The organism is Nesterenkonia cremea, from assembly GCF_014642675.1.
Classification (GTDB): domain Bacteria; phylum Actinomycetota; class Actinomycetes; order Actinomycetales; family Micrococcaceae; genus Nesterenkonia; species Nesterenkonia cremea.
The window spans coordinates 230,687-278,832 of the sequence record NZ_BMIS01000003.1; the positions used below are offsets into that span (position 1 = coordinate 230,687).

The window sequence follows — 48,146 nt, forward strand, 5'->3', positions numbered from 1 at the left end:
AATGCGGCAGCTGCCAGCCGCGGTCGGTGGCATAGCGGGCGAAGCCGCCCTCCACCTGGTCGAAGAGCGCTGAGCGGCTCATCGCTTCCAGGGTCCGCAGCGCCAGACCTGCGGCAGTCTGTGAGCCCTCGCGGGAGGCCTCCCAGGCGCCCTCCTCCAGGAGGTGCCCCAGCAGCGGAGACGGCGGGAACTTCGGCGCGGATCCGAAGCCGCCGTGAACGCTGTCCTCCTGCTCGGCCAGGGCCTCCAACGCCTGTGTGGCAGCACTGCGGAAGGCCTCCGCCGGGGAGGTCGCTTCACCGCCGGAGTCCACCGCTGTGGCGATCTGGGCCTGTTGACGGCGCTGCTGACTCAGCGAACGGGCGATCTGTTCGGCGGACTGGTCCACCTCCTCGCGGCGCTGGGTCCAGGCGGTGTGGACGGCGTCGAGGACCTCGGTGAAGGAGGGGATCTGGCCGCGGCGCCGCGGCGGGAAGTAGGTGCCGGCGTGGAAGACTCGGCCCTCACCGGTGGTGAAGACGCTCATCGGCCAGCCGCCCTGGCCGGTCATGGCCTGGACGGCGGCCATGTAGGTGTCGTCCACATCCGGGTGCTCCTCGCGGTCCACCTTGATGGAGACGAACCGCTGGGCCAGCAGCTGGGCGACCTCCGGGTCCTCGAAGGACTCTGCAGCCATGACGTGACACCAGTGGCAGGCAGCGTAGCCGATGGAGATGAAGACAGGGACGTCGCGGCGCTGGGCCTCTTCGAAGGCCTCGGCGGACCAGGGCCACCAGTCGACAGGGTTCTCAGCATGCTGGCGCAGATAGGCCGATTGTGCCGTCGCGAGCCGCTGTCCCATCACGCTCCGTTCTGCGCGCCTCAGCTGCTGCCGGGTGCGGGGGTCTGGCGGTCCTCGACGACGCCGGCATCCTCAGCAGGATCGGCACCCTCGGCGGCCTCCGGCTCAGCGGGTGTGCCGAAACGCTGCGCCGCGGCGGCCTCACGGGCGCGCAGCTGGGACTCGCTGATCTCAGCGGGGGTGACCTCACCGGGGAACTCGGCCTCATCGGCGTCGAGGTCCTCGTCCAGCTGACTGCGGTACTTCATGCGGCGCATGCGCTTGACCAGGTCCCGCACGACGACCACCAGCAGGAAGGCCATGAGCGCGGTGAAGAGGAATCCGGCGATCCCGGGTGTGATGTCAGACTCCTCCAGCCCGGGACGCAGGTCCGGCGTCTCACCGCCGCCTCCGCCGGGCCACCACTGGGTCAGGGCTGGAAGTTTCATCACGCGTCCATTCTACGCACCATCGGCCCCGGCGACGAAGCCGAGCCGACGCCGCCAGAATCCAGCAGCCTCGCCGCCGCCAGCAGGAGAACAGCTCAGCGCAGCCCCGCGAAGACGTCGTACTCCGGAAACTCGGTCTCCACCTTGGCGTCGATGAGCACATAGTCGTCATAGGGCCAGACCTCACGCAGGAAGTCGTTCGGAGTGGCGAAGAAGAACCCGTCCGTCTCCACCTGAGTGCGGTGGGCGCGCAGGGCGGCGTCGCGGTGCTCCAGATAGTCGCCGATGGGCACCTGGGTGGTGACCTCGTGCTTGGTGCGCCAGTCAGCCTCCTCGAACCAGGCGATCCGGTCCTCATAGGGGGACTGCTGCCCCGCAGCCAGGAAGGCCTCGTGGATGGCACGGAAACGGCCCGGATTGAAGGCGCGGTCGTAGTAGAGCTTCTGCGGCTGCCAGGCCTCGCCGCAGTCCGGGTAGCGCTCGGCGTCGCCGGCTGCGTGGTAGGCCTCCACCGCGATCTTGTGGCTCATGATGTGGTCCGGATGCGGATATCCGCCCATCTCGTCATAGGAGAGGACCACATGCGGCCGGAAGCGGCGGACCAGGCGCACCAGCGGTGCGGAGGCGTGCTCCAGCGAGAGCGTGGCGAAGGACCCGAAGGGCAGCGGAGGCATGGGATCACCATCCGGGAGGCCGGAGTCGGCGAAGCCCAGCCAGACGTGCTGGATGCCGAGAGCCTCAGCGGCCTCCTGCATCTCCAGGCGGCGGACTCCGGGCAGGTCCCGGTGGCAGTGCTGGTTCTCTCCGGCGGCCGGGTTCAGCAGATCGCCGGCCTCACCGCCGGTGGCGGTCACCACCATCACCTCCGCTCCGGCGGCGGCATAGGCGGCCATCATGGCCGCACCCTTGGAAGATTCGTCATCCGGATGGGCATGGACGGCCAACAGCCGCAGCCCCTCCGACTCGGGCACCTGAGTCACTCGCATAACCCCTTAGAATAGTCGTGATGAGCCAGACAGCCTCTCCGGAGAATCTCACCGCACGGTACGGCGCCCCGCGGAAGGGCCCGTCAGCACGCACTCAGCGTTGGCTCATCATCGGTTCACTGGTGCTGGCATTCTTCGCGGCGATCTATTTCACCATCGGCAATGCAGTCGGCCAACTTACGTATCAAGACGTCGGCTACGAGATTCATTCCGACACCTCCGCCTCGGTGGACTATGAGGTGGGCAAAGACTTCGACGCCACCGTCCAGTGCAGCATCCAGGTCCTGGACGACTCCTATGCCATCGTGGGCCACCAGACCGTGACCATCGGCCCGCATGACGGCGAGACCGCGGCGGACCGCGAGCAGTACTACCGCACCGATCTGCGCACCGAGTCCCGCGGCGTCTCCGGGATCGTGGAGTCGTGCTGGGAGCAGGAGGACTGATGCGCTCCGACTCCCTGATGTACCGCCTCCGCGCGCCCATCGCCCTGGCGCTGCTGGTGATGTTCATCGCCGCCACCGTGATGAGCCTCTGAGGCCCCTCTCCCCTGCCGACCTGAGGCCGGCGCCCGGCCGCCTGCTTCAGCTGAGCGCGGCAGGTTCCCCGCCGGCGTCGGCGGCTGGTTCCCGACGCCGGCGCGGTCGGCTGCGCTGCGACCCCGCTCACTTCGCTTCTGGCCGAAAATCAGCGCAACATCCCTGATGTGCGTTGAGCTGGGCCTGTCGCCGCACTAGCATGTGTGGAACGCAGCAACCACCCCGCCGGGGCAGACTTCCGGACGTATAGGGTCCGGAGCCGGTCCTCCTGGGCGGGGCTTTTTGCATGGTGATGACAAGGAGACGATGAGAGTGTCGACGAACACCCCCGAGACTGACGAGAACGCGCAGTGGCTGACGCAGGAGGCCTATGATCGCCTGCAGGCCGAGCTGGAGCACCTCAGCGGACCTGGCCGCCAGGAGATCGTTGACCGCATCGAAGCTGCTCGTGAAGAGGGCGATCTGAAGGAGAACGGCGGCTACCACGCCGCCAAGGAGGAGCAGGGCAAGGCAGAGGCGCGCATCCGCTACCTCTCCTGGCTGCTGGAGAACTCCTATGTGGGCGACGCCCCGGTCGGAGACGGCACGGTGGTGCCCGGCATGGTGGTCACCGCCACGATCGCCGGCAATGAGATGACCTTCCTCTTCGGCAACCGCGAGATCGCCGGAAACGCGGACCTGGACGTGTACTCCAAGGACTCCCCGCTGGGCGAGGCCATCGACGGTGCCAAGGAGGGCGACACGCTGTCCTACGCCGCTCCGAACGGCAAGGAGATCCCGGTGGAGATCGTCTCCGCCAAGCCGTTCACCGGCTGAGACGAACCATCACGACAGACTGAGGGCCCCGGATCATCGGATGATCCGGGGCCCTCAGTCTGTCTGGGCTCAGCTGCGGCTGGCGGTGCTCAGCTGATGACCAGCGGGTCGTAGCCGTCGCAGCGCAGGTTGTCCAAGACCTGCTGGGAGTGCTCCTCCCCTTTGGTCTCCATGGTGATGGTGATGGAGACATCGCCCATGGAGAGATCGCTGCCGATGGGGTTGTGGTCCACACCGGTCACATTGGCATCTGTGTCCGCGATCAGCCGTGAGATGGTGGAGAGCTCGCCCGGACGATCCTGCAGCATGATCTTGATCCGCAGGAAGCGGCTGGCCGCAGCCAGGCCGTGCTGGATGACACGCATCATGAGCATCGGGTCGATATTGCCTCCCGAGAGCACCGCCACGATGTCCTTGGGCGCCTGGTCACCGGTCAGCCCCAACTCCTCGAGCTTGCCCTCCATGAGAGCCGCGACGCCGACCGCGCCCGCCGGCTCCACGACCATCTTGGAGCGCTCGAGCAGAAAGATCAGGGCCCGGGCGATGGCGTTCTCGCTGACGGTGACGACATCGTCCACCAGATCCTTGATGATCTCGAAGGGGATCTCACCGGGTTTGCCCACCGCGATGCCGTCGGCGATGGTGCGTTTGGCACCCTTGATCGGCACCAGCGCGTCGGCGGCCAGAGAGGGCGGGTAGGCCGCCGCGTTCTCCGCCTGCACACCGATGATCCGGATCTCACGTCCGCGGCGGGCCGCCTCCTGCTTGAGCGCGACGGCGGCACCGGCCAGCAGCCCTCCCCCTCCGATGCCCATCAGGACAGTGTCTACCTCAGGGTTCTGATCCAGGATCTCCAGCCCGATGGTCCCCTGGCCGGCCACCACATCGGTGCTGTTGAACGGATGGATGAACACCGCGCCTGTCTCGGCGGCATGACGCTGGGCCTCCGCCAAAGACTCATCCACGGAGGAGCCGTGGAGGACCACTTCGGCGCCGTGGTCTCGGGTAGCCGCCAACTTGGGCAGGGCCACACCGTGAGGCATGAAGATCATGGCGCGGATGCCGAGCTTCTTGGCCGCCAGGGCCACACCCTGGGCGTGATTGCCCGCTGAGGCCGCCACGACCCCGCGCGCACGTTCCTCTGGGGAGAGCCGGGCCATGCGAACATAGGCGCCGCGGACCTTGAAGGAGCCGGCCCGCTGGAGGTTCTCCGCCTTCAGGTGCACGGTGGCGTCCATCATCCGGCCCAGGGCGCGGGAGTGGTCCATCGGGGTCTTCACGATGACCCCGTCCAACAGCTCGGCTGCGGAGCGGATGTCCTCGAGCCGGACGCTGAGGTCCTGTCCGGGCACTGTCAGTGCGTCAGCGGTCATCCTTGTCCTTCTCCTCCTGCTGTTCCTCATCGCGCTCCTGCACCTTTGCCCGGGCCTGCGAGGCTGCGGCCTCGGTGACTCCTCCGGGGAGATCGGATCTCTCCGACTGGCTCAGCTGGTGATCCAACGGCTCCTCCCCCACGGACGGCCCCTGTCCCCGGCGGGCGAAGGCGGGCTTATCCGGGTCCATGCCCGGCACCGTCTCCTTGATCCTGCGCTTCAGCGCGGCCAGCGTCTCCTCATCCTCAGCTTCCTGCTGCTGCCGGGCAGCTTCTTGGAGGACGAGGGCCTCCTTCTGTTCTCGCTCCATCTGTAAGGCCAAGTCGTCGTTGCGCCACTGCTCCTTGGCGATGTACTGGGTGGCTCTGTTGACGAAGGCCAGCACCGGCACGGCGAAGAGCGCACCGACGATGCCCAGCAGCGAGGAGCCGGCGGTCACGGCCAGCACCACAGCCAGCGGGTGCAGCTTGACCGCCTTGCCCATCACGATGGGCTGCAACACATTGGATTCGATCTGCTGGACCAGCAGCACCACACCGAGCATCAGCAGCGCGTTGACCGGTCCGTTGGCCACCAGGGCCAGCAGCACGGCGATGATGCCGGTGACCACGGCGCCGACGATCGGGATGAAGGAGGCCAGGAAGACCAGCACACCGATCGGGAAGAACAGCGGAACACCCAGGATGAAGGCACCCAGGGCGATGCCGACGGCGTCCACGGCGGCCACGAAGACCTGGACCCTCATATAGGTGCCCAGGGCCTTCCAGCCCTTGCGGCCGGCGCCGTGGATGGCCGGACGGTGCTTACGCGGGACGAAGTTGACCGAGAAATCCCAGATTCGGCGGCCGTCGGCCAGGAAGAAGATCAGGGTGAACAGAGCGAGGATGCCGCCGATGGTCAGGTTGCCCGCGAAGGAACCGACCGCCATGGCGCCACCCATGATGGCGTCCGAGTTCTCGGAGACGAAGTTCTGAGCCTCCTCCAGCCAGGACTGGAACTCCTCCGGGGAGATGTCGATGCCGTAACCCTGGGCCACGTCGTCGGCCATGTTGACCAGTTCGATGGCTCCCTCTGTCACCTGGTCGGCCATATCGGCGAAGCCCTCGACGATCTCCTGGCCCACCAGCCAGAGCAGCCCGAAGACGAAGCCCAGGAAGATCAGGATCGTCATGATCGCTGAGAGCACTGCCGGTATCTTGGCCCTGCGCAGCAGCGAGTGCAACGGCTTGAGCAGTGTGGTCAGCAGGGCCGCCACCATCAGCGGGATCAGCAGCAGCGAGACGTAGCTGAGCAGCCAGATCAGCACGCCGGCAAAGATCAGGATGACGATGACCCGCCAGGCCCACTCCGCAGCGATGCGCACCCCCCACGGGATGTCCTCCTGGAGGCGCTCCTCATCGCTCTTCAGCGGCGGTTCGTCGGAGAAGCCCTGCTGGTGCTCCTGGTGTGCAGCCCGGCTGCCCGGCGTCGTAGTCTCCGACGCAGTGTTCTCAGCGCTCATAGTTCCTATCCTGACATGTTCCTCAGACAAAAGACGGCGGGCCCGCCCCGCACCGAGAGTGCGTGGGGCGGACCCGCCGTCGTTCAGCTGAGCCGTGTGAGTGGTCAGTCCGCCATCGAGCGTACGATCGCGATGATGCGGAGAATCTCGATGTAGAGCCAGACCAGGGAGACCGTGAGACCGAAGGCCGCGGCCCAACCGTACTTCTGTGCCACACCGGCCTGCACACCCTCCTGGATGTTGGTGAAGTCCAGGACCAGGGAGTAGGTGGCCAGCAGGATGGCGAACGCGCCGATGGCCAGACCCAGCCAGCCCTCACGCAGGCCGAACATGCCGCCCATGTCGGTGAAGATCATCAGGCCGAGGTTCATGAGGCTGAAGACCAGGTAGGCCATGGCAGCGACCATGAACATCTTGGTCAGCTTGGGAGTGGCACGGACCTTGCCGGACTTGAACAGCGCCAGCACGGTGCCGAAGACCGCCAGGGTGGCCAGCACAGCCTGCACGGCGATGCCGGGGAACTGAATCTCCAGGACCATGGTGATGGCGCCGAGCACCACACCCTGGGTGAAGCTGTAGGCAAGGATCAGACCGGGGTTCGGCTCCTTCTTGAAGGCGTTGACGAAGCCCAGCACGATCCCGGCCACCAGGGCCGGGAGCACCAGTGCCATCATCGCACCCGGGTTGAAGGCACCCAGGGTCACGATCACGCCGACACCCACCAGCAGAACGGCGAAGGAGGTCACCGTCTTGCGGATGACGTCGTCGTAGGTCATCGGGGCGCCCTGGGAGCCGGCGGCGTCCGGGAGGCCGTACTGCTGCTCCAGCGGATCGCGGCCGGCGGTCTGGCTGGGGGCCTGCTGCCTCTGGCCGGGCATGCCGTACTGCTGGGCGAAGGGCTGGCCCTGGGAGGGGTGCTGCTGGGACTGCTCACGCACACCCTGGTCGTCCATGTAGAAGCGGCGGCGCTCGCGCTTCTGCTCGCTGAACTGATCAGGGAAGGCCTGAGAGTTGAAGATCGGGTTGGACATCGTGTGACCGTACTCCTATCGGTGCTGGCGGATGTACCTGTGAACCATCCTAACGCACACCGGACGTGATCTATGCCTGGAGACTCTCGTCTGAAGCGGGCTGAGGCCACGTCCCGTTCCCCGCCGACCAGCAGGTCGACCGGTATCAGGCTCCGAGTCAGCCTGAAGCGTCCAGCAGATGGTTGGGGAGGCGATTTCCCGGTGCCTTGCCGCGGATATGCAATAGGTCTCGCGCATGAGTGTGAAGCCTGATGTCCTCAGCACTGACCGGCACCCAGGCGGGTATCGACATTGATGTGCCTGACTCGTCACGGGCCACCATGACAGTGAGACCATAGGTGGTCAGGTGAAATTCCAAGGTCTTGGGGTCTGCCGACCGCACGTGAACGGCGACGTGCATACCCTTCGTGCCGGTGTACACCAGGCGCGCTTCGACTTCGACGAGATCTCCGATCCGCAGGGGCCGGTAGAAGCGGATCCCTCCTGAGAACACTGCCACTGTGTCCATCCCGCAGTAGCGAGAGGCGCATACGGCGGCCGCCTGGTCGATCCACTCCATCACCACTCCGCCGTGCACTTTGCCGCCCCAATTGACGTCAGTGGGCACAGCGAGAAACCGGAGCATAGTGCGTTCAGCAGTACCGCCATCTGTGTACTCTTGGCCGCTCATGGCCCGGACGATCTCTTTGCGCACCTCTATTCTGGCTTCGGCGTGATCGTATTCGCGTTGCTGCCACTCGGTCTGCGGAGTCCAGGAGGGAACCGGCGTGGGCTTCCCCGTATCATCGACTGCCACGAAGATCACCAGGCAGGATGTTGAGGCATTGGTCTGACCTCCCTGCGGATCGCTGGAGGTCACCGTGGTACGAATGTGCATCGAGGAGCTGCCGGTATAGACGATGGTTGCCGTCACCTCGACCATCTCTCCGACTTGCACGGGATCGGCAAAGTGAATGTTTCCCACATACGCAGTCACGCAGTAGGTCTTCGCCCACCCCACAGCGGCGGCATACGCCGCTTTGTCGACCCAGTTGAGCACCGTCCCGGCGTCCACAGAGCCTGAAGCCCCGGCATCGGTGGGCGCGGCGAGAAAACGCAGGGTGACCGAGTTCTTCGCGGATGATGATGTCATGGGCGGTCCTTGCGGCCCGGAGACTGGTGCAACCACCGTACACGGCACCATCCATCAACCGTAGCCCGACACATCACACAAGTGCCCCCAGTGGGACTCGAACCCACACTGGACCGATTTTAAGTCGGCGGCCTCTGCCGATTGGGCTATGGGGGCAAGAAGCGGGTCGCCAGGAGACGACCCGCTTCAGCGCATACGCGGCTGCTTCAGCCTCCTACTTGGCGGCCTTGTCCTTCTTCCTGCCGCCGCCTGCGGCCTCCTCGAACTGCCGGCGCGGGGTCTCCAGATCCCGCAGGGCAGTGAAGTCGCGGCCGAAGAGCATCTCGTTGAGCCAGCCGCCGGCCACGCGCACAGTGCGCTCCACCGTGGGGATCGCGTAGCCGTGGTAGCCGCGGTGTGCCAGCCATGCGGGGAAGCCCTTGAGCTTGATGCCCATCGGATTGCCCACGCCCTTGTAGAGGCCCAGGCCTGCCACGGCGCCGAGGGACTCGTGCTTGTACTCCTCGACCTTGCCCTGGCCGTAGCGTTCGGCCAGCAGGTTCTTGACCAGCTGCTTGGCCTGCCGGGAGGCGTGCTGAGCGTTGGGGACGCAGAAACCGCCCGGGCCCTTGCCGGTGAGGTCCGGGATGGCAGCGATGTCACCGGCGGTCCAGGCGCCCTCAAAGGCGTTGCCATCCTCTCCGGTGACCCGCAGAGTGGCAGAGCCCTTGATGCGGCCCCGCTCGTCGATCGGGAAGCCGGAGGACTTGGCCACTGCGTTGGCGGCCACGCCTGCGGTCCAGACCAGGGTGTCGGCCTCGAAACGGTCCAGCTCGGACTTATCTGCCATGTTGATCAGCTGCAGCTCGCCGTCCACGGCGGAGCCCAGCGAGGTGTTGAGCATGACCTCGATGCCGCGGCTTCGCAGGTGCTCCACCACGCCCTCGGCCTGCTCCTCGGAGACCTCGGGCATGATGCGGCCCATGGCCTCCACCATCACGACGCGCACATCGGACTGGCTCAGCCGCGGGTTGTGGTCCACCGCGGCACGGATGATGTCCTCCATCTCGGCGATGGCCTCGACGCCGGCGAAGCCGCCGCCGACCACGGTGAAGCTCAGGGCACGGGCCTTGGCCTTCTCGTCGGTCATCGTGGAGGCGGCCTCGATGCGCTCCAGGATGTGGTTGCGCAGGCTCAGCGCCTCTTCGATGGTCTTCAGACCGATGCCCTGCTCGGCCAGCCCCTCGATCGGGAAGGTGCGGGTGGTCGCACCGGCGGCCATGATGATGTCCTGGTAGGGAACCTCGACGCTCTGGACCTCGCCCTGCTCCGGATCACCGATGCCGACCACAGCCACCTTGGCCTCAGGGTCCACCGAGGTGACCTTGCCGGTGAGGATCTCAGTGTCCTTCAGGTGCTTGCGGTGGTTGACCACGGCATGGCGAGCCTCGATGTGGCCGCCGACGACCTCCGGCAGGAACGGCTGGTAGGTCATGTACGGCAGCGGGTCCACCAGGGTGACCACACCACCTTCGGCCTTCACCTTCTTCTGCAGCAGCTTGGCTGCGATCAGGCCGACGTATCCGCCGCCGACGATGAGGACACGAGGTTTCTCTGAGAGCTTCTGCGAGATTGCCATGTGCGCCATCCTAATACAGACGACGCCGCCCCAATTCACCCCTTTCGGCGTGAGCTCAGATGCACGGCGGCCACAGCGATGATCGCTATGGTCAGCAGTCCGGCCGCACCCAGGACGGCCGGTCCGGCCCAATCCTGGACGGTGCTCGCCTCGGAGGCCTGAGGCCGCTCGCGCGGGTCACCCTCCGGACTGGCCTCCACGCTGGAGGCCTCCGGGATATCCTCGTGGCCGCCGGCCTCGTCATCGTCGCGGCGGTGCACGCGGATCCACTCTTCGAGCGTGTCGTATTCGTCCTCGTCGAACTGCGGCACGTCGTCGCTGTTGACGGCCTGGTCCACGTTGAGCACACCGTGTCCGTACTCGGGATCGATCTCGTCGTCGCCGTTCTCCGGATCAGCGGTGGAGACCAGGCGGTGCATGACCTCCGGTGCGCTGAGGTCCGGGTGGGCGGCCATCACCAGGGCCGCGGCGCCGGCCACGATCGGAGCGGCCGCGGATGTGCCGTCCCACAGGTGGTAGCTGTCCTCGAGGTCGGCGCCGGGAATGCGCTCACCGGCGGCGGCCAGGTCGATGGCGATGCCCTGGGTGGAGGCGTCCTCGGAGATGTTGCGGTCCTCGTCCACTCCGGCCACGGTCAACACACCGGGGATGGTGGCCGGAGCGCCGGCCGACATATGGCCGGATCCGCGGTTGCCGGCGGAGGCGACCACCAGCACGTCGTTCTCAGCGGCGTGCATGAAGGCGTCGTCCCAGGACTCGGGCCACTCCACAGCACCGGAGCCCACGGACATGTTGATGATGTCGGCACCGTTGTCCACCGCCCAGACCACGGCCTCGGCGATCTGCTCCTCGGCGTCGGAGCCGTGCGGGTTGGAGTCTGCCAGCAGCAGGGAGGCGCTCAGGATGTCGGCCTCGGGGGCCACACCGATGAGTCCGCCGGAGTCGTCGTCGCCGTCGTCGTCCTCATCATCGGCAGGGATCAGGCTGGTGGAGGTGAGCAGATCGGAGGAGGCGGGTGCGACGCCCTCGGCGGTGATGCCCGAGGTGCCCATGTTCTCGAGGTCGTCACGGATCTCCTCCCGCCAGTTCTCGCCGTACATGTCCTCGATGATCTCTTCCCACTCGTCGCCGTAGATCATCTCGAGCTCTTCCTCGAGCTCCTCGAAGACCTCGTCCCACTCCTCCTCGGTGAGATCCTCGTAGTCGCCCTCGCCGAGGTCCTCGCCCTGTTCGGGGGCCTCTTCGAGCTCGTCGTCGGTGGGCTCGTGGCCGCGGCCGGCGGCCAGAGCCGCCACAGAGGTGCCGTGCCAGGGAGCCATCTGGTCCTCGACCGGGCTGCCGTCGTCTCCGGCGCCGGAGACGTCGGTGCCGTCCACCACGACGCCTTCGAGAGTGGGGTGATCAGCATCCACGCCGGTGTCCAGCACCGCGATGGTGACGTCCTCACCGCGGGTGGTGTCCCAGGCATCCTCGATCCCATAGTCCTCGAGGTAGTACTGGGCGTCGCGCCAGGCGTCGGCGGAGGCATCCGGTGCGTTGACCACCGACGGCGCGGAGGCCAGCGGGGTCAGCAGCGCCGCCGCTGCGACCAGTCCGCCTGTCTGCTTGATCTTTCCGTTCATCGCTCCCCCTTGCCCACGGACAGCGCAATCCCATCCAGAATGTCATGCTCTGAAGCGACTGCGACAGTCACATAGCCGTTCGTCACCTGATTGATATGCTCCAGCACCGTCATCCAGATCAGCGCCCCTGAGCCGATCACGTCCACCCGTCCTGGGTGCATGAAGCCGAGCTGCGCGCGCTCATCCCGTGCGGCATGCAGCAGGCTCAGTGAAGCATCCCGGACATCATCGATGCTGAGCTCGGCTGAGTCAATGCGGCTGGGGCAGAAGCTCTCCAGCCCCAGCGCGTGGGCGGTGACGGTGGTGACGGTGCCCGCGACGCCGACCACCGCCTCGGTCTGCTCCAGCGGAACCTCGCGGCCCACCTGCTGGAGGAACTCCTGGATCTCGGCCCGCGCTGCGGAGATCTCCTGGTCAGAGGGCGGATCCGAGTGCAGGTGCCGTTCGGTGAAACGCACGCAGCCCATATCGGTGGACAAGGCGGGCCCGGCCTGGGCGGTGAGCCGGCCGGAATCGTCCCGAGTGATGGTGCCCAGGACGAATTCGGTGGAGCCTCCGCCGAGGTCCACCACCAGGACACGGCGGTCCTCCAGCTCGGCGGCCAGTGTGGCGGCCGCACCGGCGAAGGAGAGCTCTGCCTCCTCGCCGCCGGGAATGACCTCGGGGACCACCTGATGGTCCTCGCTGCTGAGCCGTGCGGAGACTCCGGCGACGAACTCGTCGCGGTTCTGCACATCGCGGGAGGCCGAGGTGGCCACGAAGCGGATGTCCCGGGCGGCCACGCCGTGCTCGCGGATCAGCTGCCCGTAGCGGTCCACGGCGGCGAAGGTCCGCTGAAGCGCGGCGGCGGAGAACTCGCCGGTGCGGTCCACACCCTCACCCAGCCGGACCACGGTCATCTCACGGACCACATCGGTCAGCACGCCGTCGACGACGTCGGCGACCAACAGGCGGATGGAGTTGGTGCCGCAGTCGATGGCGGCCACCCGGCGGGATTCCGAGGTCTGCGCGGGAGCCTCACTCATCGTCCTGCTGCTCCAGGCGGCGGACGTGGCGGCTGAGGTCGCGGGTGGGGATCTCGGCGTCGTGGTCCCAGGCGGTGGCGCAGGTGCACATCTCAGGGGTCCACTCCTCGGCGATGAGGTCCAGGCCCTCATCGCCCAGCGGGCTGATGCCGCGGCCCACGGCCAGCGAGTGGCTGACCAGCACATGCAGGCATTTGACCCGCTCAGGGTAGCCGCCGGCGCTGATGCCCTCGATCTCCCAGACCGGCTCCAGCTCTGCGGCCTGACGGATGCGCTCCCGCTCCTGCAGGTAGTTCTCGTGGGCGGCGCGGTGCTGGGCGGCGAGCTCCGCGTCCTCCTGGATGCGCTGGGACATCTCCGCCATGACGCCGTCGGCCTCCCGGCGGGAGACCGCGGCGGTGATGGTGGGGTGGGTGAGGTAGAAGGTGGTGGGGAACGGGATCCCGTTGCTCAGCCGCGGCGCGGTGGCCGCGACCAGCGGATTGCCGCAGCGGCAGCGGGCGGGGATCTCGACGACGTCGCGCACCGGCCGGCCCAGCTGGAGGGAGAGGGTGTCCAGGTCTTCCTGGGTGGGGGTGCGGTCAGTCATGCGTCTCTCCTGCGGCGGGGTCTTGGGCGGCGGCGTCGGTCTCTTCGGCGGGGTCCTCCGCAGCGGCGCGGACCAGCGAGTCCCAGAGGGCGTCTCCCCAGGGGAGGTCGGTGCGGACATCGCCGGGCTCATGGTGCTCCGGGAGATCAGCGGAGGTCTCCGGCTCGCCGATCACGTGATAGCGCCGCTCCCCCGGCATGACCAGATTGATGCGCTCACGGGCCTGCTGCCGGACGTAGTCGGGGTCCTCCCAGCGGGAGAGGTCAGTCTCCAGCTCGGCCTGCAGCTGCTGCTCGGCGGCGATGTCGGCCTCCAGCTGGGAGATCTCAGCGCGCTGCTGGAAGTAGGTGCGGACCGTGGGCACCAGGAAGGAGATGACCACCAGGGTGACCAGGGTCAGCACGATCAGTCGACCGGAGAAGGTCCGCTCCGGGACCAGGCTGCGGCTGCTGACCGGGGTCTTGGTGGAGGGCTTGGCCTGGACGGCCGGGGCCGCCGCGCTGCGCTTGGCCCGCTTGGCGGTGATGTCGGAGGGAGTCCTGATCTCACCGGAGACCTGCTCCCGCTCTTCAAGCCGGCGGGCCTCCTTCTGCCGGGCACGAGAGGCGGCACGCTGCTCTTTCTTCGTGCTGCGGGACACAGGGCATCGCCTCCGGGGGAAGGTAGCGGGCTTGGATCTTCAGAGTAGACGAGTCGCCGCCGTCGCTCTCTGAGGAACACGCGTGCGCCCCGCGTTGTCTGGGCACTTCCAGGCGCTCTGAGCGCGCTGAGCACGCTCATTCCGCGTGGAACTGCCCACACACGGTGAAGACGGGTGGAGGCTGAGGCCGGGCGCCGGCCGGGATCAGGAGGTGCTGAGGTCCCGGGCGTAGATCAGCGCCTCGAAGTCGGAGTCGGCCAGCCCGTTGTCGGTGAGCTCATCGGTGACCTGCTTCAGCGGCCCCATGGAGTCGTCCACCTCCACAGTGACCGGGTAGCGGGCGGAGACCAGGGCCAGCAGGGCGCGGGCCGCCGAACCGGCCTGCTCCTCGTCCAGCTCAGGGCTCCAGCCCAGCAGGACATCGGCCGGATCCTCGGTGCGCTCAGCGGTGTAGCTGATCGCGAAGGCCAGGATCGGCTTCTTCCCCTCGTCCGAGACGTCGCGGAGCACGACGGCGCCCGAGGCGCCGGTCTCCGGAGCCAGCAGCAGCTGCTGCGCCTTGCCCACAGTCATCTCCGCGCGGTCCCACTCGTGGACGGCGTTGTAGAACTCAGCGACCAGCTGGGTCAGCTCCACCGATCCGGTGTCCAGGTCCTCCAGGTCCAGCTGCGCAGCATCCAGATCCGGCAGCTTCAGGACTCCGGGCTGGACGGTGACGCGGCGGGAGCGCTGGACCTTCTGGAAGCCGTTGTCCTTCAGGAAGCACTGGGCGGCCGAATGCTTGGCCACCCGGGCCTTGAGGTTCTGGGTGCCGCAGTTGGGCAGCTCAGCCTCGAGGATCTCCAGCAGCTGGGCGGCCACACCCTGACGGCGGTGCTCCGGGGCGACCTCCGCGTAGAAGGAGAGCCGGTCCGGGTGCAGCGAGGAGCGGAAGATGGTGGCCGCTGCCACCGGGACGCCCTCGTGCTCGGCGACGATGCAGCGTGACCAGGGCTCATTGGAGGAGGGACGCAGCAGGCCGCGGTCGCCATGGTGCATCGGGTTCTCCGGGTCTCCCCAGACTTCGAGGAGCTGGAGGTCATCGCCCTCTGCCCAGGGCCGGACAGTCAGTCCGGAATCGAGGGCGAGGCGGGAGGATGTCTCCTCGGGCGTGGTGCTCATCGCGGTTCCTTTGGGTGCGACAGTTCTCAAACAGCTCAGCGAGTCTAAACCTGTGCGTAACATGACGCAAAGCGTTCAGCGCCCGCCCCGTGCCGGAACTCAGCCCGGCACAGGACGCTGCGAGCGTTCGGCGATCACCCGGGACGCCGCTCCGCGCCGCCCGGGTCCCTGTATCGCCTCTCCGTTCGGCGATCACCCGGGACGCCGCTCCGCGCCGCCCGGGTCCCTGTATCGCCTCTCTTAGTCTCAGCCCAGAAGCTTGGCTGCGAGGTAGCTCTGGACCTGGTCCAGGGCCACGCGCTCCTGGGTCATCTCATCGCGGTCGCGGATGGTCACGGCCTGGTCCTCGAGGGTGTCGAAGTCCACGGTGATGCAGAACGGAGTGCCGATCTCGTCCTGGCGACGGTAGCGGCGGCCGATCGCGCCGGCGTCGTCGTAATCGATGTTCCAGTGCTTCCGCAGCTGATCCGCCAGCTTCTGCGAGGGTTCGGCCAGCTCCGGCTTCTTGGACAGCGGCAGCACTGCGGCCTTCACCGGGGCCAGCTTGGGGTGGAGCTTCAGCACAGTGCGGGTGTCCACGCCGCCCTTGGCGTTGGGGGCCTCATCCTCAGTGTAGGAGTCGATGAGGAAGGCCATCATCGCGCGGGTCAGACCGAAGGAGGGCTCGATGACGTAGGGCGTGTAGTGCTCTTCGGTCTTCGGGTCGAAGTACTGCAGCTTCGCGCCGGAGGCCTCCATATGGGAGCCGAGGTCGTAGTCGGTGCGGTTGGCGATGCCCATCAGCTCGCCCCACTCGGAGCCCTGGAAGTCGAAGCGGTACTCCAGGTCGATGGTGGCAGCCGAGTAGTGGGCGCGCTCCTCCTCCGGGACATCAAACTTGCGCAGGTGGTCCGGCTTCAGGCCCAGATCGGTGAACCAGGAGTAGCAGGCCTCCACCCAGTGATCGAACCACTGGCCGGCCTCCTGGGGGTGGGTGAAGTACTCGATCTCCATCTGCTCGAACTCGCGGGTCCGGAAGATGAAGTTGCCGGGGGTGATCTCGTTGCGGAAGGCCTTGCCGATCTGGCCGATGCCGAAGGGCGGCTTCTGACGTGCGGAGGTCACCACGTTGGAGAAGTTCACGAAGATGCCCTGGGCCGTCTCCGGGCGCATATAGTGCAGGCCCTTCTCATCGTCCACCGGGCCCAGGTAGGTCTTCATCAGGCCGGAGAACTGCTGGGGCTCGGTCCAGGAGCCGCGGGTGCCGCAGTCGGGGCAGACGATCTCGTCCATGCCCGAAGGTGCACGGCCCTTCTTAGCCTCAAAAGCCTCCTCCAGGTGGTCCTGGCGGTGACGGCGGTGGCACTGAGTACACTCGATCAGCGGGTCGGAGAAGGTCTTGACGTGGCCTGATGCGTGCCAGACCTGCTGGGGCAGGATGATCGCGGAGTCCAGGCCGACCATATCGCCGCGGCCGCGGACGAAGGCCTGCCACCACTCAGCCTTGATGTTCTCCTTCAGCTCGGTGCCCAACGGACCGTAGTCCCAGGCCGACCGCGATCCCCCGTAGATCTCACCGGACTGGAAGACGAAGCCGCGGCGCTTCGCCAGGGCGATCACTTTGTCGAGTGCGGTCTCTTTGGCCATAGGGCGGTGCTCCAAGGTGACGGTGTGCGGTGGTGTTCAAGTCCTTCGGCGCCGGGGATCCCGACGCCGCAGGCAAGCTTACCGTCCCCCACGCCTCATGTCCGGCAGAGAGGCGATGAGAACGGCCACCAGAGTCAGCGCTGTGCCCAACACCGTCGCCGTGGTGACCAGACTTCCGGGCGCCGGGACCACCAGGTCCAGCAGCAGTGAGCCGATCAGCTGACCGGCGATCATGCCCATCGCAGCCAGCAGGACGCCCACACGGGTGACCAACAGAGCACCGAGGACGATGAACACGATGCCCAACGGCCCACCCAGATAGTGCCACCAGGTGGTCGAGAGCTGAGGAACACCGAGACCACCTTGGAGCAGCGAGACGGTCACCCACGTGAGCAGAAGCACAGCACTGCCGGAGGCGAAGTTGAAGAAGGCACCCGGCAGAGCACTGCCATATGCAGCCGACTGCCTGCCGTTCAGAGCCTGCTGACCGGCCTGCAGGAAGCCGCCGGAGAAGGGCAGCAGCACCAGAAGCAGCCACGCCAGGCCACGGTCAGCCACCGTCAGCTGCGGAGAGACGGCCCATATGACGGCACAGACCGTCAGCAGGGCTCCGACGCAACGCATCAGCGTGATCTGGCGACGACCGCCGGGGCCGAGCCCGATCCGGTCCCAGAGAAGCCCACCGATCGTCTGGCCGGTCACCACAGCCACAGTGAACACCGCGACGCCGATCATCCCGATGGTCAGGGTCTGCGCCAGCACGAAATAACCACCCACAGCGCCGGCGAGCAGGTACCACCAACGGACTTCGCCCCGCTGGAAGGCCGGAGGCACCTGCCGCATAGCCCTCCGACCGGGAGCCGTGAGAAAGACGATCACGGCCAGGACCAGCAGACCCACGAAGAAGCTGATGAAAGCCGCGAGGTAGGCGTCGCCGACCGTGGAAGAGAGCTCAGCGTTCACGCGCCCCTGCGCGGGGATGGCGATCCCCGACAGGATCATGAACAGGAACATCCCCACCCAGAAGAGCGGGGATCGTTGCGGCTGAGCAGGGGCTGCGGCGTTCATGGGCATCACCTTAGCTCCGCCGGACTCGGGCATCGGCACTGATGTCCATATGGCGGACCGGATATCCGCGTGGGTCAGGCCCTGCCCTCGGCCGGATTCTCTGCAAGACTGAAGGGGTGAGTGCAGACGAGACGCTTGAGGTCCCCATCCGTGACGAGTCCATCCGCCTGGGCCAGCTGCTGAAGCTGGCCGGCGTCGTGGAGAACGGCGCCCTGGCCCGCGAGGTGATCGAGGCGGGCGCGGTGAACGTCGGCGGAGAGGTTGAGAACCGGCGCGGCCGCCAGGTCGCCCCGGGCGAGACCGTGCTCTTCGACGGCGAGGAGTTCGGCCTCCCCACCGTGGAGCTCACCCCCGTCCAGGAGTGAGGTCCGGACCCTTTTCCCGTGGGTGATCCATAAAATCCATGCTGAGGGCCGACACGCCGATGTTTGAGGCCGAAAGGTGGGTTTTATTGATCACCCACGGTGAGGGCGACAGTTCAGGAGGAGAGAGATGGGCACTCTGATCACCCCGGATGAGCTGCGCGAGCTGGTGGACAGCGGCGCTCCCCCGAAGGTCCTCGACGTCCGGTGGCGGCTGGACCGCCCCGACGGCCATGAGGACTACGTGTCAGCCCATATCCCCGGGGCCGTCTATGTGGACCTGGACCGCGAGCTGGCCGAGCCCGGTCAGACCGCCACAGCCGGACGGCACCCTCTGCCCAGCACGGAGACCCTCCAGCAGGCCGCGCGCCGCTGGGGCCTGCACCCGGGCGACACGGTGGTGGTCTACGACGACATCAAGTCCACCTCGGCCACCCGCGCCTGGTGGCTGCTGCGCCATGGCGGCGTCGAGGATGTGCGCGTGTTGGACGGCTCGCTGCGCGGATGGACCGACGCCGGCCACCCCACTGAATCAGGTGAGGTCACCCCGACGCCGGGCACCGTCACCCTGGATCTGAGCGGCCTGCCCGCGCTGGGCATCGAGGAGGTCGAGGCGTTCACCCAGTACGGCACGCTGCTGGATGTGCGCGCCCACAACCGCTACACCGGCGAGCATGAGCCCTATGACCCGCGGGCCGGACACATCCCCAACGCGATCAATGCCCCGACCCCGCAGAATGTGGACGAACAGGGCCGCTTCCTGGATCCGCAGCTGCTGCGCGAGAGGTTCCTGGCCCTGGGCGTGGACCCGGAGAAGCCGGTGGCCAGCTACTGCGGCTCGGGCATCCACAGCACCCACAACACACTGGCCTTGGAGCTGGCCGGATTCGAGACAGTCCTCTACCCCGGATCCTTCAGCGAATGGTCCAACAATCCCCAGCGCCCGGTGGCCACCGGGGAGCAGCCCTGAGCTGAGCCTGACAGCTCAGCCGCGGCGGAGCCGCAGGGGCCAGCTCAGCCGCGACCTTTGAGCACCACGTGGGTCAGGAACTCGTTGATGTGCCCGATCTCCTGGGGCACCACACCGTGGCCGGCCCCAGCGTAGAGCACCTTGGTGAGCTTCACCGTCCGATTGGCCCACTGGTGGGTGTAGTCGATGTTCGCCCCGGGGATGATCGGGTCCTCCTGATCGCGGCCCCAGAAGAACGGAACCTTCTGGGCGGCCAGGGCATCGTCATCGAAATATCCCTCCAACGCCTCACCGCGGGCCGGATCCACCGCGAAGCCGGAGAGCCCGACGACGGCGACGAACTCCTCAGGCCGGGTGCGCAGCAGCGAAGTGGCCATGGCCATCCCCATGGAGAAGCCCAGCAGGGTCACCGAGGAGTGGCTGCCCTTGACCGTCTCCAGCCAGGACCAGAGGTCCTCCACGGCCTCCTTGGCGGCGGCGGAGGAGTAGGCCAGGCGCTCCACGTCCAGCTCGAACCAGGTGTGGGCGCCTCCGCCGAAGCCCTCCAGCGCCTGGGGTGCGCGCACTGAGGCGTAGGTGAACTCCTCCGGCAGACCGGGCACCAGGCCCATGAGGTCCTGCTCATTGGAGCCATAGCCGTGCAGCAGCACCACCAGCGGGGTGCCCTCACGGTCTTCGGGTTCGCGGGACCAGACGACGAAGGGTTCGTTACTCATGCGTACCAGTTTGGCAGAATGGTGGCTGTGAACGGTTCATCAGGTCAGTACACGCGTGGTCATCAGTCAGAGCAGGTCGGCAGCGACGCCGATCCGGCACCCAGCGCCCAGGAGGGCCATCACACCTCGGCGGAAGAGGTGGCCGAGGCGGAACTGGATGTGATCAGCGAGCAGGGCCCCGTTCAGCCGTCCCACCCGTGGACCCGCTATGTCGCTCTGGGCGACTCCTTCACCGAGGGCATCGGGGATCCGGATGAGACCCGGCCAGGCTATCACCGCGGCTGGGCTGACCGTGTGGCCGAGGCCCTTGCCGAGGGCACCCAGAACTTCGCCTACGCCAATCTGGCCATCCGCGGCCGGCTGATCGGACAGATCCGTGACGAGCAGATCGCCCCGGCTCTGGAGCTGCGCCCAGATCTGGTCACGCTGTGCGCCGGCGGCAACGACGTGATCCGCCCCGGCGGCGATCCGGATGAGACCGCCCGCACCTTGGACACCATGGTCCAGCTGCTGAGCACCACCGGTGCCACAATCATGCTCTTCAACGGACCCGACGTGCGCGAGACCCCCGTGGTGGGCTCCATCCGCGGCAAGGTGGCGATCTTCAACGAGAACGTCCGCACTGTGGCGGCCCGGCATGACGCCGTCGTCGCCGATATGTGGTCGCTGCGTGAGCTGACCCGCCCGGAGATGTGGGATGAGGACCGACTGCACTTCTCCCCGCTGGGTCATCACACCATCGCCCGCATGGCGCTGGAAACGCTGAATGTGGACCATGACCTGGAGCCGTTGGAGCCCCGCCCGGTGCCTGAGCGCAGCTGGCGCGAGGCCCGCGCGGAGGATGTGGTCTGGGCCCGGCATCACCTGTTCCCCTGGGTGGTGCGCCGGCTGCGCGGCCGCTCCTCCGGGGACGGTGTCACGCCCAAGCGTCCGAACATCGAGCCGCTCTTCGGCGGGTCCATGCCTCCGGGCGGCGGCGGCATCGAGGAGAGCTGATCAGCTCCAGCCGATGACCTGGGCGAGGACCAGGAAGCCGATGGCCACGACCACCCACAGGCCGAACAGCGGCAGGTAGAACTTCACCCACTTCTCCCAGCGGACTCCGGCGATGGCCAAGGCCGCCATGAAGTAGCCCGAGGTCGGATAGAGGATGTTGGTCAGCCCGTCGCCCAGCTGGAAGGCCAGCACCGCCGTCTGCCGCGTCACGTCCAGCAGGTCCGCCAGCGGTGCCATGATCGGCATGGTCACCACCGCCTGCCCGGAGCCTGAGGGCACCACGAAGTTGAACAGCGTCTGGCTGAAGAACATCCCGACGGCTGCCAGCGCGGCCGGCAGCCCGCCCACGGCCTCGCCCAGAGCGTGGACGATGGTGTCCAGGACCAGCCCGTCCTCCAGGAGAACAGCCACCGCGCGAGCGACACCCACGATGATCGCTCCTTCGAGCACGCTGCGCATGCCCTCGGAGAAGGAGGTGGAGAGTTCGGAGGGCTTCAACCCGGAGACCAGGCCGATGATCAGCAGCAGCAGCACGAACATGCCGGCCATCTCGATCATGAACCACCCTTGGGTGGAGACACCCCAGACGGTCACGCCCAACACGGGCAGGCTCAGCAGCAGTGAGATCTTCTGCCGCAGGGTCATCCGGCGGGGTTCGGCAGACTGTGCACCGCCGTAGAGCTCCTGCTTCTCCTGCTCCTCCGGCTCGCCGGCCATGAGACTCATGGCCGGGTCCTTGGCCGCGCGCTGTGCATAGCGGATGGTCCACCAGGACCCCAGGAGCACCATAACAACCAGCAGCACCGTACGCAGCCCTGCTCCGGAGAAGGTCTCGATGCCGGCGATCTGCTGGGCCAGGCCGGTATTGATCGGGTTCAGGACTCCGGCGGTGAAGCCCGCGGTGGTGCCGATCAGGGCGATGGCCACAGCGGTGATCGAGTCATAGCCCAGAGCGATGACCACGGGGATCAGCACCGGGATATAGACCAGGGCCAATTCCTGGGTGCCGATGAGCGAGGCCAGGGCGGCAAACAGGGTGATCAGCACTGGAATCAGCAGCACCCGCCGATGGGCGAAGGTGCGCAGCAGCCGGTCCAATGCGTTCTCGATGATCCCGGTGTGCCGGATCACCATGAAGACTCCGCCGATGATGAAGGTGAAGAAGACGACTTCTCCGGCATCGACGAGCCCACGCGGGATCGCAGTGATGAAGTCCAAGAAGGTGGCCGGCGAGGACTCCACGGAGGAGTAGGAGTCCGGGTTGATGACTTCGCGCCCGTCAGGTCCCTGCACCCGGTCATACTGGTTGGCCGGAACGATGTAGGTGGCCAACGCCGCGAGGGCGGAGAGCGCGAAGAGGATGACGTAGATATGCGGCATCCGCAGACCGCGCTTCTCCTGGACGGCTGCGCTGTCAGGGCACGCGTTCCCGTTCTCGACCATGGCGCCACGGTAATGAAACGATGTTTTGAACGTGTTACTGAACGGGGAAACGAATGTTTCAGTACCGGGTGCTCCGGTGCGCAGAAGCTCCGCTGAGCGGATCCGGTGAGACCATGGAGATATGACTCACGCTTCTGCACCGCTGCTGGTCTTCGGCTCCATCAATCAGGACATCGTGCTCTCTGTGGACCAGTTTCCGGAGCCGGGCCAGACGCTGATGGCTTCCGGCACCCAGACCGCCATCGGCGGCAAGGGGGCCAACCAGGCCATCGCAGCCGCCCTGGCCGGCGCCCACACACAGATGGTCGGGGCCGTGGGGCAGGACGGCGGCGGAACTGAGGCGCTGGCGGCCCTGGAGTCAGCCGGCGTCGGGACTGCGCTGATCCAGCGGCCTGCGGACATCCCCACCGGCACCGCCTATATCTGCGTGCGCGGCGATGGGGAGAACACGATTGTGGTGGACCCCGGCGCCAACCATGCGGTCCGCACCCAGCAGGCTGAAGAGGCTCTGACCGATCAGCCGGAGATCTCCGACGCCGGGTGGGCGCTGCTGAGCCTGGAGGTCCCCGAGCGGGAAGCCTTCGGCTTCGCCGCCTCGGCTCGAGCCCGTGGCTTGCGCACCGCGCTCAACGCCTCTCCCCTGCTGCAGGACGGGCTGCCCGAGGGTGCTGTGGACCTGCTGATCGTCAACGAGGGGGAGGCCGCCGCCGTCGCCGGTTCCGACTGGGCGCAGTCGCCCAACCTCGCCGATCAGCTGGCCATGGAGGCCGTGGTGGTGACCCAGGGCGGGGCCGGGGTGCGGATGGATGAGCGCGGCGCTGACCCGGCCCATATCCCGGCGATCTCCGTGACCGTGCTGGACACCACCGGCTGCGGAGACGCCTTCGCCGGCGTGCTGATGAGCCGCCTCTGCCGCGGTGAGACCCTTCCCGACGCCGCCGCAGCGGCCGCCCGCTGCGCCGGCCACGTGGCCGAGTTCAGCGGCGCCTCCGCCTCCTACCGAGAGGCCTTCGCGAGGGCTGAGGGGTGAGTCCTCAGGCGGCCAGGCCGATGCCGGTGCGGCGGGAGACCAGCCGCTCGATCATCCCCACCAGGGAGTAGAGCAGCAGCGAGGCCAGCGTCACCAGCAGCACAGAGGCCCAGAGCCTGTCGTAGTTGGTGTTGGCGATGGCCTGGAAGACGCCGTAGCCCACACCGTCACCGGTAGCCAGCCATTCCGCCAGCAGGGCGCCGGTCAGCGCACCGGGGATGGAGACTCGGGTGGCGGTGAAGAACGAGGGCAGCGAGGCCGGCATCGCGACCTTGCGCAGCACTGTCATCGGTGAGCCGCCGTAGACCTGGACCACTTCGGTCATCGCCGGTGAGGAGGAGCGCAGCCCCTCCACGATGGTCACCAGGGCCGGGAAGATCACCACGATGGTGCCCATCGCGGCCACTGAGGCCCAGTCGCGGCCGAAGATCAGCACGATGATCGGGGCCATGGCCACCAGCGGCACCGACCGGCAGATCATCGCCAGCGGCATCATCGCGGCCTCGAAGCCCTTGAACAGCTGGAAGAGCATGGCCACCACCGCGGCCGTCACCAGACCTGCGGTGAAGCCGATCAGCGTATCGGCCATGGTGATCCAGAAGTCGCCGAGGACCAGGTCCCGGTGGGCCTGGGCGTCCTCACTGGTGATCAGGTACTCGTAGACGTCCATCGGGCCTTTGCCGATGATCCCGGAGACATCGAAGATCTCCAGCAGGGCCACCCACACACTAAGGATCACGATGATGGAGACGGCCAGATTGACCAGCGGCTTCAGCACCGCTCGGAGCACAGAGTTCACAGGTGTCACCTCTTCGCCCAGGGGGTCGCATACCGTCCGATGACGGCGATCACGGCATAGGCCAGGCCGGCCACGAGCACGCCCACCAGGGCGAGGGCCCAGAGCCGGTCCACCACGAGCGTCTCCTGGGCGCTGACCATGGCGGGTCCGAGGCCGCGGTCCACGCCGCCCACATATTCGCCCAGGATCGCGCCCAGCACGGCGGCCGGTGCGGCGATCTTCAGAGCGGTGAAGATGTACGGGATCGCGGAGATCAGCTGGACCTTCAGCAGCTGCTGCAGCCGGCTGCCGCCGGCCACAGTGATCACGTCCAGTCCCGCCCGATCGGCAGACTTCAGGCCCTGGACGGTGGTCACCACGGTCACAAAGTACACCGAGAGCCCGGCCAGCACAGCGGCGGTCACCGAGGGCTCCCCGCTGGAGGGCGGTCCGGCCACGGCGAAGACCACCGGGCCGATGGCCACCAGCGGCAGACAATAGGTGATCACCGCCAGCTGGGTGGCGATGCGCTCCAGCCAGGGGGCGATCAGCACCAGCCCCGCCGTCAGGATCGCCAGGGCGTTGCCCACGGCGAAGCCGATGCCGGCCTCGGCCAGCGTCACCACGGAGTTCCGCCAGTAGAAGGCGAATCCGTCGTCGACCAGCTGTGCCATCACATCCGGCGGAGTGGGGATGGCCGAGCGCTGATCGCTGCCGACTTCCACCACGCGCAGGGCCCCGAGGGCCCACCACAGGAGGAAGACCGTTCCCAGCCCGATGACCCCGGGCGCCCACTTGGGCATCCCGGAACCAGCGCGCGACGCCGGCTGGCGCACCTGTCCTGCTGCCACACTCACGGCTGCCCCTGCTTTCCGAACAGCAGGTCCGAGGCGTGGTCCACCAGGGCGTGGAACTCCGGGGTCCGTTGCATCTCCGGGGTGCGGGGACGCGGAAGGTCCACTTCGAAGACCTCCTTGATCCGGCCTGGCCGGGCGCTCATCACCGCGACCACATCGGAGAGGAAGATCGCCTCAGCGATCCCGTGGGTCACCATCAGTGTGGTGGCCGGCTTCTCCGTCCAGATCCGCAGCAGCTCCAGGTTCAGCCGCTGACGGGTCATGTCATCCAGTGCACCGAAGGGCTCGTCCAGCAGCAGCACCGAGGGCTTGACCACCAGGGCGCGGGCGATGGACACGCGCTGGCGCATGCCTCCGGAGAGCTCGGCCGGGCGGGCCTTCTCGAACCCGGTCAGCCCGACCAGCTCCACCAGGTCCTCGATCAGACCCGGCTCCGGCCGGATGCCGGCCACCTCCAGGGGCAGCCGGATGTTGGAGACCACGCTGCGCCAGGGCAGCAGCGCCGAATCCTGGAAGGCGATGCCCAGATGGTTGTCCGCCCGCAGCTCCTCCGGGGTCTGCCCGTCCACGGTCAGGAAGCCGTCGCTGGGGGTCTCCAGACCGGCCAGCATGCGCAGGATCGTGGACTTGCCGCAGCCGGAGGGGCCCAGCAGCGAGAGGAAGGTGCCCCGGCCGGTGGCCAGATCCACGTCGTCGAGGGCGGTGACCTGCTTCTTCCCGGAGCCGAAGGTCTTGCTCAGCCCCTGCAGGTTCACCCCCTCACCGGTGAAGTGGGGGCTCAGCCCCGCCGTCGCGAACTCAGCGGTCGATGGTGTGTGTATCACGGGTGCTCCACAAGATCCGGGTTCTCTTCGTAGACCTCTTCCAGCAGGGTGAGGTCGAACAGGTCGTCCGGCACGTCATAGCCCACGGCATCGATGGCGGCGAGGGTGTCGTCCACCAGCTCATCCGACATGGTGAACAGACCGTGCTCCTGAGTCCACTCATCGGTGATCAGCTCGGCCTGCTCCTCGGAGGTGACCTGCTGGTGCTCGAAGTCGAGGTTCTGGTCCGCCGCGTGGTCCTCCACCGTGGTCTCGGCCACCGCCTCGTGATCCTCCAGCGCATCGTGCCAGCCGCGGATGGAAGCCTCCAGGAAGGCCTTGATCAGCTCGCGGTCCTCCTCGATGGCCTCCTCGGTGACCACGATGGATCCGCCGGCGAAGGGAAGGCCGTTCTCGTCGAACATCAGCGACTCCACCTCTTCACCGTCCAGCTCCATGCTGATCAGCTCATTGGTGGCATACCCCAGGTAAGCGTCGATCTCATCAGCCAGGAACGGCTGGGCGTCGCCCTGGATGGAGACGACCTCGACGTCATCCTCGGTCAGGCCGTTGGCCTCCAGGAAGGCGTAGAACACCGGCTCGTTCGCCGGCGGGACGCCGATGCTCAGGCCCTCCAGCTCCTCAGGGCTGGTCGCGGCGTTGTCGCTCTTGGTGATGATCGTGTACGCGTTCTGCTGGAAGACCGAACCGACGATCTTCAGCGGAGCGTCATCACCCTCCTCGGCGATGGTGGAGCCGATGGACAGCGGGTTGGACATGCCGACGGTGCCCTGGCCGGTGGCCACCTGGATGGCCGAGGGCGTGGCCGAAGGGCCACCCGGGGTCAGGTTCACCGAGTCGAAGCCGGCCTCCTCGAAGTGACCGTTGTCCGCGGCCATGTAGAGACCGCCGAACTCCGCGGTGTGCAGCCAGGAGAGCGGGACGTCGAGTGCGCCGAAGTCCTGGTCCTCGCCGTCGGCGTCGCCGTTTCCGCAGGCGGTGAGCGCCAGCAGGCCCAGGGCCCCGGCCGAGGCGAACAGCCGCTGTGGTGTGGTGGTCTTCCTCATGGTTCTCCTTGAAGGTGCGGGTGTGGGTCAGATGGTGGGGCAGGATCGGTGCACTGGGAGGTCGGTGCAGAGCTGGGCTGGTCAGAGCTGGTCTTCGGAGCCGCGCTGGGTGACGGGAGCCTCACGGCCGGCGTCGACGGCCTCCAGATAGGCGCTGCGGCGGCCGAAGAGCCCAGGCACCGCCTGGCGGGCGCCGTCGATGAGCTCGGGCAGCTGGGCGGTGAGCAGCTCGCCGTCGCGGGTGAGGATCCGGCCGTCGACCATGGTGAGGCTGACATCGCTGCCCAGCACGGCGTGGACCAGGTTGTGATGGATGTTGGCGTAGGAGCCTTCGGGCAGCAGCGGTGTCATGCGGACGGTGTCGGTGCGCACCGCGATCAGATCCGCCTGCTTGCCGGGTTCCAGAGAGCCGATCCGGTCCTGCAGGCCCAGGGCGCGGGCTCCGCCCATCGTGGCCATCTCCAGCACCTCCCAGGAGTCCAGGGCTGCCGCATCCATGGAGCGCAGCTTGGCCAGCAGGGAGGCGACCTTCATCTCCTCGAACATGTCGAGGTTGTTGTTCTCCTTCTCACCGTCGGTGCCCAGGCCCACCGGGATCCCGGCTGCGCGCAGGTCAGTGACCCGGGCGGCTCCGCTGGCGAGTTTCATATTGCTCACCGGGTTGTGCGCCGTGCCGGCCCGCTGCCCGGCGAGGAATTCGATCTCGCTGTCGTCCAGCCAGATGGCATGGGCCAGCAGAGTGCGCGGGACGTCGAAGAAGCCCAGATCGGCGAGCGCGTGCACCGGCCGTTTGCCGTACCGGCGCTGGAACTCGGCGATGTCCAGCTCGGATTCGCTGCAGTGGGTGTAGAGCCCGGTCCCGTAGTCCTGGGCCAGCTGCACCGCGCGGGCCAAGCCCTGCTCATCGGCGTAGAAGGGGTGCTCCAGCCCCACCCACGGGATGATGCGGCCCTCCCCGCGGCCCGCATCCGGACCCCAGGTCTGCAGCATCCGCTCGTTGTCGTCCAGAGTGTCGAAGTAGTCGTGCTGCGGGTGCGCGCCCACATAGTTCACCGTCACCAGACGATTGCCGAGCTGCTCGGCGGCCTCGGCGCAGCCGTCCATATAGCGCCACATGTCCACCACTGTGGTGGTGCCGGCCAGCAGCCCCTCGGCGTAGCAGAGGTAGGCCGCGATCTTGGCCTCCTCCGGGCGCAGCACGCGGTGCATCGGGTCGATGTGGACCTGCAGCCACTCCCAGACCGGCAGGTGCTCGGCCGTGCCGCGCAGCACTCCGGAGTGGTGGTGGGCGTTGACCAGACCAGGCATCAGCAGCTGGCCCTTCAGGCGCAGCTCCTCGGCGTCGGGGTGGCTGCTGCGCAGCTGGTCCACCGGTCCCACCGCGGCGATCCGGCTGCCGTCCACGACGACGCCGGCGTCGGTGAGCACCTCGCCCGGCGGAGCCATCGGCACCACGAGATCTGGGACCAGAAGACGCTGTGTCATGCCGAGACTCCCTGCATGGCCGCCGCCGCAGTGCGGTGGCGGGAGAGGACATCGTCGAGTCCTGCCAGCTGCAGCTCGCCGCCGGCCACCAGGCGCCTGCCGGCCACGAAGGTGTCCTGGGCACGCGCAGGTCCGCTGCGCAGCCAGCCCTCCACGCGGTCGGTGAGCACACCGGCCTGGGACAGCGGGGAGGACTCCCAGATGACCAGGTCGGCGCAGGCGCCGGGACGCAGATGGCCGAGCTCATCGGCCCAGCCCAGGTTGGCCGCACTGCCCAGTGTGGACATGTTCAGCGCATCCCGGGCGGAGAACGACGCCGGCCCGTGGCTGTGGCGTGCCAGCAGCAGGGCCCCGCGGGTCTCGGCCCAGAGATCGGCCGAGTCCGCGGAGGAGGAGCCGTCGCAGCCGATGCCCACCGACATGCCCATCTCGCGCAGGGCGCGGGCGTCGGCGGTGTCCCCGGCGAGGATCATATTGGAGCTGGGGCACTGTGTGGCGCCCACTCCGGCGGAGGCCAGACGGCGGTTCTCCTCCGCCGAGCCGTAGATGTAGTGGGCCACCCAGGTGCGGTCATGGGCCCAGCCGCAGTCCTCCAGGTACTCCACCGGGCGGCGGCCGTAGACCTCCAGGGCGTATGTGTCCTCGTCCTTGTCCTCGGCCAGGTGGGTGTGCAGCCGGACATCGTGCTTCTCAGCCAGCTCCGCGGTGGCGCGCATGATGGACTCGCTGACCGAGAACATGGAGCAGGGCGCCAGGGACATCCGGACCATCGCCCCGGGGTTGGGGTCGTGATACGTGGAGATCAGCCGTTCGGAGTCCTCCAGGATGGTCTCCTCATCCTGGACCACCTCCTTGGGCGGCAGGCCTCCGTCCTCCACGGAGCGGGTCATCGACCCGCGGTTGGCCATGAAGCGGAAGCCGATCTCTGTGGGGGCCCGGATCTGGGCGTCGATGAGCTTGGGCCGCGGGTGGACATACATATGGTCCGAGGAGGTGGTGCAGCCGCCCAGCAGCAGCTCTGCCGCCGCCACATAGGTGGAGAGGTAGGTGGACTCCTCATCCAGGACGGCCCAACGCGGGTAGAGCTCGGTGAGCCACTGGAACAGCGTGCCGTTGACCGCCGGAGCATAGGCCCGGGTGAGGTTCTGGTACATGTGATGATGGGTGTTCACCAAGCCAGGGGTGACCAAGCGACCCTCGGCGTCGATGACCGTCTGCGCCTGGGGCTCCGGCTCGCTTGAGGTGCCCACAGAGTGCACTCGACCGTCCTGGAGGGCGATCCACCCGCCGTCGATCTCCCAGCCCGTGCCGGAGCCGCTGTGCGGCTGGGGGCCCTGGGCTTCGAGGACGAGGTAGGCGTTGCGGATGAGTGTCTCTGTGGGCATACCCGTCACATTATGAAACATATGTTTCTACGGACACTCCCGACTGTTACGGCAACGTAAAAGATGCGCTGTAACACCATCGTCATACGCTCCACTTAGGCTGTGAGCCTCAGAACGCAGATCAGAGGCAAGGAGGTGCCATCGGTGCTGGACAGGGTCACCGCGTACACAGAATGCTTCGAGGAGCCCCAGCGCTGGGCAGTTGCAACGATCGTTTCGATTCAGGGCTCCTCCCCCAGCCCCGTGGGCACCTCTATGGCCGTCTCCGCAGATCTGCAGATCATCGGCTCCCTCTCCGGAGGCTGCGTGGAGTCCTCCGTGGCAGCCCTGGCCCAGGACGCGATCAGCAGCGGCGAGATCCGGCGCGAGGCCTTCGGCCCCGACGGCACCCTCTTCGAGCGCCAGGGCCTGGGGGCGGCCCTGACCTGCGGCGGGCAGATCGAAGTGCTGATCCAGCCGCTGGCCTCCCTGGAGCCCGAGCAGCTTCACCAGCTGCGCGGACTGGCGCGGCAGGATCCGCGCACTCCGGCCCAGCTCACCAGGAGGATCCACGACGACGCCGGCGCTGAGCTCTCTGCCGAGGCCTCGGCTCTGGTCATCGAGGAGCGGCGCGACGGCGCTCCCCTGCTCATCCTCAGCGGCGTCCACGACGTCTCAGTGCACCTGGCCCAGCTCGCTCTCCAGGCCGGCTGGCGGGTGGAGATCGTGGATGTGCGCCCGGCCTTCGCCACGGCGGAACGTGTCCCCGAGGGTGTGCAGCTGACCGTGGGCGAGCCGGCCACCGTGATCCGCGAGCTGTTGGATGGGCCGCGGCCGTGGACGGCCATCTGCGTGATGACCCACCACCCGGATCTGGATGTGCCGGTGCTGGACGCGGCTCTGCCTGCGCTGCTGGGTGATGAAGGCGCCGCCGCCGTCCTGCAGCCGGTGGACCTCCTGGGCGCCATGGGGTCCCGGCGCGCGGCGGCCCGGCGGGCGACTGCCCTGCAGGAGCGCGGCCACAGCGAGGAGAGCATCCGCGCCATCCGCACTCCCCTGGGCCTGGACCTGCAGGCCTCCACCGCGGCGGAGACGGCGGTGTCCATGTTCGCCGAACTCATCGCAGCACGGAACTCGACCGATACGGCAGACGCGGGACAGGCAGAGGCGGAGAACGCAGACCGCCTGGGCACTCCGCTCTCCGAACAGTCCGGCCCGGTGAACCGCACCAGAGGCCGCAGCATCAGCATCACCCGGGAGATGGCAGTCTGAATGGACATCACCAGTGTCAACACCACGCTGACCAGCGCCGACCCGGAGGACTTCCGCTCCGGGGACGTCTGGCTGGCCGGCGGCACCGTCCTCCACTCCTACGGACACGACTTCACCACGGCCGAGCCGCAGCGGCTCCTGGACATCACCCGTGCCGGATGGGCTCCCCTGACCTGGCATGAGGGCGATTCCGCCGGCACAGCATGGCCCGGGCTGGAGATCGCCGCCACCTGCACTGTGGCGCAGTTCCACGACGGCGCCCAGACCCTCCGCGCGGACCGGGGCGGACCCAGAGCTGAGCTGCCCGGACTGGAGCTGATGGTCCCGGCGGCACAGGCCTTCGTGGCCTCCTGGAAGGTGTGGAACACCTCCACCGTCGGCGGCAATGTGGCCACTGCCCTGCCCGCCGGCCCGATGATCTCCTGGCTCTCCGCCATGGAGGCCCAGGCCGTGATCCTGGGACCGGGAGGAAGCCGCAGTGAGGTTCTGGTCTCCGATCTGGTGACCGGCGTCGGCCAGACCGGACTGGAGCCCGGCGAGCTGATCCGCGCCTTCTTCGTGCCAGCCCATGCCCTGGAGCGGCCCACACTCATGGCCCGGGAGTCGCTGACCCGCTACGGGCGCTCGGCGGCCTTCCTGCTCGCCTCTCCCCTGCCGGAGAGATCCGCCCTGCGGCTGACCATCACCGCCAGCACCCAGCACCCGGTGATCCTGGAGGTGCCGGCTGATCAGGCGGCCCAGGCCGTGCGCAGCCGGATCCCGGAAGAGCTGTGGCATGACGATGTCCACGGCGATCCCGACTGGCGCGCCGAGGTCACCGAACGGCTGGCGGCAGAACTGGCCGCTGAGCTGTCCTCTGAGCTGGGCGCGGACCAGGCCGCCGCTGCCACCGGAGCAGCCGGCGCCGGGAGTGCCGCTCCCCTGCCCGAGCCCACCGTCCATCCTGAGGCGGCCCGGCCCGCTGCGGGCGCGGCACCCACTGCCGTGGTGGACGGCACCGAGCGTGCGGTGGACCCACAGCCGGGTCAGTGCCTGCGCACCTGGCTGCGTGATCAGGGCGCCCATGCGGTCAAGCGCGGCTGCGACGCCGGCGACTGCGGTGCCTGCACGGTACAGATCGCCCAGCAGGGCCAGGCCCCGAAGGCAGTGCACAGCTGCATCATCCCGGCAGACCGTGCCGCAGGATCCCAGATCACCACTCTGGAAGGCCTGGCCCCTGAGGCATCCGAGCATGTGCGCGCCTCCCGCGAGGCCGGTGAATCGCCCTCGCTGTCAGATCTTCGGAAGAAGCTGCATCCCACGCAGCGCGACTTCCTGGAGTCCCACGGCTTCCAATGCGGATACTGCACCGCCGGCTACATCATGACTGCCAGCGCCGATGACGAGGGGCGCGGCGGCGAGCGGGAGAGGAAGTTCAAGGGCAACCTCTGCCGCTGCACCGGCTACTGCTCCATCACTGAAGCACTGGACGGTGCTGAGAATCCGCGGGTCACCGAGGAGGACTCCCCCGGCACCAGCCCGATGCCCCCGGCAGGCCCCGGCGTGGTCACCGGGACAGTGGACTACACCTTCGACACCTATGAGCCGAGCTCTGATCAGCCCGGTTCTGCCCAGACCAGCGCTGCCGAGCTGCATGTGGTGGTGCACCGCAGCCCGACGGCGCACGCCCGGATCCGCAGCATCGACACCTCCACCGCACTGGCCTCCCCCGGCGTGGTCGCCGTGCTCACCCATGAGGACGTCCCCGCCGAGATCCGCTACTCCAGCGCCCAGCACGAGCTGGTGGGCGATGACCCGGCGGACACCCGCCTGTTGGATGACACTGTGCGCCATGTGGGACAGCGCGTGGCCGTGGTGGTCGCCGAGTCCCGGCGTCAGGCTGCCCGTGCCGCCCGGCTGATCGAGGTGGACTATGAGCCGCTGCCGGCCGTCTTCGACCCTGCCGAGGCACTCACCGAGGGCGCACCGGTGCTGCATCCGGAGGACGGCTCCCCGCGCACCGATGCGCTGGGCAGCGAGTATTTCCCCATCCAGGATCCGCAGCGGAATCTGGTGGCCTCGGCCGAGGCCTCATCCGGCGACGCCGAGGTCGCACTGAGCAGCTCCGCGCACTCCTATACCGGCCGCTTCCAGACCCACCGGACCTCCCATGTGGCCCTGGAGACCCACGGCGCCCGGGGCTGGATCGATGAGGAGGGCCGCTACACGCTGCGCTCCTCCACCCAGGTCCCCTTCCTGGCACGGAGGGCGCTGTGCAGGATCTTCGGGCTCTCCCCGGAGCAGCTGCGGGTCTACGCCCCGCGCGTGGGCGGCGGCTTCGGCTCCAAGCAGGAGGTCCTCGCCGAAGACATCGTGCTGCTGGTGCTCAAGGCCCTGGCTGAGCGCGGCATCCGCCGGCCGGTCTCCTGGGAGCTGACCCGCACCGAGGCGCTCACCGCCACCACCACGCGGCATCCCTACACGATCGATGTCAGCCTGGGCGCCGACGCCGAGGGGAAGCTCACCGCCCAGCAGCTGGAGATCCTCTCCGACACCGGCGCCTACGGCAACCACGGGCCCGGAGTCATGTTCCATTCGGCGCACGAGTCCATGCAGATCTACTCGGCCCCGGCCAAGCGGGTCTCCGCGCGGGTCGTCTACACGAACAACCCTCCCTCGGGGGCGTTCCGGGGGTACGGGCTCAGCCAGACGCTCTTCGCCGTGGACTGCGCCATGGACGAGCTGGCCCATCAGCTGGGCCGCGATCCTATGGAGTTCAAGACTGCGAACATCGTCCAGTACGGGGAGGCGTTCTTCGGCTCCGAGGGCGATGACGTGGAAGTCGACATCCGCGGACTCCAGCAGTGCGTGGAGATCATGGGGCGCGAGCTGCGCACCGAGCCGCTGAGCCCCAGCGAGCTCGCCCAGTGCGAGGCGCGCCTGGCAGAGGAGCGCCACGGCTTCTCCGCGAGCCGTCGCGGGGACTGGGCGCTCGGCGTCGGGTCCTCGGTGACCATGATCGACACCGCTCCGCCCAACGGTCATCATTCCCATGCTCAGATCAGGCCGCTGGGCGATGATGCCTATGAACTGAAGGTGGGCACCGCCGAGTTCGGCAACGGGACCTCCACCGTCCACCGCCAGGTGGTGGCCGAGGTGCTGGGCACCACCGCGGAGAAGATACGGCTGCGTCAGGCGGACACTGAGCTGGTCTCCCATGACACCGGGGCCTTCGCCTCCACCGGCATCACTGTGGGGGTCAAGGCCGCTCACGCCGCCGCCCAAGATCTGCGCAAACAGCTCGCCGCCCTGCCCGAGGACGTCAGCCCCGCCGACTGTGTGGGCAACGGCTCCTGGGCCGGCACCCCGAGGACTGCGGCCTTCAACGTCCACGGATTCCGTGTGGCGGTGGACCGCCGCAGCGGCACTCTGGTGATCCTGCAGTCGGTCCAGGCCGCCGACGCCGGAACCGTGCTGAATCATGCACAGGCCCGCGGTCAGGTGGAGGGCGGTGCGGCCCAGGCCACCGGTGCCGCGCTCTTCGAGGAGGTGGAGATCGACGCCGATGGGCGGATCACCACGGACATCCTGCGGAACTATCACATTCCCCAGATGGCGGATGTGGTGAAGACCGAGGTGCACTTCGCTCAGACTCGGGATCACCTGGGGCCGCTGGGTGCGAAGTCGATGTCGGAGTCTCCGTTCAACCCCGTGGCCCCGGCGCTGGGCAATGCGATCCGCGACGCGATCGGCATCCGGCTGAGCCGGACCCCCTTCCGGAAGGACCGGATCGCGGCCGCCCTGCGCGCGGAGGGGGCATAGCTGCCACCGGTGGCGTGGGCACTTTGATGTGCTCTCCAGCGGCGTCGGACGGCTGAGAACGCATGGACGTGCCCACGCAACGTGTGAAGCCGAGAATCGTGTGGGATCAGGAGGAGGCGAGGTCCTCGGGGGTGTCCAGGTCGGCGTCGTCGGCGAGGTCAGTGATGTCCACCAGGTCCACGCGGCCCGCATGAGCCTTCAGATAGGACCGTGCACCCTCATCGGCGGAGGCCAGCGCAGCCGCGGCCAGGGCGTCCTCGATGTCGAAGACCACCGGATGCCCGGGCCTCCACTCCACACAGCCGCGGGTGATCCGGCCGGGCTCATGCTCGCCCAGCACGGCCGCGAGCGCCTGCTCGTCGATACCCGGCTGATCCACCAGGAGCACAGCACAGCGGGCGAAGCCGGCGTCGTGCGCGGCCTTCACTCCGGCACGGAACGACGCCGAGAGCCCCGCTTCCCACTGCTCGGCGGCCACCACATGGGACCGGCCCATCAGCTCGGGCTCAGCACGGCGCAGCTCCTCTTCCACCTGCTGGGCCTCGGATCCCAGCACCAGGACAGGAGAGGTTCCGGCGGCCAGAACCGCGCGGACCGCACGGATGCCCAACGGCTCAGCTCCAGACCCCACCCGCAGCAGGGCCTTGCTGCGGGTGCCCAGGCGCCTGCCGGCCCCGGCTGCCAGGATGATGGTCGCCGTCGTGGTGCTCATACTCCTCAGTCTGGCACTCCCCTGCTCAGCGGGAACGGACTGATCAGGCCTCGGCCAGCCAGGTGTCCACTGCGGCCAGCAGCTCCTGGCGGCGGCGCTGGTCGATGAAGCTGGAGGTGAAGGAGTTCTTGGCCAGCTGGGCCAGATCCTCGGCGTCCAGGCTGAACTGCTCGGCGATGGCCCGGAAGTTGTCGTCCACATAACCACCGAAGTAGGCCGGGTCATCGGAGTGGATGCTGACCAGCAGGCCGGCCTCCAGCAGCTCGGGCAGCGGGTGCTCGGCGATGCTGGGCACACCCTTGAGCCGGACGTTGGAGAGCGGGCAGACGGTCAGCGGCACCTGCTCCTCGGCCAGGCGGCTCACCAGCTCCGGGTCTTCCAGACTGCGCACACCGTGGTCGATCCGCTCGGCGCCGAGCACGTCCAGGGCCTGCCATACGTACTCGGCCGGGCCCTCCTCTCCCGCGTGGGCCACGCGGCGCAGGCCATGCCGGGCGGCCAGCTCGAAGGCCTCCTGGAAGAGCTGCGGCGGGTAGTCCCGCTCGGCGGAATCCAGTCCGACGCCGATGATCGGCGCCTCCATCTCCAGCAGATCCTTCAGCACGGTCACGGCCTCGGCCGGATCACGGTCGCGCAGGAAGCAGACGATCAGCGAGCTGCTGACCCCGAAGCGCTCCCGGCTCTCGGCCAGCACGGAGGAGATGCCGTCCACCACGGTCTTCAGCTCCACGCCGCGGACCAGGTGGGCCTGCGGGTCGAAGAAGAGCTCCACGTGGCGGACCCCGCCGGCAGCCGCCCGCTCCAGGTAGGCCGCGGTCATATCGGCGAAATCCTGCTCGGTCTGCAGCACCTGCATGGTGGCGTAGTAGAGGTCCAGGAAGGACTGCAGGTCGTCGAACTCGTAGCGGGACCGCAGATCATCGATGTCCCGGTAGGGCAGCTCTGTGCCGTTGCGCTCCGCCAGGGTGCAGACGAGCTCAGGCTCCAGCGTTCCCTCGATGTGGATGTGCAGCTCGGCGGCGGGCGGGTCGAATCTCACTCGAGGACTCCTTCAGGAGATGGCACGTGGGTCAGGAAAGTGCCCTGCAACGGCAGCGGATCCGTGGTGTCCAGGCTGGAGAACAGCTGAGTTCCGCGCACCACCGACCCCACCACGGTCCCCTGCAGCTCCAGGCCGTCATAGGCGGACACCGGGTTCTTATGGGCCAGCCCGCGCGCGGAGACCACATGGGTCTCCTTGGGGTCGTAGAAGGCGAAGTCGGCATCCTTCCCGACGCCGATGCTCCCCTTGGACTCCAGGTTCACCTGCTGCGCGGTGTTCTGGGCCATCCAGGCGGAGACCTGCTCCAGGCCGATGCCGCGCTCCCTGGCGTGGTGGGCCACGGCGTTGAATCCGACCTGGAGCCCGGAGATCCCGCCCCAGGCCTGCTGCAGGTCAGGGGCGCCCCGGTACTTCTCCTTGGAGGTGGCCGGTGAGTGGTCGGAGACGATGCAGTCGATCAGCCCGTCCTGCAGGCCCTGCCACAGCGCGTCGCGGTTGCCGGCGTCACGGATGGGCGGGCAGCACTTGAACTCGGCGGCGCCGTCGGGGATCTTCTCCGCCTCGAAGCACAGGTAGTGCGGGCAGGTCTCCACAGTCAGCGGCAGGCCCTCATCGCGGGCGTCCTTGATGATGTCCAGCGCCTGGGCCGAGGCCAGGTGGAGGATGTGGGTGCGGCAGCCGGTCTCCCTGACGGTCTCGATCAGCGCGGTGATCGCCTTGACCTCCGCATCATGGGGGCGGGTCCCGGCCCAGGCGGCGTAGCTGGGGATGGAGGGGGCCGCGGCGGCTCCGCTGGCGGCGTCGATGGTGGCCGCGTCCTCTGCGTGGACGATGACCAGCCCGTCGAAGGAGGCCACCTCGGTCATGGCCTCGCGCAGCTGGGGAATGCTGACCGGCGGGAACTCGTCCACTCCGGAAGGCAGCAGGAAGCATTTGAAGCCGAAGACACCGGCCTCCCAGAGTGGCCGCAGCTCGGCGGTGTTGCCCGGGACGATCCCGCCCCAGAAGCCGGTGTCCACATAGGTCTGCCCCTGGGCGGCGGCCTTCTTCTCGGCCAGGGCGTCAGTGCTGACCGTGGGCGGGATGCTGTTCAACGGCATATCCACCAGCGTGGTGACTCCACCCAGTGCGGCCGCGGCGGTGGCGGTGGCGAAGCCTTCCCAGCTGGTGCGGCCGGGCTCGTTGATGTGCACGTGGGTGTCCACATTGCCCGGCAGGACTCTGATGCCGTCGCGCACCCGCAGGGTCCCGACGCCGGCAGTCACCTCGGAAGCGCGGATGATCTCTTGCTGATGCTTGGCACCGCCGGGATCGAGCTCATGGACGGCGAGGATGCGCCCATCGACGATCTCCACCCGGGCCGGGATGAACCGCCCCTCCACGAGTACCTCTTCCGCGATGAGATGACGGATCATCGATGACTGCCTTTCTGCCCGCTCGCTGCCTGCCTCCACCCTACGTCCCATGTATGTCGCGCAGGTTGAATCGGTGTTCACACAGTGTCTCGGGGACTGCGGGGTCAGCGTGCCGCGCTCTGGGCAGAAGTCTCCTGGTCAGCGGCCTGCTCAGCCTCCTCGGCCGAGTCCTCCGCGGAGCCCTCCGGGGCGTGCTCGCGGTCCGGACCGCAGGCCGGCAGCACGGCGTTGAGCAGCACGGCCGAGAGCATGGCCGGAACGATGCCCGTGGTCAGCAGCAGGGCGATGTCCGGATGGAAGGAGGCGGTGGCCTCCTCCGGGGCGAACGAGAAGCCGATGCCCAGTCCCAGCGAGACCGCCAGGATCAGCAGGGAGCGGCGGTTGATCAGCTCGGAGGCCATGACCTGGATGCCGGCGGAGGCCACCATCGAGAACATGACCAGCACGGAGCCGCCCAGCACTGCATAGGGCACCGTGTTGAACAGTGCGGCGATCTTGGGGATGAACCCAGCCAGGACCAGGATGCCGCCGGCCAGGGCCACCACAAACCGGCTGACCACACCGCTGAGCGCGATGACACCGGTGTTCTGGCTGAAGGTGGTGTTGGGCATGGCGCCGAAGAGCGCACCCACGGAGGTCCCGACGCCGTCGGCCACCACACCGCCGCTGAGCTCGCGGGCCTTGGGCGCCCGGCCCACACCGGTGCGGGCCACCGCGGTGAGGTCACCGATGGACTCCATGGAGCTGGCCAGGGCCAGCACGGTGATGGCGATGATGGCGCCGCTGGTGAAGTCCAGGCCGAAGTGCATGGGCTGGGGCGCGAAGAACCAGTCGGCCTCGGCCACGGCCTCGAAGCTGACCATGCCGAAGGCCGCGGCCACCACATAGCCGCTGATCAGCCCGATCAGCACGGCGGCCACGGAGATCAGGCCCCGGCCGAACTGGTTGCAGATCACGGTCACGGCCACCACCAGCGCGGCGATGCCGTAGTAGTGCAGGGAGCCGAAGTCTCCGGCGTCCTGGGCCGGGGCGCCGCCGCCGGCGTACTCCACCGCGGTGGGCATCAGCTTGATGCCGATGATCAGGATGATGATCCCGCAGACCAGCGGCGGGAAGAGCGGGGAGATCCAGCGCAGCGTGGTGCCGAAGAAGATCTGGGCGAAGCCGGCGATGAAGGCGCCGCCGAAGACTGCGGCGATGCCGAACTCCTCGGCGATCGGGATGGCCACGGCCAGGAAGGCGAAGCTGGTGCCCTGCATGACCGGCAGGCGGGAGCCCACCGGACCCACGCCGAGGGTCTGCAGCACAGTGGTCACACCGGAGACGATCATGGCCAGCTGGACCATGAGGGTGACCTCTCCGGCGGCCATGCCGATGGCGGTGGCCACGATCAGCGGCGGAGCGGCATTGCCCACGAACATCGCCAGCAGATGCTGGACCGCCAGCGGCACCGCTTTGCGCAGCGGCGGCATCTGGCTGACCGGGTCCTGCGCCGCAGGCGCAGTCTGCTGGGTGCTCGCGTCCGGCCGCTGGGTGGTCTCAGTGCTCATAGCTTCACGCTATGGGCGCTGTGTTAGATCCGTGTTACCCAGCCATTACCTTCATGAGAAACCTCTGTTCCTCCTGGCGGGAGCCTGACGAAACGCTCGTTTCTGTCAGCAGAACCCGCCGATCCACTCCCAGGCCTTGGGCTTGGGCTCGGCTCCGGCGCGGGTCACGCGTAACCTTCCAGACAGTGTCCAGAAACGTGTCGATACGGTCTCTGAGTATCAGAGCCTCAACCGTTCCAGGCTGATTGCATTGAAACCTAAGACGAAAGGGAAGGACATGCACCGAGCTGCGAGGCTGATCGCAACGCTCGGCATCGTCGCCATCTCCCTCACAGCATGCGGCGAGGGGCAATCTGCTGCGGGGGCAGATGCTCCGCATCAGATGACCCAGGTGGAACCCGACGGCGGAGATACCCAAGCTGATCAGATCCAGGAGTTGGAGACTGTGGTCAGCACATTGCGCGAGCACTTCGGTGAGGAAGTCATCACCTCTGACAACGGTGAAGACTTCAACATCGACCGATTCGAACAAGAGGTTCGGCCCCGGGAGTGCGGCCCTGCGAATCACTACAACTACGAGATCCGCTTCGAGATACCGGACCACGACGAAGATTCTCTGGAACAGTACTATGCCCAGGCGGAAGCAGCCGCTGCTGACCTCGGACTCTCAGAGAATCAGAACAACAGCAGCGGCATCAACGATCGGGGCACCATCTACTTCGGGGCAGGCTCTGCCGAGGATCGCATCTTCCTCGTCCGTTCAGGAGTAGGCGCAGAGAACGTCACCATCGTCTACCAGACCAAGTGCTCGAACGACTCCAGCATCCAGGAGGTCCGCGAAGAGTTCAGCGAACGCTGGCGCGAAGAGCGCCGCTCCGAAGAGCCTCCCACTGTAGAAGACATCGAGCAGGAGCACGGAGAGGGCAGCGCAGGCTGACCCAGTCCGAGATCAGCAGAAGCCGCCGATCCACTCCCATGCCTTGGGCTTGGGCTCGGCTCCGACGCGGGTCACCGAGGCGTTCATGAAGCCGTAGGGCAGCACACCGGCCTCGAAGACCTCATTGTTGTTCTCCACGCCGAACCGCTCCAGGTCCACCAGGTAGTGGTGGTTGTTGGGCATGACGAACCGGATATCCTCGATCTCCTCGAACTCCTCCAGCACGGCCTCGCCGGCGGCATAGAGGGTCTGCTGCAGGGACAGCGAGTGCACCTGGGCGAACTGCTCCATGATGATCTGTTTGGTGCGCGCGTAGACGGCGTCGTAGTCCACGCCCTCTGCACCGGGACGGAAGAGCCAGCGGGAGGTGATGTCGGTGGCCATGATCCGGTCGGTGGTCTCCGGCAGCGTGGTGTAGCGATCCTTGGGGTAGCCGTGGAACTCGCTGCCGGTGGACTTCAGCACGGTCAGGTCCTTGAAGCCGCCCAGCACATACTCGACGCCGTCCTCCACGGTCAGCGCGGCGGTGCGGACGTCATCCTTGTTCCGCACGAAGGAGTGGTTGTGACCTGCCGGGGCGCCGTCGGGACCGGGCACCTGGATGCGCTCCCAGTTGAAGGCCTCAGTCTCCCAGCGGCCGCCGGTCACGTGGTCCATGGCGGTGAAGTGCCGGCCCAGCTCCAGCAGGAACTCCTCCGGGGAGCTGATCCCCTTCTCCTTGGCGAAGGAGTGGATGGTGTTCTTCTGCGCATCGGTGGTCAGCACTGTGGTGTTGTCCCCGGTCAGGAAGGTGTCGTCGAAGTTCCCGCGCAGCAGGGAGGTGACGTTGAGGTCCTTGATGGTGTGGACCTCGGTGTCCCGGTAGACGCGGACCACACGCACTTCGGCCTTGCCGTACTGGTTGGGCCCCAGGACGATGTCAGGGTTCGGCATGGAAGTTCCTCTCTGTCAGGTCCGCCGGCTCAGCTGCCGCGGTAGGTTGAGTAGGCGAAGGGGCTCAGCAGCAGCGGCACGTGGTAGTGGCCGGCGTCGGCGTCTGCTGCGAAGGCGATGGTGACCTCCGGGAAGAAGGTCTCCTCGCCACGGGATGCGAAGTACTCCCCCACGGCCAAGCGCAGCCGGTAGGTGCCAGAATCCAGGCTCTCGGGGCCCAGATCGCCGATGCGGCCGTCGTCGTCAGTCACGCCGGTGGCGATGACGGCACCCTCAGCATCGGAGAGCTCGACACCGATCCCTGCGGCGGGCAGCCCGGTGGCGTTGTTGAGCACATGGGTGGTGATGAAGCTCATCGGTGATGCTCCTCGTCTGTGATCGGGTGGTCAGAGTTCCAGCTCGTCGAGGTCGTCGTAGACGGCAGCGATGGCGGAGATCCGCTTGCGCCCGGTACTGATCCGCTCGTTGAGCACGCTGTTGGCCAGCACACCCACCAGGGACATGGCGGTGGCGTAGGAGTCGAAGGCGCCGGCGGAGTCGATGGGGCACTCCAGCCAGCAGTCGGCCTGGACGGCGTAGCGGCGCGAGGTGCCGTCGCCGATGCAGATCACCTGCACCGGTGACTGCTCCAGCCGGTCGATCAGCCGCTGGAAGACGGCGGGACGGCGGCGGAACCCGATGGCGATGACCAGGTCCTTCTCCCCCAGCCCGGCGACCTCCTCGCCGAGTGTCTGTCCCGGCTGCGGGGCCACGCGGACCTGGTCGCGCGCCTGGATGAGCTGCTGGTGCAGGTGCAGCGCCACGGGGTAGCTGTTGCGCAGCCCCACGATGACCACCCGCTCGGCAGCTGCGATCCGGCCCACCGCATCGGTGAGCCGCCCGTCGCCGAGCAGGGCCACCAGCCGAGAGAGGTTCTCCTGCTCCTTGGCCTCGTGGCGGGCCACACCCGAGCTGTCCTCGCTGTCCCCGGTGATCACCGGGGAGGCGGTGGGCAGACCGCGGTGGCGCAGTGCGCGGGCGTGGTCGCGGACCTCTTTGAAGTCGTCGAAGTCGAGTTTGCGGAAGAGCCTGGAGACGGTGGCCTTAGAGACCCCGGTCTCCCGGGAGATGTCCGCGGCGGAGAAGATCGCCAGATCGCCCAGATGTTCCAGCAGGAAGTCCGCCACCCGGCGCTCCTGCGGGGGCAGACTGCCGTATCTGGCGTCGATGCGGGCGTCGATCCTGATCTCGCGCGGTGTCTCCTCAGCCATGATCAGAGGCTACCCGCATCCGCAGTGTGCGCCGGCTTCTTCTCCTGGTGTGACTCCGCCACCGTCCAGACGGCGGCCTCGAAGGCGTCCAGCGCATAGGCCACGTCCTCGAGGATCACGTTCTCCGCCGGGTGGTGGCTGATGCCGTCCTCGCAGCGGGTGAAGAGCATGGCGAAGTCAGTGACCGCCGCCATGGCCATCGCGTCATGACCGGCGCGGGAGTACAGGTGCATCGGGTCGGTGTCCCCTGTGGTGCCGACGCCGGCCACCACGGCCTGGCGCAGCGTGTCATCACAGCAGACGGTGGGAGCACTGTGGATCTCCTCGATCTCCACCTGCAGTCCGCGGCCTGCGCAGAACTCCTCCACGGCGGCGCGGATGGTGTCCCAGGCGCCGTCGCGCACGGCGTCCTGCTCGGCGCGCAGATCCAGAGAGAAGTCGGCGCGGCCGGGCACCACATTGACCGCACCGGGCTGGGCCTCCAGCTGGCCGACGGTGGCGATGGCACCCTGGTCCCGAGCGATGCGCTCGATGTCCAGCACGGCCTGGGAAGCGCCGATCAGCGCGTCCCTGCGGCGCTCATAGGGGGTTCCACCGGCATGGCGGGCCTCCCCGATGACCGAGATCAGGAAGCGGCGGGCCCCGGCGATGCTGGTGACCACGCCCAGCGGGCGGCCGTCGACCTCCAGGTAGGGGCCCTGCTCGATATGAGCCTCGAGGTAGCCCACCAGGTCCTCCGGCTTCCGGGCGGCCTCGGTGATGCGCTCAGGGTCCAGGCCGAAGCGGGTGAAGGCCTCGCGCAGGGTCACGCCGTCGGCGTCGGTCTGGTCCCACCAGGCCTGCTGCCATTTGCCGGCCATGGCCCAGGAGCCCAGCAGCGTGGTGCCGAACCGAGTGCCCTCCTCATCGGCGTAGGCGGCGACCTCCAGGGCGAAGGGCAGCTGCTCGCCGGTCTGCTGGACGCGCTCCTTGACCCGGCGCGCGACCTCGATGGCCAGCAGTACGCCCAGGATGCCGTCGTAGCGGCCGGCGTCGGGGACTGTGTCCAGATGGGAGGCGAGCATCAGGGCCGGGAGGCCGTCCTGGCTGCCTTCCAGGCGTGCGCACTGGTTGCCGGCGGCGTCCTGCCAGGTGGACAGGCCCACCTCGGTCATCCATGCGGCGGCCAGGGCGTTGTGCTCGGCGTGCTCCGGGGTGAGGTAGGAGCGCAGGATGCCGGCGGGCTGGCCGGCGTCGTCGCTGAGGGCTGTGATTCCGGCCAGCTCATCACAGCGGTCCATGATGCGCTGGGCTGCGGCCATCGTGGCCTCGGAGGGCTGGTAGGTCATCACGCGGTCACCTCATTCTGGTAGATCTCCTGTGCTGCGCCGACGCCGCCACCTGCGGTGATCTGCGCGCCGGCGGAGCGCAGCACCTGCTCCAGTGCGGCCAGGGTCAGCAGCACGGCGTCCTTGCGGGCGTTGTATCCCATGGTCCCGATGCGCCAGACCTTGCCGTGGAGCGGGCCGAAGCTGGTGCCGATCTCGATGCCGTAGTCGGTGAGCATGGCGTTGCGGGCGGCGTCGCCGTCGACCCCTGCGGGGATCTCCACGGCGACCACGTTGTTCATCTTGTGGGCGACGTCGCCGAAGACCTTCAGGCCCAGGCCCTGGACGCCGGCGAGCATGGCCTCGCCGTGGAGGCTGTGGCGCTCGATGGCGGTGTCCATCCCCTCCTGCAGCAGCAGGCGGGCGCATTCGCGGGCGCCGTAGAGCATAGTGGTGGCCTCGGTGTGGTGGTTCAGCCGCTGCGGCCCCCAGTAGTCGAGGATCATGGCCAGGTCGAAGTAGTTGGAGGCGATGCGGGTGCCCTGACCGGCAGTGCCGTCGGAGATGCCCTCCTCCACGTGGCGGCGGGCGCGGACGGTCTCCACGGCCTTCTCGCTCAGGGTGATGGGGCTGGATCCGGAGGGGCCGCCCAGGCATTTCTGCAGGCCGGCGGTGGCGGCGTCGATCCCCCACTCATCGGCGAGGAACTCGTTGCCGCCCAAAGAGGCGGTGGCGTCGGTGTAGAACAGCACGCCGCGCTTGGCGCAGATCTCGCCGATGCCCTCCAGCGGCTGGTTCATGGTGGTGGAGGTGTCGCCCTGGACCAGGGCCAGCAGAGTGGGCTTCTCCTCGATGATGGCCTGCTCGATCTCCTCGGCGGTGAAGACCTGACCCCAGTCCTTCTCCCGGACGGCGACCTCTGCGCCCACGCGCACGGCGATCTCCTTGAGCAGGTAGCCGAAGCGGCCGAAGACCGGGATGAGGACCTTCTGACCGGGCTCCACCAGGGAGACCAACGCGGCCTCGATGCCGGCGCGGGAGGTGCCGTCGATGAGCAGGGTGGCCTCGTTCTGGGTCTTGAAGACTCCCCGGTAGAGCTCCATGACCTCGTTCATGTACCCGGTCATGGAGGGGTCATACTGCCCGACCAGCTGGGCGGACATGGCCCGGTGCACGCGCGGATCCGCGTTCACGGGGCCCGGGCCCATCAGCAGGCGCTGAGGGGGATTGATCTGTGCCGTGGCAGGAGAGGAGTCGTTCATGATCACCAGTCTACTGAAACGAATGTTTCAGGGATGAAACAGGCGGTTGAAACTCTGGAGACAGGGTGGGGGGTGGCGTGGGGCGAGGTCGCTTGGGGCGGGAGGGGCAGAGTTCACCTGACTTGACGACATCTCACCCCGGTTCTCCCGAGAGATTTGTCGCGAAGGCGGTAGAGAACTCGGTGGTCACACCAGGGCCCGACGCCGGCAGCGCGCCTCCCGCGCGCCTCCTCTAGACCACCTGGTGGGCTGTGCCGCGGCAGGCACGGGCGAGGGCGTTCAACGCATCCATCGCGGGACCCTGCGGGGCATAGGCCGGGACACTGACGTCGGTCCAGAGGTGGAACGTCTTCGGCGGACCGACGATCATCGACGCCGCATGCTCCCGGTAGAGGATCGGCCGCGAACGGTGCACGGAGAGCAGCAGGTATCCATCGGGGCCGATCAGATCAGCCGCTTCCCCGTCCTCGGACAGCGCCCATTGGAACGGCAAGGAGGACTTCATCTTGGCGATGGTCTTGTCCAGGCTGTTCGTAGTCCATGGATTGCGGCTCAACATGGCGTACTGCAGGCTCATAGCAGGTCGTCTCCTCCGAACGTGACGATCCCGGCTTGGTACGGGTGGGACCCCACGACGTCGATGCGCCCATCCCCATATGAAGGATCTTCAGCCCAGAACGTGAAATCCGGGGCCGCCCGCGGGCCGACCAGGAGCGCGAGCGCGCGGTCCGGGACATGAGGACGGACGCTGCGGAACAGGCCCGGGTCCACGTCGCGCAGGCTGAAGAACCCCTGCACGCAGGATGGGAAGGCTTGGGCCAGATCTCGCGCAGCAGCAGTGGCCAGGTCAGTCGCTGGGCGGACGTCCTGCGGATAGGGGCCCAACGGAATGCTTCCTGAGGTGTGTTCGATCAGTCCCGCCTCATCCCGGCGTACCGTGATGGATCCCCAGGCACCGCGCCCATCTGTGAAGTAGACAGCGGGTACGGCGAAGGGCGGCTCCCCGCCCAGAGGCTCGGCGGAGGCATCCACATCGGTCACATTCCATGGCCTGGCGAGCGGTTCGGTCAGATCCCAAGCCTCTGGCGCCCCTCCCCCGAGGCGCGGGAGGAGGAACTCAGCGAGTGCACCCATCGGAACGTCCTCCTCCGGCCGCCGGAGCCGGTGGACGCTGAAGCGCAGAGCAGCCTGCTGAGGGTGCGCATCCGCGGCGAACCGAGGGTGGAGCGGGTTGTCCCCGACCTCGCGCAGCTCAGCTCGGGTTCCGGCCATGCGTCCCGTCAGCCCGTTGTAGAACACCTGCTGACCTACAGGTCCCTCGGCGATGTGCCAATAGGCTGCGGCACGGCCCGGCTTCCCGTAGCGATATCGCCGCTGAAGGCCAAAGCCACCGGTGAGCTCCACTGCAGTCGCTGTGACCGGAGAGAGCACATGCTGCGGGCTGCTGTGCAGCACAGCGGTCTTCTTATGCTTCTCCACCGTCTGGAAGAGTGCCCGAAGTGCCGCGGTGTAGCGGATGACAGAAGTAGGGCCGGCGACATGCACGGCGAAATCTCCGGCCCATTCATCGGCCACGGGCCAGTACCGTTCCTGCACCACCGCTCCTCCCTGGTCGCTGGGCCGGTGAGCTTTTCAGGACCATCTTGGCATAGGCTCTGACATGGCCAGGAACCTGCAGCGCGAAGGAGGCCCTCCATGATCCGAGACTCCACAGGGCGGTTTGCCGACATTCGGTTCAAGATCGCGGTGATGAGCGACATCATGGAAGGCCCGGTCGGCCTTCCGCCCGAAACGGTCAACGCGCTGGACCAGATTCGGGGCCGCTACGACGATGAGCTGCTGGCGGTGTTCCCCAGCCCTTCAGCATTCGAGCAGGAGATGCTGATGCGCGCTCCAGTCCCCTCGCCTTCCCCTTCCCCGGAGATCATGCGCTTCATCGCGGACCTCCCTCTATCCCAAGAAGCCCTGGACTCGGTGCAGCAGCTCACCTTCGAGGCCGGCGGCCGAGGCTACGACTGGGTGGATGCCGACGGCGGCGATTGGGGTGGGACCGATGACCGCTTCACCGTTCAAGACATCAGCGGCTTCGAACAGCTCCGGAACCTCACCACCGTGAACCTCGTGGGCGGCTACATCGTCCGTCTCGAGACGCTGCGCCCGATGGCCGAAGCCGGCATCGAGATCATCGTGGCCGCCGGAACGCCCGAGAGCGAAGGCATCGACCCGGAGACCTTCCCCAACCTCCGCATCGTGTGACCACCGCCCGACGCCGGCAGCGCGCCTCCAGTCAGCGCTCAGTCGGAGTCGTCCTCCTGATCCCAGCTGTAACCTTCGAACGACGGCATATCGAACTCATACTCCCCTACGCTGGACCGACCGTCGATATGGCGCAGGCAGTCTCCGGTGATCCGGATCTGAATCGCACGTCCGTCTGACTCCTCATGATGCACATGGTCGACATGCGCCTGACTGTCGAGCGTTCCGCCCCACTCCCGTGTGTACGTATAGCGGGAGACTCCGGTGAAGTCCCCTCTGCCGGACGTCGTGCCGACGTCTTCCAACTCCCAGCCATCATCACCTGTCCAAGCCTCCTCGATATCGGCCAGGACCTCTTCAGCAGCCGTTTCATCATCCACTTCGTCGACTGCTCCTGCTCGCAGCTTGATGACGTCTAGGTGTAATGCCCCGGAACGTTGTGAACAGGTGACGTAAAGAGGAGACCTCCGGTATCGATGTGGGTAATCACACTCACAAGTCGATAAACCGGAGGTCTCCATGACTCACCGTAATGCCCCGAT

At 67.5% G+C, this 48,146-nt stretch carries 45 protein-coding genes and 1 tRNA gene (1 of these 46 cut by a window edge); 10 read left to right on the forward strand and 36 right to left on the reverse strand.

Translation table 11 applies throughout. The features are described from left to right. The 3 genes from IEW85_RS05235 to mca all read right to left on the reverse strand — a co-directional run. On the reverse strand, positions 1-841 hold the 5' end (the start) of the coding sequence (locus IEW85_RS05235; protein ID WP_188683381.1) for a thioredoxin domain-containing protein. 1,433 nt of this gene lie to the left of the window's left edge; the window shows 841 of its 2,274 coding nt (coding positions 1-841); the start codon lies at positions 839-841; its stop codon lies off the left edge, out of view. Positions 842-861: 20 nt separating this feature from the next. Further along, the gene (locus IEW85_RS05240; protein WP_373286544.1) at positions 862-1,269 is read right to left on the reverse strand and encodes a hypothetical protein; all 408 of its coding nucleotides are present in this window, start codon (positions 1,267-1,269) and stop codon (positions 862-864) included. A gap of 95 nt (positions 1,270-1,364) precedes the next feature. Then, the gene (mca, locus tag IEW85_RS05245; RefSeq protein WP_188683385.1) at positions 1,365-2,255 is read right to left on the reverse strand and encodes a mycothiol conjugate amidase Mca; all 891 of its coding nucleotides are present in this window, start codon (positions 2,253-2,255) and stop codon (positions 1,365-1,367) included. Positions 2,256-2,275: 20 nt separating this feature from the next. On the opposite strand from mca, the gene IEW85_RS05250 reads away from it, so the two are divergent. Both IEW85_RS05250 and greA read left to right on the forward strand, forming a co-directional pair. Next, entirely contained in the window at positions 2,276-2,701 is a 426-nt protein-coding gene (locus tag IEW85_RS05250) for a DUF4307 domain-containing protein (protein WP_188683387.1), read from the forward strand. A 399-nt stretch (positions 2,702-3,100) separates the two neighbouring features. Next, on the forward strand, positions 3,101-3,610 hold the full coding sequence (greA, locus tag IEW85_RS05255) for a transcription elongation factor GreA (protein WP_188683389.1): 510 nt from the start codon (positions 3,101-3,103) through the stop codon (positions 3,608-3,610). Between the two features lie 89 nt (positions 3,611-3,699). Here greA and ilvA read toward each other — a convergent pair whose 3' ends face one another. The 13 genes from ilvA to IEW85_RS05320 all read right to left on the reverse strand — a co-directional run bounded on the left by ilvA (position 3,700) and on the right by IEW85_RS05320 (position 17,996). Further along, a complete protein-coding gene (gene ilvA, locus IEW85_RS05260) occupies positions 3,700-4,983 on the reverse strand; it encodes a threonine ammonia-lyase (protein WP_188683391.1) in 1,284 nt (427 codons plus the stop codon). After that, positions 4,973-6,484, reverse strand: a complete 1,512-nt coding sequence (locus tag IEW85_RS05265; RefSeq protein WP_188683393.1) for an AI-2E family transporter — start codon at positions 6,482-6,484, stop codon at positions 4,973-4,975. The genes ilvA and IEW85_RS05265 overlap by 11 nt, the downstream gene beginning before the upstream one ends. Before the next feature lie 104 nt (positions 6,485-6,588). Continuing rightward, positions 6,589-7,515 carry a Bax inhibitor-1/YccA family protein gene (locus tag IEW85_RS05270; RefSeq protein ID WP_188683394.1) on the reverse strand — a complete coding sequence of 309 codons (927 nt, stop codon included), beginning with the start codon at positions 7,513-7,515 and terminating at the stop codon, positions 6,589-6,591. A gap of 157 nt (positions 7,516-7,672) precedes the next feature. Next, positions 7,673-8,647, reverse strand: coding sequence for an acyl-CoA thioesterase (locus tag IEW85_RS05275; protein WP_188683396.1), 975 nt, complete (start codon positions 8,645-8,647; stop codon positions 7,673-7,675). An 82-nt stretch (positions 8,648-8,729) separates the two neighbouring features. Continuing rightward, positions 8,730-8,803 (reverse strand) — tRNA-Leu (locus IEW85_RS05280). A gap of 58 nt (positions 8,804-8,861) precedes the next feature. Continuing rightward, positions 8,862-10,265 (reverse strand): NAD(P)/FAD-dependent oxidoreductase, encoded by a 1,404-nt coding sequence (locus tag IEW85_RS05285; RefSeq protein ID WP_188683398.1) that lies wholly within the window; start codon positions 10,263-10,265, stop codon positions 8,862-8,864. A gap of 35 nt (positions 10,266-10,300) precedes the next feature. Further along, positions 10,301-11,887, reverse strand: a complete 1,587-nt coding sequence (locus tag IEW85_RS14625; RefSeq protein WP_188683400.1) for a S8 family peptidase — start codon at positions 11,885-11,887, stop codon at positions 10,301-10,303. Then, positions 11,884-12,912 carry a Ppx/GppA phosphatase family protein gene (locus IEW85_RS05295; protein WP_188683402.1) on the reverse strand — a complete coding sequence of 343 codons (1,029 nt, stop codon included), beginning with the start codon at positions 12,910-12,912 and terminating at the stop codon, positions 11,884-11,886. The genes IEW85_RS14625 and IEW85_RS05295 overlap by 4 nt, the downstream gene beginning before the upstream one ends. Continuing rightward, the gene (locus tag IEW85_RS05300) at positions 12,905-13,501 is read right to left on the reverse strand and encodes a DUF501 domain-containing protein (protein WP_188683403.1); all 597 of its coding nucleotides are present in this window, start codon (positions 13,499-13,501) and stop codon (positions 12,905-12,907) included. The genes IEW85_RS05295 and IEW85_RS05300 overlap by 8 nt, the downstream gene beginning before the upstream one ends. Further along, entirely contained in the window at positions 13,494-14,141 is a 648-nt protein-coding gene (locus IEW85_RS05305) for an FtsB family cell division protein (protein WP_188683404.1), read from the reverse strand. The genes IEW85_RS05300 and IEW85_RS05305 overlap by 8 nt, the downstream gene beginning before the upstream one ends. A 204-nt stretch (positions 14,142-14,345) precedes the next feature. Next, positions 14,346-15,302, reverse strand: a complete 957-nt coding sequence (locus IEW85_RS05310; protein WP_188683405.1) for a GNAT family N-acetyltransferase — start codon at positions 15,300-15,302, stop codon at positions 14,346-14,348. A 246-nt stretch (positions 15,303-15,548) separates the two neighbouring features. Further along, positions 15,549-16,928 (reverse strand): glycine--tRNA ligase, encoded by a 1,380-nt coding sequence (locus IEW85_RS05315; protein ID WP_188683406.1) that lies wholly within the window; start codon positions 16,926-16,928, stop codon positions 15,549-15,551. 78 nt (positions 16,929-17,006) lie between these two features. Continuing rightward, the gene (locus IEW85_RS05320; RefSeq protein ID WP_229658815.1) at positions 17,007-17,996 is read right to left on the reverse strand and encodes a DMT family transporter; all 990 of its coding nucleotides are present in this window, start codon (positions 17,994-17,996) and stop codon (positions 17,007-17,009) included. A 116-nt stretch (positions 17,997-18,112) separates the two neighbouring features. Here IEW85_RS05320 and IEW85_RS05325 point away from each other — a divergent pair, with 116 nt between their 5' ends. After that, positions 18,113-18,361 carry an RNA-binding S4 domain-containing protein gene (locus tag IEW85_RS05325; protein WP_229658816.1) on the forward strand — a complete coding sequence of 83 codons (249 nt, stop codon included), beginning with the start codon at positions 18,113-18,115 and terminating at the stop codon, positions 18,359-18,361. Between the two features lie 127 nt (positions 18,362-18,488). Further along, positions 18,489-19,328, forward strand: coding sequence for a sulfurtransferase (locus IEW85_RS05330; RefSeq protein ID WP_188683409.1), 840 nt, complete (start codon positions 18,489-18,491; stop codon positions 19,326-19,328). A gap of 44 nt (positions 19,329-19,372) precedes the next feature. On the opposite strand, the gene IEW85_RS05335 is transcribed toward IEW85_RS05330, so the two are convergent. Then, positions 19,373-20,044 carry an alpha/beta hydrolase gene (locus tag IEW85_RS05335; protein WP_188683411.1) on the reverse strand — a complete coding sequence of 224 codons (672 nt, stop codon included), beginning with the start codon at positions 20,042-20,044 and terminating at the stop codon, positions 19,373-19,375. A gap of 153 nt (positions 20,045-20,197) precedes the next feature. Between IEW85_RS05335 and IEW85_RS05340 the strand changes: the two genes are divergently transcribed. After that, positions 20,198-21,040, forward strand: a complete 843-nt coding sequence (locus IEW85_RS05340; protein ID WP_229658828.1) for an SGNH/GDSL hydrolase family protein — start codon at positions 20,198-20,200, stop codon at positions 21,038-21,040. Here the strand turns inward: IEW85_RS05340 and IEW85_RS05345 are convergent, their stop codons facing one another. Then, the gene (locus IEW85_RS05345; protein ID WP_229658817.1) at positions 21,041-22,483 is read right to left on the reverse strand and encodes a YfcC family protein; all 1,443 of its coding nucleotides are present in this window, start codon (positions 22,481-22,483) and stop codon (positions 21,041-21,043) included. It abuts the gene before it with no gap. Between the two features lie 121 nt (positions 22,484-22,604). On the opposite strand from IEW85_RS05345, the gene IEW85_RS05350 reads away from it, so the two are divergent. Next, positions 22,605-23,513: a PfkB family carbohydrate kinase gene (locus IEW85_RS05350; RefSeq protein WP_188683415.1), complete on the forward strand. Its 909-nt coding sequence runs from the start codon at positions 22,605-22,607 to the stop codon at positions 23,511-23,513. A gap of 4 nt (positions 23,514-23,517) precedes the next feature. Here the strand turns inward: IEW85_RS05350 and IEW85_RS05355 are convergent, their stop codons facing one another. The 6 genes from IEW85_RS05355 to IEW85_RS05380 all read right to left on the reverse strand — a co-directional run bounded on the left by IEW85_RS05355 (position 23,518) and on the right by IEW85_RS05380 (position 29,888). Then, entirely contained in the window at positions 23,518-24,312 is a 795-nt protein-coding gene (locus tag IEW85_RS05355; protein WP_229658818.1) for an ABC transporter permease, read from the reverse strand. Between the two features lie 5 nt (positions 24,313-24,317). Next, entirely contained in the window at positions 24,318-25,148 is an 831-nt protein-coding gene (locus tag IEW85_RS05360) for an ABC transporter permease (protein WP_229658819.1), read from the reverse strand. Further along, positions 25,145-25,972 carry an ABC transporter ATP-binding protein gene (locus IEW85_RS05365; RefSeq protein ID WP_229658820.1) on the reverse strand — a complete coding sequence of 276 codons (828 nt, stop codon included), beginning with the start codon at positions 25,970-25,972 and terminating at the stop codon, positions 25,145-25,147. Before IEW85_RS05365 ends, IEW85_RS05360 begins: the two co-directional genes overlap by 4 nt. After that, positions 25,969-27,018, reverse strand: coding sequence for an ABC transporter substrate-binding protein (locus tag IEW85_RS05370; RefSeq protein WP_188683417.1), 1,050 nt, complete (start codon positions 27,016-27,018; stop codon positions 25,969-25,971). Before IEW85_RS05370 ends, IEW85_RS05365 begins: the two co-directional genes overlap by 4 nt. Positions 27,019-27,099: 81 nt before the next feature. Next, complete coding sequence (locus IEW85_RS05375; RefSeq protein WP_188683419.1) at positions 27,100-28,503, reverse strand: amidohydrolase family protein; 1,404 nt, start codon at positions 28,501-28,503, stop codon at positions 27,100-27,102. Then, entirely contained in the window at positions 28,500-29,888 is a 1,389-nt protein-coding gene (locus IEW85_RS05380; protein WP_188683421.1) for an amidohydrolase family protein, read from the reverse strand. The genes IEW85_RS05375 and IEW85_RS05380 overlap by 4 nt, the downstream gene beginning before the upstream one ends. Before the next feature lie 102 nt (positions 29,889-29,990). On the opposite strand from IEW85_RS05380, the gene IEW85_RS05385 reads away from it, so the two are divergent. Both IEW85_RS05385 and IEW85_RS05390 read left to right on the forward strand, forming a co-directional pair. After that, positions 29,991-31,139 (forward strand): XdhC family protein, encoded by a 1,149-nt coding sequence (locus IEW85_RS05385; RefSeq protein ID WP_188683423.1) that lies wholly within the window; start codon positions 29,991-29,993, stop codon positions 31,137-31,139. After that, positions 31,140-34,940 (forward strand): molybdopterin cofactor-binding domain-containing protein, encoded by a 3,801-nt coding sequence (locus IEW85_RS05390; protein ID WP_188683425.1) that lies wholly within the window; start codon positions 31,140-31,142, stop codon positions 34,938-34,940. 106 nt (positions 34,941-35,046) lie between these two features. Here IEW85_RS05390 and IEW85_RS05395 read toward each other — a convergent pair whose 3' ends face one another. The 4 genes from IEW85_RS05395 to IEW85_RS05410 form a co-directional block, all read right to left on the reverse strand. Next, complete coding sequence (locus IEW85_RS05395) at positions 35,047-35,652, reverse strand: nucleotidyltransferase family protein (protein ID WP_188683427.1); 606 nt, start codon at positions 35,650-35,652, stop codon at positions 35,047-35,049. 43 nt (positions 35,653-35,695) lie between these two features. Continuing rightward, positions 35,696-36,691, reverse strand: coding sequence for an adenosine deaminase (locus IEW85_RS05400; RefSeq protein ID WP_188683430.1), 996 nt, complete (start codon positions 36,689-36,691; stop codon positions 35,696-35,698). Next, positions 36,688-38,109, reverse strand: coding sequence for an allantoinase AllB (allB, locus tag IEW85_RS05405; RefSeq protein WP_188683432.1), 1,422 nt, complete (start codon positions 38,107-38,109; stop codon positions 36,688-36,690). Before allB ends, IEW85_RS05400 begins: the two co-directional genes overlap by 4 nt. A 104-nt stretch (positions 38,110-38,213) precedes the next feature. Then, the gene (locus tag IEW85_RS05410; RefSeq protein WP_188683434.1) at positions 38,214-39,659 is read right to left on the reverse strand and encodes a uracil-xanthine permease family protein; all 1,446 of its coding nucleotides are present in this window, start codon (positions 39,657-39,659) and stop codon (positions 38,214-38,216) included. A gap of 382 nt (positions 39,660-40,041) precedes the next feature. On the opposite strand from IEW85_RS05410, the gene IEW85_RS05415 reads away from it, so the two are divergent. After that, positions 40,042-40,596: a hypothetical protein gene (locus tag IEW85_RS05415; RefSeq protein ID WP_188683436.1), complete on the forward strand. Its 555-nt coding sequence runs from the start codon at positions 40,042-40,044 to the stop codon at positions 40,594-40,596. Positions 40,597-40,608: 12 nt separating this feature from the next. Here the strand turns inward: IEW85_RS05415 and pucL are convergent, their stop codons facing one another. The 7 genes from pucL to IEW85_RS05450 all read right to left on the reverse strand — a co-directional run bounded on the left by pucL (position 40,609) and on the right by IEW85_RS05450 (position 46,944). Beyond that, complete coding sequence (gene pucL / locus IEW85_RS05420; RefSeq protein WP_188683438.1) at positions 40,609-41,529, reverse strand: factor-independent urate hydroxylase; 921 nt, start codon at positions 41,527-41,529, stop codon at positions 40,609-40,611. A gap of 29 nt (positions 41,530-41,558) precedes the next feature. Further along, complete coding sequence (uraH, locus tag IEW85_RS05425) at positions 41,559-41,885, reverse strand: hydroxyisourate hydrolase (protein WP_188683440.1); 327 nt, start codon at positions 41,883-41,885, stop codon at positions 41,559-41,561. Positions 41,886-41,915: 30 nt separating this feature from the next. After that, a complete protein-coding gene (locus IEW85_RS05430; RefSeq protein WP_188683442.1) occupies positions 41,916-42,779 on the reverse strand; it encodes a MurR/RpiR family transcriptional regulator in 864 nt (287 codons plus the stop codon). 2 nt (positions 42,780-42,781) lie between these two features. After that, positions 42,782-44,107, reverse strand: coding sequence for an allantoate amidohydrolase (locus IEW85_RS05435; RefSeq protein ID WP_188683444.1), 1,326 nt, complete (start codon positions 44,105-44,107; stop codon positions 42,782-42,784). Further along, entirely contained in the window at positions 44,107-45,348 is a 1,242-nt protein-coding gene (locus IEW85_RS05440) for a pyridoxal-phosphate-dependent aminotransferase family protein (protein WP_229658821.1), read from the reverse strand. Before IEW85_RS05440 ends, IEW85_RS05435 begins: the two co-directional genes overlap by 1 nt. A gap of 232 nt (positions 45,349-45,580) precedes the next feature. Then, a complete protein-coding gene (locus IEW85_RS05445) occupies positions 45,581-45,925 on the reverse strand; it encodes a hypothetical protein (protein WP_188683446.1) in 345 nt (114 codons plus the stop codon). Next, on the reverse strand, positions 45,922-46,944 hold the full coding sequence (locus IEW85_RS05450; RefSeq protein WP_188683448.1) for a DUF6177 family protein: 1,023 nt from the start codon (positions 46,942-46,944) through the stop codon (positions 45,922-45,924). Before IEW85_RS05450 ends, IEW85_RS05445 begins: the two co-directional genes overlap by 4 nt. A 99-nt stretch (positions 46,945-47,043) precedes the next feature. Between IEW85_RS05450 and IEW85_RS05455 the strand changes: the two genes are divergently transcribed. Then, the gene (locus IEW85_RS05455) at positions 47,044-47,604 is read left to right on the forward strand and encodes a DUF6892 domain-containing protein (protein WP_188683450.1); all 561 of its coding nucleotides are present in this window, start codon (positions 47,044-47,046) and stop codon (positions 47,602-47,604) included. A 38-nt stretch (positions 47,605-47,642) separates the two neighbouring features. Here IEW85_RS05455 and IEW85_RS05460 read toward each other — a convergent pair whose 3' ends face one another. Continuing rightward, on the reverse strand, positions 47,643-47,984 hold the full coding sequence (locus IEW85_RS05460) for a hypothetical protein (RefSeq protein ID WP_188683452.1): 342 nt from the start codon (positions 47,982-47,984) through the stop codon (positions 47,643-47,645). Positions 47,985-48,146 lie beyond the last annotated feature (162 nt).

Excerpts from the sequence above, each read along its gene's own strand:
- IEW85_RS05375 (WP_188683419.1), bottom strand. The coding sequence starts at position 28,503 with ATGACACAGCGTCTTCTGGTCCCAGATCTCGTGGTGCCGATGGCTCCG.
- IEW85_RS05320 (WP_229658815.1), bottom strand. The coding sequence starts at position 17,996 with ATGAACGCCGCAGCCCCTGCTCAGCCGCAACGATCCCCGCTCTTCTGG.
- IEW85_RS05430 (WP_188683442.1), bottom strand. The coding sequence starts at position 42,779 with ATGGCTGAGGAGACACCGCGCGAGATCAGGATCGACGCCCGCATCGAC.
- IEW85_RS05250 (WP_188683387.1), top strand. The coding sequence starts at position 2,276 with ATGAGCCAGACAGCCTCTCCGGAGAATCTCACCGCACGGTACGGCGCC.
- IEW85_RS05380 (WP_188683421.1), bottom strand. The coding sequence starts at position 29,888 with ATGCCCACAGAGACACTCATCCGCAACGCCTACCTCGTCCTCGAAGCC.
- allB (WP_188683432.1), bottom strand. The coding sequence starts at position 38,109 with ATGATCCGTCATCTCATCGCGGAAGAGGTACTCGTGGAGGGGCGGTTC.
- IEW85_RS05440 (WP_229658821.1), bottom strand. The coding sequence starts at position 45,348 with ATGAACGACTCCTCTCCTGCCACGGCACAGATCAATCCCCCTCAGCGC.
- IEW85_RS05445 (WP_188683446.1), bottom strand. The coding sequence starts at position 45,925 with ATGAGCCTGCAGTACGCCATGTTGAGCCGCAATCCATGGACTACGAAC.
- uraH (WP_188683440.1), bottom strand. The coding sequence starts at position 41,885 with ATGAGCTTCATCACCACCCATGTGCTCAACAACGCCACCGGGCTGCCC.
- IEW85_RS05315 (WP_188683406.1), bottom strand. The coding sequence starts at position 16,928 with ATGGCCAAAGAGACCGCACTCGACAAAGTGATCGCCCTGGCGAAGCGC.
- IEW85_RS05270 (WP_188683394.1), bottom strand. The coding sequence starts at position 7,515 with ATGTCCAACCCGATCTTCAACTCTCAGGCCTTCCCTGATCAGTTCAGC.
- IEW85_RS05410 (WP_188683434.1), bottom strand. The coding sequence starts at position 39,659 with ATGAGCACTGAGACCACCCAGCGGCCGGACGCGAGCACCCAGCAGACT.
- pucL (WP_188683438.1), bottom strand. The coding sequence starts at position 41,529 with ATGCCGAACCCTGACATCGTCCTGGGGCCCAACCAGTACGGCAAGGCC.
- IEW85_RS05345 (WP_229658817.1), bottom strand. The coding sequence starts at position 22,483 with ATGGTCGAGAACGGGAACGCGTGCCCTGACAGCGCAGCCGTCCAGGAG.
- ilvA (WP_188683391.1), bottom strand. The coding sequence starts at position 4,983 with ATGACCGCTGACGCACTGACAGTGCCCGGACAGGACCTCAGCGTCCGG.
- IEW85_RS05310 (WP_188683405.1), bottom strand. The coding sequence starts at position 15,302 with ATGAGCACCACGCCCGAGGAGACATCCTCCCGCCTCGCCCTCGATTCC.
- IEW85_RS05455 (WP_188683450.1), top strand. The coding sequence starts at position 47,044 with ATGATCCGAGACTCCACAGGGCGGTTTGCCGACATTCGGTTCAAGATC.
- mca (WP_188683385.1), bottom strand. The coding sequence starts at position 2,255 with ATGCGAGTGACTCAGGTGCCCGAGTCGGAGGGGCTGCGGCTGTTGGCC.
- IEW85_RS05350 (WP_188683415.1), top strand. The coding sequence starts at position 22,605 with ATGACTCACGCTTCTGCACCGCTGCTGGTCTTCGGCTCCATCAATCAG.
- greA (WP_188683389.1), top strand. The coding sequence starts at position 3,101 with ATGAGAGTGTCGACGAACACCCCCGAGACTGACGAGAACGCGCAGTGG.
- IEW85_RS05240 (WP_373286544.1), bottom strand. The coding sequence starts at position 1,269 with ATGAAACTTCCAGCCCTGACCCAGTGGTGGCCCGGCGGAGGCGGCGGT.
- IEW85_RS14625 (WP_188683400.1), bottom strand. The coding sequence starts at position 11,887 with ATGAACGGAAAGATCAAGCAGACAGGCGGACTGGTCGCAGCGGCGGCG.
- IEW85_RS05395 (WP_188683427.1), bottom strand. The coding sequence starts at position 35,652 with ATGAGCACCACGACGGCGACCATCATCCTGGCAGCCGGGGCCGGCAGG.
- IEW85_RS05275 (WP_188683396.1), bottom strand. The coding sequence starts at position 8,647 with ATGACATCATCATCCGCGAAGAACTCGGTCACCCTGCGTTTTCTCGCC.
- IEW85_RS05265 (WP_188683393.1), bottom strand. The coding sequence starts at position 6,484 with ATGAGCGCTGAGAACACTGCGTCGGAGACTACGACGCCGGGCAGCCGG.
- IEW85_RS05285 (WP_188683398.1), bottom strand. The coding sequence starts at position 10,265 with ATGGCAATCTCGCAGAAGCTCTCAGAGAAACCTCGTGTCCTCATCGTC.
- IEW85_RS05390 (WP_188683425.1), top strand. The coding sequence starts at position 31,140 with ATGGACATCACCAGTGTCAACACCACGCTGACCAGCGCCGACCCGGAG.
- IEW85_RS05335 (WP_188683411.1), bottom strand. The coding sequence starts at position 20,044 with ATGAGTAACGAACCCTTCGTCGTCTGGTCCCGCGAACCCGAAGACCGT.
- IEW85_RS05295 (WP_188683402.1), bottom strand. The coding sequence starts at position 12,912 with ATGAGTGAGGCTCCCGCGCAGACCTCGGAATCCCGCCGGGTGGCCGCC.
- IEW85_RS05435 (WP_188683444.1), bottom strand. The coding sequence starts at position 44,107 with ATGACCTACCAGCCCTCCGAGGCCACGATGGCCGCAGCCCAGCGCATC.
- IEW85_RS05330 (WP_188683409.1), top strand. The coding sequence starts at position 18,489 with ATGGGCACTCTGATCACCCCGGATGAGCTGCGCGAGCTGGTGGACAGC.
- IEW85_RS05370 (WP_188683417.1), bottom strand. The coding sequence starts at position 27,018 with ATGAGGAAGACCACCACACCACAGCGGCTGTTCGCCTCGGCCGGGGCC.
- IEW85_RS05300 (WP_188683403.1), bottom strand. The coding sequence starts at position 13,501 with ATGACTGACCGCACCCCCACCCAGGAAGACCTGGACACCCTCTCCCTC.
- IEW85_RS05415 (WP_188683436.1), top strand. The coding sequence starts at position 40,042 with ATGACCCAGGTGGAACCCGACGGCGGAGATACCCAAGCTGATCAGATC.